This window comes from Actinophytocola sp., from assembly GCF_036555685.1.
In the GTDB taxonomy this organism is placed as follows: Bacteria; Actinomycetota; Actinomycetes; order Mycobacteriales; family Pseudonocardiaceae; genus Actinophytocola.
In genome coordinates this window covers 1-49,275 of the sequence record NZ_DATBKY010000239.1, presented here as the reverse complement: position 1 = coordinate 49,275, position 49,275 = coordinate 1, and the positions used below count along the sequence as shown (strand labels likewise).

General features: G+C 72.1%; 53 protein-coding genes. 20 read left to right on the top strand and 33 right to left on the bottom strand.

Translation table 11 applies throughout. From position 1 onward, the window contains the following. The 3 genes from VH969_RS24120 to VH969_RS24110 form a co-directional block, all read left to right on the top strand. The coding region (locus tag VH969_RS24120; RefSeq protein ID WP_331978029.1) for an ABC transporter ATP-binding protein at positions 1-625 on the top strand (625 nt) is incomplete at its 5' end. Positions 626-697: 72 nt separating this feature from the next. Next, positions 698-1,486 carry an SDR family oxidoreductase gene (locus tag VH969_RS24115; RefSeq protein ID WP_331978027.1) on the top strand — a complete coding sequence of 263 codons (789 nt, stop codon included), beginning with the start codon at positions 698-700 and terminating at the stop codon, positions 1,484-1,486. A gap of 69 nt (positions 1,487-1,555) precedes the next feature. After that, positions 1,556-2,626, top strand: coding sequence for an NAD(P)H-dependent amine dehydrogenase family protein (locus VH969_RS24110; RefSeq protein WP_331978025.1), 1,071 nt, complete (start codon positions 1,556-1,558; stop codon positions 2,624-2,626). Here VH969_RS24110 and lgt read toward each other — a convergent pair. Further along, the gene (gene lgt / locus VH969_RS24105; protein WP_414638607.1) at positions 2,623-3,930 is read right to left on the bottom strand and encodes a prolipoprotein diacylglyceryl transferase; all 1,308 of its coding nucleotides are present in this window, start codon (positions 3,928-3,930) and stop codon (positions 2,623-2,625) included. The genes VH969_RS24110 and lgt overlap by 4 nt on opposite strands. Positions 3,931-3,945: 15 nt before the next feature. Here lgt and VH969_RS24100 point away from each other — a divergent pair, with 15 nt between their 5' ends. Further along, complete coding sequence (locus VH969_RS24100; RefSeq protein ID WP_331978021.1) at positions 3,946-4,611, top strand: hypothetical protein; 666 nt, start codon at positions 3,946-3,948, stop codon at positions 4,609-4,611. Between the two features lie 7 nt (positions 4,612-4,618). Here the strand turns inward: VH969_RS24100 and trpA are convergent, their stop codons facing one another. From trpA to VH969_RS24075, 5 genes are all read right to left on the bottom strand, one after another. After that, positions 4,619-5,410, bottom strand: a complete 792-nt coding sequence (gene trpA, locus VH969_RS24095; RefSeq protein ID WP_331978019.1) for a tryptophan synthase subunit alpha — start codon at positions 5,408-5,410, stop codon at positions 4,619-4,621. 15 nt (positions 5,411-5,425) lie between these two features. Further along, positions 5,426-6,634: a tryptophan synthase subunit beta gene (trpB, locus tag VH969_RS24090; RefSeq protein WP_331978031.1), complete on the bottom strand. Its 1,209-nt coding sequence runs from the start codon at positions 6,632-6,634 to the stop codon at positions 5,426-5,428. A 59-nt stretch (positions 6,635-6,693) separates the two neighbouring features. After that, on the bottom strand, positions 6,694-7,503 hold the full coding sequence (gene trpC, locus VH969_RS24085) for an indole-3-glycerol phosphate synthase TrpC (protein ID WP_331978017.1): 810 nt from the start codon (positions 7,501-7,503) through the stop codon (positions 6,694-6,696). Positions 7,504-7,647: 144 nt separating this feature from the next. Further along, on the bottom strand, positions 7,648-8,112 hold the full coding sequence (locus VH969_RS24080) for a Trp biosynthesis-associated membrane protein (protein ID WP_331978015.1): 465 nt from the start codon (positions 8,110-8,112) through the stop codon (positions 7,648-7,650). A 4-nt stretch (positions 8,113-8,116) separates the two neighbouring features. Beyond that, complete coding sequence (locus tag VH969_RS24075; protein WP_331978013.1) at positions 8,117-9,661, bottom strand: anthranilate synthase component I; 1,545 nt, start codon at positions 9,659-9,661, stop codon at positions 8,117-8,119. Positions 9,662-9,759: 98 nt separating this feature from the next. Between VH969_RS24075 and VH969_RS24070 the strand changes: the two genes are divergently transcribed. Then, the gene (locus VH969_RS24070) at positions 9,760-10,374 is read left to right on the top strand and encodes a TetR/AcrR family transcriptional regulator (RefSeq protein WP_331978011.1); all 615 of its coding nucleotides are present in this window, start codon (positions 9,760-9,762) and stop codon (positions 10,372-10,374) included. On the opposite strand, the gene hisI is transcribed toward VH969_RS24070, so the two are convergent. Both hisI and hisF read right to left on the bottom strand, forming a co-directional pair. Then, a complete protein-coding gene (gene hisI / locus VH969_RS24065; protein ID WP_331978009.1) occupies positions 10,367-10,708 on the bottom strand; it encodes a phosphoribosyl-AMP cyclohydrolase in 342 nt (113 codons plus the stop codon). The genes VH969_RS24070 and hisI overlap by 8 nt on opposite strands. 58 nt (positions 10,709-10,766) lie before the next feature. Next, positions 10,767-11,525 carry an imidazole glycerol phosphate synthase subunit HisF gene (gene hisF / locus VH969_RS24060; RefSeq protein ID WP_331978007.1) on the bottom strand — a complete coding sequence of 253 codons (759 nt, stop codon included), beginning with the start codon at positions 11,523-11,525 and terminating at the stop codon, positions 10,767-10,769. 39 nt (positions 11,526-11,564) lie between these two features. Here hisF and VH969_RS24055 point away from each other — a divergent pair, with 39 nt between their 5' ends. The 3 genes from VH969_RS24055 to VH969_RS24045 are packed head-to-tail and all read left to right on the top strand — an operon-like array spanning position 11,565 to position 13,647. Further along, a complete protein-coding gene (locus VH969_RS24055; protein ID WP_331978005.1) occupies positions 11,565-12,137 on the top strand; it encodes a TetR/AcrR family transcriptional regulator in 573 nt (190 codons plus the stop codon). A gap of 56 nt (positions 12,138-12,193) precedes the next feature. After that, entirely contained in the window at positions 12,194-12,916 is a 723-nt protein-coding gene (locus VH969_RS24050) for an ABC transporter ATP-binding protein (protein ID WP_331978003.1), read from the top strand. Further along, positions 12,913-13,647, top strand: a complete 735-nt coding sequence (locus VH969_RS24045; RefSeq protein WP_331978001.1) for an ABC transporter permease — start codon at positions 12,913-12,915, stop codon at positions 13,645-13,647. Before VH969_RS24050 ends, VH969_RS24045 begins: the two co-directional genes overlap by 4 nt. Before the next feature lie 21 nt (positions 13,648-13,668). Here VH969_RS24045 and priA read toward each other — a convergent pair whose 3' ends face one another. From priA to VH969_RS24025, 4 genes are all read right to left on the bottom strand, one after another. Then, entirely contained in the window at positions 13,669-14,409 is a 741-nt protein-coding gene (gene priA, locus VH969_RS24040) for a bifunctional 1-(5-phosphoribosyl)-5-((5-phosphoribosylamino)methylideneamino)imidazole-4-carboxamide isomerase/phosphoribosylanthranilate isomerase PriA (protein WP_331977999.1), read from the bottom strand. Positions 14,410-14,474: 65 nt separating this feature from the next. Then, the gene (gene hisH / locus VH969_RS24035) at positions 14,475-15,107 is read right to left on the bottom strand and encodes an imidazole glycerol phosphate synthase subunit HisH (RefSeq protein ID WP_331977997.1); all 633 of its coding nucleotides are present in this window, start codon (positions 15,105-15,107) and stop codon (positions 14,475-14,477) included. Positions 15,108-15,116: 9 nt separating this feature from the next. Next, positions 15,117-16,016: a transketolase family protein gene (locus VH969_RS24030; protein ID WP_331977995.1), complete on the bottom strand. Its 900-nt coding sequence runs from the start codon at positions 16,014-16,016 to the stop codon at positions 15,117-15,119. 1 nt (position 16,017) lies between these two features. Continuing rightward, positions 16,018-16,695 (bottom strand): thiamine pyrophosphate-binding protein, encoded by a 678-nt coding sequence (locus VH969_RS24025; RefSeq protein WP_331977993.1) that lies wholly within the window; start codon positions 16,693-16,695, stop codon positions 16,018-16,020. Between the two features lie 86 nt (positions 16,696-16,781). Here VH969_RS24025 and soxR point away from each other — a divergent pair, with 86 nt between their 5' ends. Continuing rightward, positions 16,782-17,246 carry a redox-sensitive transcriptional activator SoxR gene (soxR, locus tag VH969_RS24020; protein ID WP_331977991.1) on the top strand — a complete coding sequence of 155 codons (465 nt, stop codon included), beginning with the start codon at positions 16,782-16,784 and terminating at the stop codon, positions 17,244-17,246. Here soxR and VH969_RS24015 read toward each other — a convergent pair. After that, positions 17,239-17,646, bottom strand: coding sequence for a DnaJ family domain-containing protein (locus VH969_RS24015; RefSeq protein WP_331977989.1), 408 nt, complete (start codon positions 17,644-17,646; stop codon positions 17,239-17,241). The genes soxR and VH969_RS24015 overlap by 8 nt on opposite strands. A 58-nt stretch (positions 17,647-17,704) precedes the next feature. On the opposite strand from VH969_RS24015, the gene VH969_RS24010 reads away from it, so the two are divergent. Next, positions 17,705-18,160 (top strand): GNAT family N-acetyltransferase, encoded by a 456-nt coding sequence (locus tag VH969_RS24010; RefSeq protein WP_331977987.1) that lies wholly within the window; start codon positions 17,705-17,707, stop codon positions 18,158-18,160. Here VH969_RS24010 and VH969_RS24005 read toward each other — a convergent pair. The 4 genes from VH969_RS24005 to hisD are packed head-to-tail and all read right to left on the bottom strand — an operon-like array spanning position 18,157 to position 21,342. After that, the gene (locus tag VH969_RS24005) at positions 18,157-18,315 is read right to left on the bottom strand and encodes a CG2302 family histidine operon protein (protein ID WP_331977985.1); all 159 of its coding nucleotides are present in this window, start codon (positions 18,313-18,315) and stop codon (positions 18,157-18,159) included. The two genes, VH969_RS24010 and VH969_RS24005, sit on opposite strands and share 4 nt — an antisense overlap. A gap of 11 nt (positions 18,316-18,326) precedes the next feature. After that, a complete protein-coding gene (hisB, locus tag VH969_RS24000; RefSeq protein WP_331977983.1) occupies positions 18,327-18,926 on the bottom strand; it encodes an imidazoleglycerol-phosphate dehydratase HisB in 600 nt (199 codons plus the stop codon). Then, the gene (locus tag VH969_RS23995) at positions 18,923-20,023 is read right to left on the bottom strand and encodes a histidinol-phosphate transaminase (RefSeq protein ID WP_331977981.1); all 1,101 of its coding nucleotides are present in this window, start codon (positions 20,021-20,023) and stop codon (positions 18,923-18,925) included. Before VH969_RS23995 ends, hisB begins: the two co-directional genes overlap by 4 nt. Beyond that, a complete protein-coding gene (gene hisD / locus VH969_RS23990; RefSeq protein ID WP_331977979.1) occupies positions 20,020-21,342 on the bottom strand; it encodes a histidinol dehydrogenase in 1,323 nt (440 codons plus the stop codon). The genes VH969_RS23995 and hisD overlap by 4 nt, the downstream gene beginning before the upstream one ends. A 188-nt stretch (positions 21,343-21,530) precedes the next feature. On the opposite strand from hisD, the gene VH969_RS23985 reads away from it, so the two are divergent. After that, positions 21,531-22,805, top strand: coding sequence for a M14 family metallopeptidase (locus VH969_RS23985; protein WP_414638610.1), 1,275 nt, complete (start codon positions 21,531-21,533; stop codon positions 22,803-22,805). Between the two features lie 86 nt (positions 22,806-22,891). On the opposite strand, the gene VH969_RS23980 is transcribed toward VH969_RS23985, so the two are convergent. Together VH969_RS23980 and VH969_RS23975 are read right to left on the bottom strand one after the other, a co-directional pair. Next, a complete protein-coding gene (locus VH969_RS23980) occupies positions 22,892-24,070 on the bottom strand; it encodes an aminotransferase class V-fold PLP-dependent enzyme (RefSeq protein WP_331977975.1) in 1,179 nt (392 codons plus the stop codon). Then, complete coding sequence (locus tag VH969_RS23975; protein ID WP_331977973.1) at positions 24,055-25,593, bottom strand: ABC transporter substrate-binding protein; 1,539 nt, start codon at positions 25,591-25,593, stop codon at positions 24,055-24,057. Before VH969_RS23975 ends, VH969_RS23980 begins: the two co-directional genes overlap by 16 nt. A 69-nt stretch (positions 25,594-25,662) precedes the next feature. Between VH969_RS23975 and VH969_RS23970 the strand changes: the two genes are divergently transcribed. Next, positions 25,663-26,457, top strand: coding sequence for a carbon-nitrogen hydrolase family protein (locus VH969_RS23970; protein ID WP_331977971.1), 795 nt, complete (start codon positions 25,663-25,665; stop codon positions 26,455-26,457). 19 nt (positions 26,458-26,476) lie between these two features. On the opposite strand, the gene VH969_RS23965 is transcribed toward VH969_RS23970, so the two are convergent. Beyond that, entirely contained in the window at positions 26,477-27,793 is a 1,317-nt protein-coding gene (locus VH969_RS23965; RefSeq protein ID WP_331977969.1) for a cytochrome P450, read from the bottom strand. 49 nt (positions 27,794-27,842) lie between these two features. Here VH969_RS23965 and VH969_RS23960 point away from each other — a divergent pair, with 49 nt between their 5' ends. After that, positions 27,843-28,415 (top strand): TetR/AcrR family transcriptional regulator, encoded by a 573-nt coding sequence (locus VH969_RS23960; protein ID WP_331977967.1) that lies wholly within the window; start codon positions 27,843-27,845, stop codon positions 28,413-28,415. Here the strand turns inward: VH969_RS23960 and VH969_RS23955 are convergent, their stop codons facing one another. Then, entirely contained in the window at positions 28,416-28,592 is a 177-nt protein-coding gene (locus tag VH969_RS23955; RefSeq protein WP_331977965.1) for a hypothetical protein, read from the bottom strand. 68 nt (positions 28,593-28,660) lie between these two features. Beyond that, positions 28,661-29,569, bottom strand: coding sequence for a homocysteine S-methyltransferase family protein (locus VH969_RS23950; protein ID WP_331977963.1), 909 nt, complete (start codon positions 29,567-29,569; stop codon positions 28,661-28,663). 83 nt (positions 29,570-29,652) lie between these two features. Here VH969_RS23950 and VH969_RS23945 point away from each other — a divergent pair, with 83 nt between their 5' ends. Beyond that, entirely contained in the window at positions 29,653-30,261 is a 609-nt protein-coding gene (locus tag VH969_RS23945) for a TetR/AcrR family transcriptional regulator (protein ID WP_331977961.1), read from the top strand. Here the strand turns inward: VH969_RS23945 and nadC are convergent. From nadC to nadA, 3 genes are all read right to left on the bottom strand, one after another. Further along, a complete protein-coding gene (nadC, locus tag VH969_RS23940) occupies positions 30,258-31,112 on the bottom strand; it encodes a carboxylating nicotinate-nucleotide diphosphorylase (RefSeq protein ID WP_331977959.1) in 855 nt (284 codons plus the stop codon). The two genes, VH969_RS23945 and nadC, sit on opposite strands and share 4 nt — an antisense overlap. A gap of 71 nt (positions 31,113-31,183) precedes the next feature. After that, positions 31,184-32,803, bottom strand: a complete 1,620-nt coding sequence (locus tag VH969_RS23935) for an L-aspartate oxidase (RefSeq protein ID WP_331977957.1) — start codon at positions 32,801-32,803, stop codon at positions 31,184-31,186. After that, entirely contained in the window at positions 32,800-33,816 is a 1,017-nt protein-coding gene (gene nadA / locus VH969_RS23930; RefSeq protein WP_331977955.1) for a quinolinate synthase NadA, read from the bottom strand. Before nadA ends, VH969_RS23935 begins: the two co-directional genes overlap by 4 nt. Before the next feature lie 85 nt (positions 33,817-33,901). Between nadA and VH969_RS23925 the strand changes: the two genes are divergently transcribed. Together VH969_RS23925 and VH969_RS23920 are read left to right on the top strand one after the other, a co-directional pair. Continuing rightward, entirely contained in the window at positions 33,902-34,618 is a 717-nt protein-coding gene (locus tag VH969_RS23925; RefSeq protein WP_331977953.1) for an NUDIX hydrolase, read from the top strand. Positions 34,619-34,627: 9 nt separating this feature from the next. Then, on the top strand, positions 34,628-35,320 hold the full coding sequence (locus tag VH969_RS23920) for an LON peptidase substrate-binding domain-containing protein (protein ID WP_331977951.1): 693 nt from the start codon (positions 34,628-34,630) through the stop codon (positions 35,318-35,320). Here the strand turns inward: VH969_RS23920 and VH969_RS23915 are convergent. The 4 genes from VH969_RS23915 to bioD form a co-directional block, all read right to left on the bottom strand. After that, positions 35,317-35,967, bottom strand: a complete 651-nt coding sequence (locus VH969_RS23915) for a DUF2567 domain-containing protein (RefSeq protein WP_331977949.1) — start codon at positions 35,965-35,967, stop codon at positions 35,317-35,319. The genes VH969_RS23920 and VH969_RS23915 overlap by 4 nt on opposite strands. Positions 35,968-36,005: 38 nt before the next feature. After that, positions 36,006-36,209 carry a biotin synthase auxiliary protein BsaP gene (gene bsaP / locus VH969_RS34670; protein ID WP_331977947.1) on the bottom strand — a complete coding sequence of 68 codons (204 nt, stop codon included), beginning with the start codon at positions 36,207-36,209 and terminating at the stop codon, positions 36,006-36,008. Continuing rightward, entirely contained in the window at positions 36,210-37,235 is a 1,026-nt protein-coding gene (gene bioB, locus VH969_RS23905; protein WP_331977945.1) for a biotin synthase BioB, read from the bottom strand. It lies immediately after the preceding gene. Positions 37,236-37,347: 112 nt separating this feature from the next. Next, positions 37,348-38,058: a dethiobiotin synthase gene (gene bioD / locus VH969_RS23900; protein ID WP_414638609.1), complete on the bottom strand. Its 711-nt coding sequence runs from the start codon at positions 38,056-38,058 to the stop codon at positions 37,348-37,350. Positions 38,059-38,204: 146 nt separating this feature from the next. Here bioD and VH969_RS23895 point away from each other — a divergent pair, with 146 nt between their 5' ends. Continuing rightward, a complete protein-coding gene (locus VH969_RS23895; RefSeq protein WP_331977941.1) occupies positions 38,205-38,474 on the top strand; it encodes a glutaredoxin family protein in 270 nt (89 codons plus the stop codon). Positions 38,475-38,480: 6 nt separating this feature from the next. Here VH969_RS23895 and bioA read toward each other — a convergent pair whose 3' ends face one another. The 3 genes from bioA to dnaE all read right to left on the bottom strand — a co-directional run bounded on the left by bioA (position 38,481) and on the right by dnaE (position 46,426). Continuing rightward, a complete protein-coding gene (gene bioA, locus VH969_RS23890) occupies positions 38,481-39,722 on the bottom strand; it encodes an adenosylmethionine--8-amino-7-oxononanoate transaminase (protein WP_414638608.1) in 1,242 nt (413 codons plus the stop codon). Positions 39,723-39,797: 75 nt separating this feature from the next. Continuing rightward, positions 39,798-41,384 carry a phosphodiester glycosidase family protein gene (locus VH969_RS23885; protein WP_331977937.1) on the bottom strand — a complete coding sequence of 529 codons (1,587 nt, stop codon included), beginning with the start codon at positions 41,382-41,384 and terminating at the stop codon, positions 39,798-39,800. A gap of 308 nt (positions 41,385-41,692) precedes the next feature. Beyond that, positions 41,693-46,426 (bottom strand): DNA polymerase III subunit alpha, encoded by a 4,734-nt coding sequence (dnaE, locus tag VH969_RS23880; protein WP_331977935.1) that lies wholly within the window; start codon positions 46,424-46,426, stop codon positions 41,693-41,695. Between the two features lie 131 nt (positions 46,427-46,557). Here dnaE and VH969_RS23875 point away from each other — a divergent pair, with 131 nt between their 5' ends. Then, positions 46,558-47,187: a nucleoside/nucleotide kinase family protein gene (locus VH969_RS23875; RefSeq protein ID WP_331977933.1), complete on the top strand. Its 630-nt coding sequence runs from the start codon at positions 46,558-46,560 to the stop codon at positions 47,185-47,187. A 2-nt stretch (positions 47,188-47,189) separates the two neighbouring features. Here VH969_RS23875 and VH969_RS23870 read toward each other — a convergent pair whose 3' ends face one another. Further along, positions 47,190-48,053, bottom strand: coding sequence for an alpha/beta fold hydrolase (locus VH969_RS23870; protein WP_331977931.1), 864 nt, complete (start codon positions 48,051-48,053; stop codon positions 47,190-47,192). 84 nt (positions 48,054-48,137) lie between these two features. On the opposite strand from VH969_RS23870, the gene VH969_RS23865 reads away from it, so the two are divergent. Beyond that, positions 48,138-48,740 carry a TetR/AcrR family transcriptional regulator gene (locus VH969_RS23865; RefSeq protein ID WP_331977929.1) on the top strand — a complete coding sequence of 201 codons (603 nt, stop codon included), beginning with the start codon at positions 48,138-48,140 and terminating at the stop codon, positions 48,738-48,740. A 280-nt stretch (positions 48,741-49,020) separates the two neighbouring features. Further along, positions 49,021-49,275, top strand: a 255-nt coding sequence (locus tag VH969_RS23860; RefSeq protein WP_331977927.1) for an OsmC family peroxiredoxin, incomplete at its 3' end; no start/stop codon positions are given.

Sequence of the window (49,275 nt, the reverse complement as noted above, 5' to 3'; positions counted from 1 at the left end):
CGACCCCGACGGCGAGATCCTGCTCGACGGCGAGCCGGCCGCGGCGCTCGCCAACCGCCGGCGGGCCCGGGCGATCGCGTATTCGCCGCAGACCCCGCAGCTGCCCGACCGGCTCACGGTGACCGACTACGTGTTGCTGGGCCGGACCCCGCACCTGGCGCCGCTGGCCCGCGAGCGCCGGGCGGACCTGGAGATCGTGGACCAGGTGCTGGAGCGGCTCGACCTGTCCTCGCTCGCCGGGCGCGCGCTGCACACGCTGTCCGGCGGCGAGCGCCAGCGAACCGTGCTCGCGCGGGTGCTCGCCCAGCAGGCCGGCCTGCTGCTGCTCGACGAGCCGACCACCGGCCTGGACATCGGGCACGCGCAGGTGCTGCTGGACCTCGTCGACCGCCTGCGCGCGGAAGAGGGCGCGACGGTGGTCAGCACGCTGCACGACCTGACGCTTTCCGCCCAGTACGCCGACCGCCTGCTGCTCCTCGACGGCGGCCGGGTGGTCGCCTCGGGTACACCGGAACAGGTTCTCACCCGCCCGATCATCGAACGCCACTACGCGGCGGCGGTGGAGGTTCTGACGACGGACAACGGCAACCTGGTCGTCACGCCGACGCGCAAGCCCCGGCGATAGCCGTCCGCCCGCGCCGGCGCGGACGGGATCGGCGGCCACCATCGCAAGGTAGAACGTGTTACATTTCTGCGCGTGATCCTGGATCGGTTTCTGCTCACCGACCACGTCGCCGTGGTGACCGGGGCCGGCCGCGGGATCGGGGCGGCGACCGCCGTGGCGCTCGCCGAAGCCGGCGCCGACGTGGTGATATCCGCGCGCACCAAGGCCGACCTCGACGAGGTCGCCGAGGTGGTCACCCAGGCCGGCCGGCGGGCGCTGCCGGTCGCCGCCGACCTGTCCGATGTGGACGCCGTGGCCGCGCTCGCCGAGGCCGCGCACCGGGAGTTCGGGCGGCTCGACGTCGTCGTCAACAACCTCGGCGGCACCTACCCGCGCCCGTTGCTCGACACCGAGACCGCCTTCCTCGAGGAGGCCTTCCGTTTCAACGTCTCCACCGCGCACGCCCTCACCAAGGCCGCCGTGCCGATCATGCTCGAAGGTGGCGGCGGCGCGGTCGTGAACGTGTCGTCGATCATGGGCCGGGTCAGCGGGCGCGGCTTCCTCGCCTACGGCACCGCGAAGGCCGCGCTCGCTCACCTGACGGAGCTGTCCGCGTACGACCTCGCGCCTCGCATCCGCGTCAACGCGGTCGCCGTCGGATCGGTGGCCACGTCCGCATTGGACATCGTGCTCACCAACGACGAGCTGCGCACCAAGATGGAGCAGGCCACTCCCCTGCGCCGCATCGGCACGGCCGAGGAGGTCGCGGCCACGACCCTGTTCCTCGCCTCGCCGGCCGGCGGCTACCTCACCGGCAAGGTGCTCGAGGTGGACGGCGGCCTGCAGGCACCGAACCTCGACCTGGGGCTGGCGGACCTGTGAACGGGAGCGGCGCGGCGTCCGCCGCCCACACGGAGGAAGACGGCGGGTAGCGGAGGAGCGAAGGGAACCATGACGCTGCGAGTCGTGCAGTGGAGCACCGGCAACGTGGGCCGGCACGCGATCGCCGGCATCGCGCGACGGCCCGACCTCGAGCTGGCGGGCGTCTGGGTGTCCACTCCGGACAAAGCCGGCCGGGACGCGGGTGAGCTCGCGGGCATCGGGCCGCTCGGCGTCACGGCCACGACCGACGCCGACGCGCTGCTCGCGCTCAAGCCGGACTGCGTCGTCTACACGGCGATGGCCGACGACCGCATCGTCGAGGCACTCGGCGACCTGGAGCGGATCCTCCGCGCGGGCGTCGACGTCGTGTCCAGCTCGCCGGTGTTCCTGCAGTACCCGGCGGGCGTGGTGCCCGACGAGATGGTCGAGCCGATCCGCCGCGCGGCCGCGGCCGGCGGCGCGTCGCTGTGGGTGAACGGCATCGATCCCGGCTTCGCCAACGACTGGCTGCCGCTGGTGCTCACCTCGGTGTGCGAGCGCATCGACGAGGTCCGCTGCCTCGAGATCCTCGACTACTCGACCTACGACAACGCCAAGGTGCTGTTCGACATCATGGGCTTCGGCAAGCCGCTCGACGACACCCCGATGCTGCTCATGCCGGGCATCCTGTCGCTGGCGTGGGGCAGCGTGGTGCGCCAGCTCGCGGCGGGGCTCGGCGTCGAGCTCGACGGTGTCGAGGAGACCGCCACGCGGCTGCCGGCACCGGAGGCGTTCGACATCTCGTCCGGGCGCATCGAGGCCGGCACCGCCGCCGCGCTGCGCTTCGAGGTACGCGGGATGCGCGGTGGCCGGGCGGTGTGCGTGCTGGAGCACGTGACGCGGCTGCGGCCCGACCTCGGCCTGGACTGGCCGCGACCGGCCGGGCAGGGCGGCTACCGCGTCGAGGTCACCGGGGAGCCGAACTACACGCTCGACCTGCGGCTGGTCGCCACGGACGGCGACCACAACACGGCCGGGCTCAAGGCCACCGCGATGCGGCTGGTGAACGCGATCCCGGCGGTCGTCGCGGCCAAGCCCGGCCTGCTGACCGCGCTGGACCTGCCGCTCGTGACCGGCCGCGGGCTGGTGTCCCGAGGCTAGGACTCCGAGCGGCTCGGCTCCTTGTCCGCATCCGCCTTCGCCGGTGACGCGTCCGCCTTCGCGTCCTCGGCCTTGGCCGGCGCCTCGGCGGCCTTCGCCTCCCCGGCCGGCTCGGACTCCGGCGACTCCGGCGACGACACGGACTCGTCCGGCTCCGACGAGGCGGACGAGTCCTCCGACGCCTTCGCGGGCGGCTCGGACCCGGCCGGCTTCGCGGCCTCGTCGTCCTCGGCCTCGGCGGGCTCGGCGGCCGACTCGTCCGCGTCCCCAGCCTCGTCCGCAGTCTCGTCCTCGGCCTCGTCCTCGGCCTCGTCCTCGGCCGGCTTCTCGGCGGACGGTTCCGTCTCGCCCTCGGCCGGTTCGGTGTCCGGCGGGACGTTGCCCTGGATCGCCGCCAGGTCCTCCCGCGGACCGCGCCGCTTGGCGAGTATCAGGTAGACCACCGCGCCGAGGAACACGAGCACCGAGACCCAGACGTTGACGCGCTGGCCGAACACTTGCGTGGCGGGATCGGTGCGCATCAGCTCGATCCACGTGCGGCCGGCCGTGTACCCGGCGACGTAGATCGCGAACGCGCGACCGTGGCCGAGCCGGAACCGCCGGTCCGCCCACACGACGAGCAGCGCGACCCCGATGTCCCACAGCAGCTCGTAGAGGAACGTCGGGTGCACGACCTGCACCGGGATGTGGTTGACCGCGACCCCGTTGAGGTTGTCCTCGGCGCCCGACTCGTTGATGCGCCGGTAGATCTCCAGGCCCCAGGGCAGGTCGGTCGGCCCGCCGAAGAGCTCCTGGTTGAAGTAGTTGCCGACGCGCCCGATGGCCTGCCCGACCGCGATGCCCGGCGCGATCGCGTCGGCGAACACCGGCAGCGGCACCTTCTTGACCCGGCAGCCGATCCACGCGCCGACCGCGCCGAGCGCGATGGCGCCCCAGATGCCGAGACCGCCGTCCCAGATCTTGAGCGCGTCGATCGGGTTGCGACCTTCGCCGAAGTAGCGGGCGTGGTCGGTGATGACGTGGTAGAGCCGCCCGCCGACCAGGCCGAACGGCACCGCGAACACGGCGATGTCGATGACCGTGCCGGGCGTGCCGCCGCGCGCGACCCAGCGCCGCTCGCCCCACCAGATGGCCACGATGATGCCGGCGATGATGCACAGCGCGTAGGCACGGATGGGGATGGGACCGAGCTCCCAAACACCACGGTCGGGGCTCGGAATGTTCGCCAGGAAGACACTGGACGCGACAGTCACGGGCGTCACCGTAACGGGCGATGGACCGAGCGGGTACAGAGGGTCGGCCATGGCAGGATCACGATCATGGTGTCCCGCGATGAAGTCGTGGCCTGGGCGGCCGGCCGCTTCGGCGACCGGCACGCGGAGACTCGAACCGTCGACGGCGGCTTCGCGTTCTGGGTCGACACGCAGCCGGACACCTACCACGACGGCTACCCCGAGACGATGGCCTACGGCAACGGGCCGGTGGTGATCGTCAAGGCGACCGGCGAGGTCTGGCACCTCGCGTCGAACCCCGCCACCATGCCTGTCCTCAACGCGCGGTCCGAGGCCGAGCTCGAGGAACTGCTGCGCGAGGCGAGCTACAACCCGGACATCCCGGACGAGATCCTCGGCGAGAGCCGCGCCGAGCCGCCCGACCCGGCCGCGCGGAAGATCGAGCACCCGCACCTGGTCCGGTGGCTGGCGTCGTTCGGCTGGGCGGAGCCCGCGTGCCGGATCACCGACCGGACCTTCGCGTTCGTAGTCGAGCCCACCCCGGCCATCGCGAACGGCAACGGCCCCATCTGTGTCGTCAAGCGCACCGCGGGCGTCTGGTACCTGGGCACCTCACCGGCCGTCCAGGCGGCCGTCCACCAGACCCGCACCGAGGCCGAGTTCTACGCCGCGCTTCGCCTCGTCATACCGGAGGCGGACCCGCGAGTGCCGCACGACCGCGTCCCGCCGCGGTTCGCCGACCCGTTCCGCTGACTGACGGCTACCGGGCCACGAGCGGCCGGCGAACGCCCTCCGCGAGCTCCGCGGCCAGCTCCCGCACCCCGGCGTCGTCCGCCGCCCGGGACACGAAGGCCGAACCGACCACGACGGCGTCCGCGAACCCCGCGACCTCCGCCGCCTGGTCGCCCGACCGCACGCCGAGCCCGACCGCGATCGGCAGGTCGCCGGCGTGCTCGCGAGCCCGGGCGACGAGCCCGGCGGCCGCGCCGCCGACCTTGTCCCGCGCGCCCGTCACGCCCATGACGGCCGTCGCGTACAGGAAGCCCGTCGTGGCCGACGCCGTCAGGGCCAGCCGCTCCGGGGTCGAGGACGGCGCCACGAGGAAGATCCGGTCCAGGTCATGTGCCTCCGACGCCGCGAGCCAGTCGGCCGCCTCGTCCGGGACCAGGTCGGGCGTGATCATGCCCAGCCCGCCGGCGGCCGCCAGGTCGCGCGCGAACCGGTCGACGCCGTACGCGTGGACCGGGTTCCAGTACGTCATGACCACTGCCTGCCCGCCGGCCGACGCGACGGACTCCACCACGCGGAACAGGTCGCGCAGCCGGAAGCCGCCCTTCAGCGCCTGGTCGGCGGCCGCCTGGATGGTCGGGCCGTCCATCACCGGGTCCGAGTACGGCACGCCGACCTCGACGATGTCGCAGCCGGCCGCGACCATCGCGGTCAGCCGCGTGGCCGAGTCGTCAACGGTGGGGTAGCCGGCCGGCAGGTAGCCGACGAGCGCCGCCCGCCCCTCCGCGCGCGTGCGGGCGAACACCGGGTCGAGCCGTGCCATCACTTCTCCACACAGTCACTTTTCAACGAAGCCGAAGTAGTCCGCCGCCGTGCCCATGTCCTTGTCGCCGCGCCCGGACAGGTTCACCAGGATCAGCCCGTCCGGCCCCAGCTCCGTGCCCAGCTGCAGCGCACCGGCCAGCGCGTGCGCCGACTCGATCGCGGGGATGATGCCCTCGGTGCGGGACAGCAGCTGGAAGGCGTTCATCGCCTCGGCATCGGTCACCGAGCGGTACTCCGCGCGGCCGGTGTCCTTGAGCCACGAGTGCTCCGGGCCAACGCCCGGGTAGTCCAGGCCGGCGGAGATCGAGTACGCCTCGATCGTCTGCCCGTCCTCGTCCTGCAGCAGGTAGGACAGCGCGCCGTGGAGCATGCCGGGCGTGCCCTCGCCCAGCGTGGCGCCGTGCTCGCCCGACTCGATGCCCTTGCCGCCCGGCTCGAAGCCGACCAGGCGCACGTCCGGGTCGTCGATGAAGCCGTGGAAGATGCCGATCGCGTTCGAGCCGCCGCCGACGCACGCGGCGACCACGTCCGGCAGCCGGCCCGCCTTCTCCAGGATCTGCTCGCGTGCCTCGTTGCCGATGACCTTGTGGAAGTTGCGCACCATGACCGGGAAGGGGTGCCCGCCGGCCGCCGTGCCCAGCAGGTAGTGGGTGGTCTCGACGTTGGTGACCCAGTCCCGCAGCGCCTCGTTGATCGCGTCCTTGAGCGTGCGCGAGCCGGTTTTCACCGGGATGACCTCGGCGCCGAGCAGCCGCATCCGGGCCACGTTGAGCGCCTGACGCTGGGTGTCGACCTCGCCCATGTAGACCACGCACTCGAGGCCCATGAGCGCGCACGCGGTCGCCGTGGCCACGCCGTGCTGGCCGGCACCGGTCTCCGCGATGACCCGCTTCTTGCCCATCCGCTTCGTGAGCAACGCCTGGCCGAGCACGTTGTTGATCTTGTGTGACCCGGTGTGGTTGAGGTCCTCGCGCTTGAGGAAGACGCGCGCGCCACCGGCGTGCTCGGCGAACCGCGGCGCCTCGGTGAGCAGCGACGGGCGGCCGGCATAGTCCTTGAGCAGGCGGTTCAGCTCGTCGACGAAGTCGGGGTCCACCCGTGCCTTGTCGTACTCGGCGGACAGCTCGTCCATCGCGCCGATCAGCGCCTCGGGCAGGAACCGCCCGCCGTACGGACCGAAGTGGCCGCGCCCATCCGGATCGTGCACAGTCGGATCGTGCACAGTCGGATCGTGCTCGCCGGGCTCGTGCTCGGTGCCGTCGTCGGGGGGGTCCTGCTCGGTCACCGGCTCGGCCTCGGGCACGCCGGGTGCGAGCCGGCGGTGACCAGCTGCACCAGCGCGGCCTTGGGGTCGGGGCTCGCGACCAGGCTCTCGCCGACGAGCACGGCGTCCGCGCCCGCGCCGGCGTGGGTCATGAGGTCACCGGGACCGCGCACGCCCGACTCGGCGATCTTGATGACGTCCAGCGGCAGGCCGGGGGCGATGCGGCCGAACACCTCGCGGTCGACCTCGAGGGTGTGCAGGTCGCGGGCGTTGATGCCGACCACAGTCGCGCCCGCCTCGAGCGCGCGGTCGGCCTCCTCGGCGGTGTGCACCTCGACGAGCGCGGTCATGCCGAGCGACTCGACCCGGTCCAGCAGCGCGACCAGCGCGTTCTGCTCCAGGGCGGCGACGATGAGCAGCACGAGGTCCGCGCCGTGCGCCCGGGCCTCGTGCACCTGGTACGGGCTGACCACGAAGTCCTTGCGCAGCAACGGAACGTCGACCACGGCGCGCACCGCGTCCAGGTCGGCGAGCGAGCCGCCGAAGCGGCGCCCTTCGGTGAGCACGCTGATGACCCGCGCGCCCGCGTCTGCGTAGTCCTTCGCCAGCGCGGCCGGGTCCGTGATCTGCGCCAGCTCGCCCTTCGACGGGCTGCGCCGCTTGACCTCCGCGATCACGCCGATGCCCGAGCCACGCAGGGCGGCCATGACGTCCTTCGGCGGCGGCGCCTTCGCGGCGAGCTCCTTCACCGCGTCGAACGGAAGCGCCGCCTCGCGCTCCGCGAGATCCTCGCGCACGCCTTCGATGATCGTCTCGAGAACACTCACAGGCCACACTCGCCGGCGCTGCACGGTCTCGGCGTTCTCGCCGTTTCCGATGTGTCGCAGGTGCATTCAGTCACCAGCCTTGCCCCTTCCCGCCAAAGGGATGCTAACCCCGCACCGTGCGGCGACTCGTTACCGGGTCCACGCTCAGCGGTCATCCTCGACGTTGCTCACGGTTGGATCTTCACCGTGGGACAGACCGTCCCACATGTCCTTGTCCCCATCCCCCGAAGCGCGTCGCGCGTTAGCCGACCGATACCGGGCGCCGAGCGTGGGCAGGCGCGCGGCGAGACGGATCACCACGATTCCCGCCACGACCAGCAAAACCGCGCCCAGCAGGGCGATCCAGCGTCCCCCACCGGTGCCACCCTCGGCGAGCACGGCCCAGCCCGCGAGCAGGCCGGCCAGCACCACGACCGCGCCGACCACCCGCCTGCCCCAGCCACCGACCGCGACCGTGCCCGCGAACCCGGCCAGCGCCACCAGCGCCACGCCCACGCCGAACCGCGGGGTGACGTCCGTGCCCCAGGTCAGGCGGGTCGAGCCCCACAGCGCGGCCGCCGCACCCGCCAGGAGCAGTGCGACTATCCACAGTGGAGCTCGCCGGGTCATCTGGTCACTCTTGCCCGGCCGCCGGGCGCATGGTCTGCGCGGTCGCGATCGCGGCGAGCACGGCGTTCGCCTTGTTCACGCACTCGGCGTCCTCGGCGTGCGGGTCGGAGTCGGCCACGATTCCCGCGCCGGCCTGCACGTAGGCGGTGCCGTCCCGCATGAGCGCGGTGCGGATGGCGATCGCGGTGTCGGCGTCACCGGCGAAGTCGAGGTAGCCCACGACCCCGCCGTAGAGCCCGCGCCGCGTCGGCTCGAGCTCCTCGATGAGCTCCATCGCCCGCGGCTTGGGCGCGCCGGAGAGCGTGCCGGCCGGGAAGCACGCGGCCACGGCGTCGAACGCGGTCTTCCCCTCGGCGAGGCGGCCCGTCACCGTGGACACGATGTGCATGACGTGGCTGTAGCGCTCGACCCGGAAGAAGTCGACGACGTGCACGGAGCCCGGGCGGCAGACGCGGCCGAGGTCGTTGCGCCCGAGGTCGACCAGCATGACGTGCTCGGCGCGCTCCTTCTCGTCGCTCAGCATTTCCTTCTCGAGGATCGCGTCCTCGTCGGGATCGACGCCACGCCGCCGGGTGCCCGCGATCGGATGCGTCGTGGCGACGCCGTCGCGGACGGTGACGAGGGACTCCGGGCTGGAGCCGACGATGTCGAAGCCGTCCAGGCGCAGCAGGTACATGTACGGGCTGGGGTTGGTGGTGCGCAGGACCCGGTAGACGTCGAGCGGGTCGGCCTCGGTCTCGATCTCGAAGCGCTGGGAGAGGACGACCTGGAAGCCCTCGCCCGCGCGGATGGCCTCCTTGGCGGTGCGCACGGCCGACGTGTAGTCCTCCTGCGTGCGCCGCCGCAGGTACTCGGGCTTGGTCTTGTCGAACACCGCGACGGTGGCCTCGGCACGGGTGTGCAGGTCGGCGGTCATCCGGTCCAGCCGGGCGACCGCGCCGTCGTACGCCTCGTCGACACGCGCGGCGGTGTCGTCCCAGTTCACGGCGTTGGCGATGAGCGTGATGGTGCCCTCGTGGTGGTCGACCGCGGCGAGGTCGGTGGCGAAGAGCATGGCGAGCTCGGGCAGCCGCAGGTCGTCCTCGGTGCGCTCGGGCAGGCGCTCGAGGCGGCGGACGGCGTCGTAGCCGATGAATCCGACCATGCCGCCGGTGAGCGGGGGCAGGCCGGGCAGCGGGTCGGTGTGCAGGATCTGGACGGTCTCGCGGAGGACGTCGAGCGGGTCGCCGTCGCTGGGCAGCCCCACCGGCCGGGTGCCCGCCCAGTGGGCGCCGCCGTCGCGCTCGGTGAGTACGGCGGAGCTGTCGACGCCGACGAACGACCAGCGCGACCAGGAGCGGCCGTTCTCCGCGGACTCGAGCAGGAAGGTGTTGGGCCGCCCCCGCGCGAGCTTGCGGTAGACGCCCACGGGCGTCTCGGCGTCGGCGAGCACCCGCCGCACGACCGGGATGACGCGCCGCTCGGTCGCCAGCTGGTGGAACTCCTCGCGCGTGGGACTGACCACGCCCAACCCGGACACGGCGGGCGCCGTGTCGATCACACTGACCATGTGGTCCATTGTCCCGCGCGCGTCATCGCCGCTCGGCAGGGCCCCGCTGGAATTCAAAGCATGTTGAAAAAGGTTCGGCCTTGACGCATGATGATGGGATGAGCAAGGCCGCGACGCAAGGGACCGCCCGCAGGCGGGGCCGCCGGCCGGGCGGTACGGACACGCGAGCCGCCCTGGTCGAGGCGGCCCGTGCGGTGTTCACCGAGCAGGGCTACGACGGCGCCACCGTCCGCGCGATCGCCGCTCGGGCCGATGTCGACGCGGCCATGGTCAACCACTGGTTCGGCGGCAAGGAGGGCCTGTTCGCCGAGGCCGTGCTCAAGCTGCCGTTCAGCCCGAAGACCCTGGTCGACCGGCTGCTCGACGGACCGGAGGAGGACGTCGGCGAGCGTATCGTGCGCACCTTCCTCACCACGTGGGACACCACGGGCGGCGGCGTGTTCACCGCGCTGATCCGCAGCATCACCAGCCACGAGCAGGCCGCACACGTGCTGCAGGACTTCCTGGTCAAGCACATCGTCGGGCGGGTGGTGAGCACGGTCGGCCCGGACCGGCAGGAGCTCCGGGCGACGCTGGTCGCCTCGCAGCTGGTCGGCATGGGCCTCATCCGCTACGTGGCCGAGTTCGAGCCGCTCGCGTCGACCGACATCGAGGCGATGGTCGCGGCGGTGGCACCGAACATCCAGCGCTACCTCACCGGCGACATCACGTGAGCAGCACGTCGTCGTCGAAGCACGTCGCCGCGCCGGTGTGACAGGCCGGCCCCTCCTGGTCCACGACGAGCAACACCGTGTCGCCGTCGCAGTCCAGGCGGACCTCGTGCACGTGCTGCGTGTGCCCCGAGCTCTCCCCCTTCTCCCACAGGCGGTTGCGGCTGCGGGAGAAGTACGTGGCGCGCCGGGTGGTCAGCGTGCGGTGCAGGGCCTCGTCGTTCATCCAGGCCACCATGAGGACCTCGCCGGTCCCCTTGCGCTGGGCGACCGCGCAGACGAGCCCGTCGGCGTCGCGCTTGAGCCGGGCGGCGACCGCCTCGTCCAAAGTGGTCACTGTCCCGCCTTCCCGTAACTCGACCCTGGCGTCACGCCGGCGCGGGACGCGGAGCGGTTCATCGGACCTCGACTCCGGCGCGGCGCAGGGCGTCCTTGACCTCACCGATGCGCAGCTGTCCGAAGTGAAACACGCTGGCGGCGAGCACGGCGTCCGCGCCGGCCCGCACCGCGGGCGGGAAGTGGTCCACCGCGCCGGCGCCACCGCTGGCGATCAGCGGCACGTCCACCGCGGCGCGGACGAGCTTGATCAGCTCGAGGTCGAAGCCGGCCTTGGTGCCGTCGGCGTCCATGGAGTTCAGCAGGATCTCGCCGACGCCCAGTTCCTGGCCCCGGGCGGCCCACTCGACCGCGTCGATGCCGGTGCCCTTCCGGCCGCCGTGCGTGGTGACCTCGAAGCCGGACGGCGTGTCCGCGCGCCGGGCGTCCACGGACAGGACGACGCACTGCGCGCCGAACCGCCGCGAGCACTCGCGCAGCAGCTCCGGGCGCAGGATGGCCGCGGTGTTGATGCTGACCTTGTCCGCGCCGGCCCGCAGCAAACGGTCCACATCGGACGCGGCACGCACGCCGCCGCCCACGGTCAGCGGGATGAACACCTGCTCCGCCGTGCGGCGCACGACGTCGAAGGTGGTCTCCCGGTCCGAAGAGGACGCCGTGACGTCCAGGAACGTGAGCTCGTCGGCGCCCTCGGCGTCGTAGGCGGCCGCGAGCTCGACCGGATCGCCCGCGTCGACGAGGTTGGTGAAGTTGACCCCCTTCACCACCCGGCCGGCGTCGACGTCCAGACAGGGGATCACCCGGACCGCGACGGACATGCCGTCGAGGATACTGGCGGTGGGACGAGAGGAGCCGAGGTGGCGCGTACCGGTCGGCGGCCGGGCCAGACCCAGACCAGGGACGACATCCTCGTCGCCGCCCGCAGGCAGTTCGCGGACCGCGGGTACGGCGGCGCGACCATCCGCGGCATCGCGGCCGAGGCCGGCGTCAACCCGGCGCTGGTCCACCACTTCTTCGGCTCGAAGGACCAGGTCTTCGTCGCGGCGCTGAACCTGCCGTTCAACCCGTCGCTGCTGGTGAACACCCTGCTCGAGGGGCCGCGCTCGGAGATCGGCGAGCGGATCGTGCGGCTGTTCCTCGGGTTGTGGGAAAGCCCGGACACCCAGCTGCCGTTCTTCGCCCTCGTCCGCTCGGTGACCACGAGCCCCGAGGTGGCCGACCAGCTGCGCCAGTTCCTCGAGACGGCCGTCCTCGCCAGGGTGGCGACGGCGCTCGACCTCCCGCCGCTGCGGCTCACCGCCGCGGCCTCGCAGATGATGGGCCTGGCGGTGGTCCGCTACGTCCTGCGTGCCGAGCCGATGGCGTCGGCCTCGACGGACGAGGTCGTGGCCCTGGTGGCGCCGGTCATCCAGCACTACTTCACCGCCTGACCGTGTCCTGAACTTCCGTCTTGACGCGGTTTCTCAACAGATGCAGAATTAAACACATGACTAATTACGCGGTTGAGGCCGAGCGGCTGAAGGTCCGCCGCGGTGGCCGCGAAGTACTGCACGACGTGAGCTTCGCCGTAGAGCACGGCTCCATCACCGGCCTGCTCGGCCCGAGCGGGTGCGGCAAGACGACCCTCATGCGCTGTGTCGTCGGGGTGCAGATCGTCGCCGGGGGGACGGTCACCGTGCTCGGCACGCCGGCCGGCAGCGCATCGCTGCGCAACAAGATCGGCTACGCGACGCAGAACCCGTCCGTCTACGCGGACATCACGGTCACCGAGAGCCTCCGCTACTTCGCCGCGATCCTGCGCGCGCCCGAGGGCGACGTCGAGCGGGTGATCGAGGAGGTGGGTCTCGACAGGAATGCCGACCAGTTGATCGGGGACCTGTCCGGCGGCGAGCTCAACCGCGCGAGCCTCGCCGTCGCCCTGCTCGGCCGGCCCGAGCTGCTGGTTCTCGACGAGCCGACCGTCGGGCTCGACCCGCTGCTGCGCGAGGAGCTGTGGACGCTGTTCCACAAGCTCGCCGGCAAGGGCGTGACGCTGCTCGTCTCGAGCCACGTCATGGACGAGGCCGCCCGCTGCTCGCGGCTGTTGTTGATGCGTGACGGCTACATCCTGGCCGACGACACACCGGCCGCGTTGCGCCAGAAGACCGAGACCGCCGACCTCGAGCAGGCCTTCCTGCGCCTGGTCCGGGAACAGGAGGCGATCGCATGAACGCGACCCTCACCGCGGCGACCGCCAAGCGAATCCTGACCCAGCTCCGCCACGACCACCGCACGGTCGCGCTGATGGTGCTGGTGCCGTCGGTGCTGTTGATCCTGCTGCGCTACGTGTTCAACAACGAGCAGCAGTTCAGCGCGGCCGCGCCGGCACTGCTCGCCGTCTTCCCCTTCGCGATCATGTTCATCGTCACGTCGATCACCACGCTGCGCGAGCGCACGACGGCGACGCTCGAACGCCTGATGACCATGCCGATCGCCAAGCTCGACCTGCTGTTCGGCTACGCGATCGCGTTCGGCGTCGTGGCCGTGGTGCAGGTGCTGGTCGCGGCCGGCATCTCGCTCACCTGGCTCGGCCTGGAGATCGACGGCTCGGTGTGGCTGCTCCTGCTGATCGCGGTGCTGGACGCCCTGCTCGGCACGGCGCTCGGCCTGCTCGCGAGCGCGTTCGCGCGCACCGAGTTCCAGGCGGTGCAGTTCATGCCGGCGATCGTGATGCCGCAGATCCTGCTGTGCGGGCTGTTCGCGCCGCGCGAGGCGATGGCGCCGGTGCTGGAGTGGCTGTCGAACATCATGCCGCTGTCGTACGCGGTCGACGCGCTCACGCAGGTCACCCATTCGGCCGATGTGGACCTGACGCTGGTGCGGAACCTGATCATCGTGGCCGGCTGCGGGTTGCTCGCCCTGTTCCTGGGCGCCGCGACGCTCCGCCGCCGCACGGCGTGAGTATGGGTAGCCGAGGGGCGGTCAGCCGCGACGGGTGAGCGCCAGCGCCGCGGGCAGCGTGAACGCCCGGGTGTAGAGCGCCTTGCCGATGATCGTCCCCTCGACGCCGACGTCGGCGAGGCCGGCGAGCGCCGCCACGTCGTCGAGGCTCGACACGCCGCCGGACGCGACCACGGGGGCCTTCGAGCGCGCGCAGACGTCCCGCAGCAGCTGGAGGTTGGGTCCCTTGAGGGTGCCGTCCTTGCTCACGTCGGTCACGACGTAGCGAGCGCACCCGTCGCGCTCGAGCCGGTCGAGGACGTCCCAGAGCCGGCCGCCGTCCTCGGTCCACCCGCGCGCGGCGAGCCGGTGCTCCCCGTCGGGGTCGATGCGCACATCCAGCCCGACCGCGATCCGATCCCCGCACTCACCGATGACCTTGGCGCACCACTCGGGATTCTCGAGCGCGGCCGTGCCCAGGTTGACCCGCGCACACCCCGTGGCGAGCGCCGCCGCGAGCGAGTCGTCGTCCCTGATCCCCCCGGAGAGCTCCACCTTGACGTCCAGCCGCCCGACGATGCCCGCCAGCTGCTCCCGGTTGTCCCCCGTCCCGAACGCGGCGTCGAGATCGACGAGATGGATCCACTCGGCCCCGTCGTCCTGCCAGGCACGCGCCGCGTCCCAGGGGTCGCCGTACCCGGTCTCGGTCCCGGAACGTCCCTGGAGCAGGCGCACGGCCTTGCCCTCACGAACGTCGACAGCAGGAAGGAGGGTGAACGTCACCCGGGGAGCGTATCGAGGGCAATTATCCCGACCGCCGAGGCCGGGTCGGCCCGCCCGGTCGGGCTTCAGCTCAGGGTCTTGAGCCAGTTCGTCAGGAGGTGGGCGCCCGCGTCGCCCGACTTCTCCGGATGGAACTGGGTCGCCCACAGGGGGCCGTTCTCCGCCGCCGCGACGAAGTCGCTGCCGTGGGTCGACCACGTGACCAGCGGCTCGGGCATCGGGTAGTCGGGCTTGAGCTCCCACTCGAGGGCCGCGTACGAGTGCACGAAGTAGAACCTCGTGTCCGCGGAAAGGCCGGCGAACAAAGCCGAGCCCGCGGGCGCGCGGACCGTGTTCCAGCCCATGTGCGGCACCACGTCCGCCGCCAGCCGGGACACCGTGCCCGGCCACTGGCCGCAACCCCGCGTCTCGACGCCATGCTCGATGCCGCGTTCGAACAGGACCTGCATGCCCACGCACACACCCAGCACCGGCCGCCCGCCGGCCAGGCGCCTGTCGATGATCTGGTCCCCGCGCACGTCCCGCAGCCCCGCCATGCACGCCGCGTACGCGCCCACGCCCGGCACCACCAGGCCGGCACAGTCGAGCGCGGCCTGGCGGTCCGAGGTCACCTCGACGTCCGCGCCCACCCGTCGCAGCGCGCGCTCCGCCGACCTCAGGTTGCCGGACCCGTAGTCCAGCACGACTACTCGTGCCACTCCCCCAGGCTACGAGATCGTCCGCCGCACCACGTCGGCGATGCCCGCCGCGTCCAGGCCGTGGACGGCGTCGTGCTCGCCGGCCGTGCCGTACGCGTGTACCTCCAGGTCACGGCGCACGCCGACCGACCGCAGGCGGTGTGGGACGTCCAGCGCGGCGGCCACCTCGTGGGCGGACGTGCCGGCCAGGTAGGGCTCCACGAGCACCACGTTCGGCGACGCGGCGGCGACGGCGTCGCGCAGCGCCGCGTGGTCGAACGGGCGGACGGTACCGGCGTACAGCACCGTCACGTCCAGTGTGGACGTCGCCTCGAGGACCGCGTCCAGCGTCGGGCCCACGGCGACCACGACGCCGAGGCGGCCCTGACGCACCGGCACGAACCCGCCGACCGGGTACGCCGAGGAGTTCTCCCGCGCCGACAAGCGCACGTACACGCGGCCGGTACCGGCGAGAGCGTCGCGCAGCAGCGGCTCGGCCTCGTCCGGATGGCCCGGCACGTGGATGGTCCAGCCCGGCAGCGTGTCGAGCAGCGCGACATCGCCGGGCCCCTGGTGAGTACGGCCCACCGCCGGGTCGTCGTACGAGCCGCCGATGCTGACCAGCACGGCGCCGACGTCCTGGTGCCCCAGGTCCAGCTTGATCTGCTCGAACGGCCGCTCGACGAGGAACGGCGTGTAGCTGTGCACGACGGGGCGCATGCCGGCCAGCGCGAGACCGCCGGCCACGCCGATCATCGCCTGCTCGCGGATGCCAACGTTGATCACGCGGTCGGGGTGGCGCGCTCTGGCCTCGGCGAAGGCTGCCGCCGAGATGTCCGCCGTGACCACGGCCAGCCGCGGGTCGAGGTCGAGCGCGCTGGTCACGGTGTCGGTGAACACGGTGCGCATGATCTTCACGGTGCTGGTCATCTCAGTGCTCCTTGTCGATCTCGGCCACCACCACGGACGGGCGGCCTGGGTGGGACGTGGTGAACGCGCGGTACAGCGCGTCGTGGTCACGACCGTCGACCGTCTCGGCGGCCCAGCCCTCGGTCTCGAACCGGCGGGCGATCCCGCCCGGCCAGCCGTGGCTCGACGAGCCGTTGTCGACGGCGACCGCGGTCAGCCGGTCCAGGCCGAGCCGGCCGGCGAGCGCGATGGCCTCGTGGTTGCTGCCCTCGTCGAGCTCGCCGTCGCCGACGAGCACGACCGTGCGTGCGGTCCGGCCCTGCGCGCGCAGGCCGAGCGCGGTGCCGACGCCGAGCCCGAGGCCGTGCCCGAGCGAGCCGGAGCCGATCTCGACGCCGGGTAACAGCAGGCGGTCCGGGTGCTGCCCGAGCGGCGAGCCGAACGTCGTCCAGCCGTCGAGCGTCTCGGGCGGGAAGAAGCCCTTCGCGGCCAGGACGGCGTAGTACGCCATCGGCCCGTGTCCCTTCGACAGCAGGAACCGGTCCCGGTCCGGATCGTCGACGTTGGCGGGGCTGATGTTCAGCACCCGGTCGTAGAGGACCCACAAGACGTCCAATGTGGACGCCGCGGCCCATTCGTGCTTCTCGTCGCCGGTCATCCGTGCGAACAGGCCGGCGAGGTCCTGAGTCGTGCGAGTCATGACCCGAGGGTGCAACTTCGAGTCCGGTGGAGGTCAAGGACGCCGATCTCGACCTAGGTCGAGGGTTGCGCGGTAGGGTCGGTGACGTGCCGAAACTGCCCGACGTGCTGACGATCGGTGAGGTGGCCAGACGCAGCGGCGTCCCGCACACCGCACTGCGGTTCTACGAGGAGCGGGGGCTGATCTTCGCCGAGAGAACCGCCGGCAACCAGCGGAAATACGCCAGGGCGGTGCTCCGGCGGCTGGCGTTCATCCGCACGGCACAGCGGGTGGGACTGTCCTTGGAGGAGATCCATGAGGCGCTCGCCACACTTCCGGAGGGCCGCACGCCGACGAAGGCGGACTGGGCACGGCTGTCCAACGTGTGGCGCGGCGAGCTGGACGCCCGCATCGACGCGATGCAGCGCTTACGCGACCGGCTGACGGCGTGCATCGGTTGCGGTTGCCTCTCCCTGAAGTCCTGCCACCTCATGAACCACGACGACGTCCTGGCCGAGCTCGGCCCCGGCGCCGCGCGCCTGAAGGCCGCGTCGGAAGGCGGCATCAACTAGCCGCGCGGCGCGCCCGCCAGTCCGCGACGGTCTCCTCGACGTCCAGCAGCCGCACGAGCAGCGGCGGTCCCCCGCTCGGGATGAGGATCTCCCGCTTGATCCGCTTGTTCAGGTCGGCCACGATCTCGCGGACCTTCCCCTCAGAGCGCACCCCGTCGAGCCGCGCGGGCAGGTCCTCGATCTCCTTGCGCAGCGCCAGCGACGGCGGCAGCAGCGGCTTCGTGTCCGCGTGCTCCGCGCGCAGCTTGTCCGCCACCCACTCCATGACGTCGTCCGACCGGCGTGGCAGCGGCTTGCCCGCGAGGGGCAGGTTGTCGAACTCGCCGCGGTTCTGGGCGGCGCGGATCTGCTGCTCCACCCAGCTCCCGACCGGCATGTCGGCGGGCTTGCGCTCGGTCATACCGCCATGGTCCCACGTCACCTTCCCCACCCCGGGGCTCGTCGGCGAGGATCACATCGTGATCGGGCCACCGGAGGAAGCGGACGTGCCGGCACTGGTCGACCTGCTCGAGCAGCTCGACCGGTTCTACGGCGTCACCGAGTTCGAGCCGGCCGGCTTGCGCGCCAAGCGGGTCCGGGACGTGCTGTTCGGCACGCCGCCCGCCGCGCACGCGCTCGTCGCCCGCGACGGCGGCGCGCTCGTCGGCATCGCGACGTACTCGTTCCACTGGCCGGCCAAGGGCCTGCGCACGTCGGTCTTCATGAAGGACCTCTTCGTCGCCGAGAGCCACCGGGGCGCGGGCGTCGGCGAGCAGCTGGTCCGGGCGCTGCGCGCGGCCGCCGCCGAGCGCGGGTGCGGGCGCGTCGAGTGGACGGTCGACTCGTGGAACGACGGCGCGCGACGCTTCTACGAGCGGCTGGGCGCGCGGCGCGACGGGCGCCGGTTCTACCGGTGGGACGAGCCGGTGGACTAGGAGGTGAGCCAGACGACCGCGCCGGCGACCGCGACCGCGGCGGCCACGGCCAGGATGATCGCCAGCACGCGGGCCGTCTTCCACGTGGAGTAGACGCCGCCGAGCAGGAAGCCGGCCACCGCGAACAGGCCGATGACCACGAGCTCCTTGGACATGGCGCCGAAGCCTAGAGCACGCCCTTCGTGCTGGGGACGCCGGAGCTCCGCGGATCGGCCTCCGCCGCCGCGCGCAGGGCCCGTGCCGCGGCCTTGTACTGCGCCTCGGTGATGTGGTGCGGGTCGCGGCCGTGCAGCACCCGCAGGTGCAGGGCGATCCGGGCGTGGAACGCCAGCGACTCGAACACGTGCCGGTTCAGCACGGTCGGGTAGTTGCCGCCCACGACGAAGCCGGCGAGAGCCTCCGGCTCTCCCAGGTGGACGCAGTACGGCCGGCCGGACACGTCGATCGCCGCGTGCGCGAGGGTCTCGTCCATCGGGATCCACGCGTCGCCGAAGCGGCGGATGCCCTGCTTGTCCCCCAGCGCCTTGCCGATCGCCTCGCCGAGCACGATCGCCACGTCCTCGACCGTGTGGTGCGCGTCGACCTCGACGTCGCCGGTCGCGCGGACGGACAGGTCGAACGCGCCGTGCACGCCGAACGAGGTGAGCATGTGGTCGTAGAACGGCACGCCGGTGGACACGTCCACCTTCCCGGCGCCGTCCAGGTCGATCTCGACGACGACCTTCGACTCCTTCGTGGTCCGTTCGATCCGGCCGGTGCGGTTCACCTGACGATCTCCTTACTGGCGGCCAGGAACGCGTCGTTCTCGGCCGGTGTGCCGATGGTAACCCGCAGGTGGGCGGGGATGCCGACGTCCCGGATGAGCACGCCCTGCGCCAGATAGGACTCCCAGGTGGCGCGCGCGTCGCCGAAACGTCCGAAGAGGACGAAGTTGGCGTCGCTCGGCACGACCGAGAAACCCTGGTCCCGCAACGACTCCATGACCCGGTCGCGCTCCGCGGCGAGCGCGTGCACCGACCGCAGCGTGTCGCCGGCGTGCCGCAGCGCCGCCCGCGCCGCCGCCTGCGTGAGCACGGACAGGTGGTACGGCAGCCGCACCAGCTGCAGCGCGTCCACCACCGCGGGCGCGGCGGCGAGGTAGCCCAGCCGCCCGCCCGCGAACGCGAACGCCTTGCTCATCGTGCGGGACACGATCAGCTTCGCGGGGAACTCGTCGAGCAGCCGCACCGCGCTCGGTCGCGACGAGAACTCCGCGTACGCCTCGTCGACGACGATCAGCCCGGGCGCGGCCGTGATCAGCTCGCGCAGCTCGGCGAGCGGTATCGAGCCGCCGGTCGGGTTGTTCGGGCTGGTCACGAACGTGACGTTCGGCGCCCGTTCGGCGAGCAGCGCGGCCGCGGCCGCCGTGTCGAGCGTGAAGTCGGGCCGGCGCGGGGTCGGCACCCACTCGGTGCGCGTGCCGGCCGCGATGATCGGGTGCATCGAGTAGGACGGCTCGAAGCCCAGCGCCGTGCGGCCGGGCCCGCCGAACGCCTGGAGGATCTGCTGCAGTACCTCGTTGGACCCGTTGGCCGCCCACAGGTTCGCCACCGACAGCGCCACCCCGGTCGACGCGGTCAGGTAGCTCGCGAGGTCGGTGCGCAGCGCCACGGCGTCGCGGTCCGGGTAGCGGTGCAGCGACGCCGCCGCCTCGGTCACGGCCGCGGCCACGTCGGCGACGAGCGCGGGTGGCGGCGGGTACGGGTTCTCGTTGGTGTTGAGCCGAACCGCGACGTCCAGCTGCGGCGCGCCGTAGGGGCTGCGGCCGCGCAGGTCCTCGCGCAGCGGCAGGTCGGTCAGTTCGATGCCGTCCCCGAGCGTCACCCGGCGCTCCCGAACCGGGCGGTGACCGCCTGGCCGTGCGCGGGCAGGTCCTCGGCGTTCGCCAGCGCGACGACCTCGGGCGCGACGTCGGCCAGGGCCTCGCGCGAGTAGTCGACCACGTGGATGCCGCGCAGGAACGTCTGTACGGACAGGCCAGACGAGTGCCGCGCACAGCCGCCCGTGGGCAGTACGTGGTTGGAGCCCGCGCAGTAGTCGCCGAGCGAGACGGGGCTGTGCGGGCCGACGAAGATCGCCCCCGCGGCCCGTACCCGGGCGGCTACCGCAGCCGCGTCGGCGGTCTGGATCTCGAGGTGCTCGGCGGCATAGGCGTCGACGACCGCCAGGCCGTCGTCCACGGTGGACACCAGGACGCAGCCGGACTGCGCGCCGCGCAACGCGGTCGTGATCCGCTCGGTGTGCTTGGTGCGCCCGACCTGGCGGGCGAGCTCGGCGTCGACCGCGTCAGCGAGCTCGGCCGAGTCGGTGACGAGCACGCTCGCGGCGAGCGTGTCGTGCTCGGCCTGGCTTATCAGGTCGGCCGCGACGTGCCCGGGGTCGGCCGTGCCGTCGGCGAGGATCGCGATCTCGGTCGGGCCGGCCTCGGAGTCGATGCCGATCAGCCCGCGCAGCAGCCGCTTCGCCGCGGTGAGGTAGACGTTGCCGGGCCCGGTGACCATGTCGACCGGCTCGAGCGCGGTGCCGTCGGTGTCGGTGCCGCCGTACGCGAGCAGCGCCACGGCCTGCGCCCCGCCGACCGCCCACACCTCCGACACGCCGAGCAGCGCCGCCGCGGCAAGGATCGTCGGGTGCGGCCGGCCGCCGAACGCGGCCTGCGGCGGCGAGCAGACGACGAGCGACTCCACCCCGGCGGTCTGCGCGGGGACGACATTCATCACGACGCTCGACGGGTAGACCGCGAGCCCGCCCGGCGCGTACAGCCCGACGCGGCGCACCGGAACCCAGCGCTCGGTGACCGTTCCGCCCGGCACGACCTCCGTAGTCACGTCCGCGCGGCGCTGGTCGGCGTGGACCGCGCGCGCCCGCCTGATCGACTCGTCGAGGGCCGCTCGCACGCCGGCGTCGAGGCCGTCGAGCGCCTCCTTCAGGTCCTGCTCCGGCACGCGGACCGAGGTCGGCCGCACCTGGTCGAACCGCTCGGTGTACGCCAGCGCCGCCTCGACCCCGCGCGAGCGCACGTCGTCCACGATCGGGCGAACTTGATGCAGCACCGCGTCCACGTCCGTGTCGGCGCGCGGGAGCATGCCACGCAGCTCGGCCGGGGACGGGACACGACCACGCAGGTCGGTGCGGCTCAGCATCGGTTTCCTTCGGTTCGAACGGCTGGTACGCCCAGGGTATGCGGTCGGACGGCGGGGCCGAACGGCCCACTACGTTCGTCTGGGGATCGGCCGCCCACCGGGTTTGCCCGACCAATGACGGGTTGTCGCCGATCGATCACGGGACGCAGGCTCAGGCGATCACTCTCGCATCCATGTTCGGAGGGGACATGCTCACCAAACGTCGCGCGGTCGGCCTGGCAGCCGCCACCGCGGCCGTCGCCCTGCTGGTGACAACGGCCTGGCAGGCCGGCGCGCAGGAGCCCACCGCCGCCCCGGCGCCCGAACGTGGCGTCTACCAGCTGACCGGTGCGTCCGACGCTCCCGCCCGCACGCAGGTCGTGAGCTCCGGCGTCGACGTGCTCGACGAGGGCCTCGACGGCACCGCGATGCAGGTCGTGGCCAGCCCGCGGCAGGCGGACCTGTTGCGCGCCAAGGGCTACCGGCTCGAGCTGACCGGCGACTTCGCCAAGCTGCTGAAGCAGCGCAGCGGCCCGGGCGCGAAGGACGTGCACGCGAACGACTTCCCCGCCGGTGACGAGGGCTACCACACCTACGACGAGATGAAGGCCGAGGTCCAGCAGGCCACGACCGACCACGCGGCGATCACGCAGCTGTCGAGCGTCGGCCAGTCCTTCGAGGGCCGCGACATCCCCGTGCTGAAGATCAGCGACAACGCGGCCACCGACGAGGACGAGCCCGAGGTGCTGTTCACCTGCAACATGCACGCGCGGGAGCACCTGACCACGGAGATGTGCCTGCACATCATCCAGCGGTTCACCGACGGCTACGGCACCGACCAGAACGTCACGAACATGGTCGACAACCGCGAGATCTTCGTCGTGCCGAGCCTGAACCCGGACGGCTCCGAGTTCGACATCTCCGGCGGCGAGTACCAGGGCTGGCGCAAGAACCGCCAGCCGAACGACGACGGCACGGTCGGCACGGACATCAACCGCAACTTCTCCTACAAGTGGGGTTGCTGCGGCGGCTCGAGCGGCTCGACCTCGGCCGAGGACTACCGCGGCCCGTCGGCCGGGTCGGCACCGGAGGTGGCGGCGATCCAGAACTGGGTGCAGGGCCGGCAGTTCAAGGCGCACATCGACTTCCACACGTTCTCCGAGCTCGTGCTCTGGCCGTTCGGCCACACCTACGACGAGGTGACCGAGGGCATGACGCAGGAGGAGTACGACCACTTCAAGGACATCGGCACGCAGATGGCGTCGACGAACAACTACACACCCGAGCAGTCGAGCGGCCTGTACATCACCGACGGCGACATCAACGACTTCATGTGGGGCACCCACAAGGTCCTGAGCTACTGCTTCGAGATGTACCCGTCCGACGGCGGCATCGACGGCTTCTACCCGCCCGACGAGCAGATCGTCCCGCAGACGACACGCAACGACGCGGCGGTGGACATCCTGCTGAACAACGTGGCCTGACTCGGCAGGACGCAACGGCGCCTCCACGTGCGGGTGGGGGCGCCGTTCACTGTCCGGAGACTCGATCTCGCGCGGGAACGGTCCGGTCAAGAGCGGAGAACGGCGACTGCCTCGTCGAGTTGGGGCTCCGTGACGAAGTAGTGCGGGGAGGCACGCACGACCTCCGGCAGCGCGCGGCGGCTCATGTCGTACTGGGTGGACGTCACGTCCGTCGTCGAGACCGTGATGCCTCGGGCGACCAGGTGGGCCTCGACCTCGGCAGGCGACCGGCCGGCCACCGTGAAGCTCACGATGCCGCAGCGGTCCGGGCCCAGGTCGTGGACCGTCACGTCCGGGACCGTCGCGAGGGCCGAACGCAGGTACGCGGCGCGCGCGCGAACCTCGGCAGAGATCGCGTCGATGCCCAGGTCCAGCGCGTACCGGACGGCGGCCAGCAGGCCCAGCCGGTCCGCCACGCTCGACTCCCACAGCTCGAACACCCGGGCGTCCGCGCGCAGCTCGAAGCCCGTCGGCGACGTCCACGTGGCCGACCGCAGGTCGACCTGCCGGGGTCGCAGCCGCGGCCGCACCGCCCGGCGCACGACCAGGAAGCCGCTCCCCCGCGGGCCGCGCAGCCACTTGCGCCCGGTCCCCGAGACGATGTCGACGTCGAGCGCCGCCACGTCGATCGGGACCTGGCCCGCCGACTGGCACGCGTCGAGCAGCACCAGCGCGCCCACCTCGTGCGCCGCCGACACGATCGGCGCGACCGGGTTCACCAGACCGCCGTTCGTCGGCACGTGCACCAGCGACACCAGCCGCACCCGTTCGTCCAGCATGGACCGCAGCGCGTCCACGTCGACCGAGCCGGACGGCGTGGACGGGATCCGCGACACCGACGCGCCGACCTCGGCCGCGCGCCGCAGGATCGGGATCGCCTGGCCCGCGTACTCGACCTCGGTCACCAGGACCCGGTCGCCCGCCGAGAGGGGCACCGCGTCGAACGCCGCCAGCCACGCGCGCGTCGCGCTGTCGGTGAACGCCACCTCGTCCGCCTCGCAGCCGAGCAGCGACGCCATGAGCCCGTAGCCGGCCTCGAGGTCCTCGAGCCGCTCGGCGTACGCGCGGTAGCCGCCGACCTCGGCCTCGCGGTGCAGGTGGCCGATGACCTCGTCGAGCACCTGCACCGGCGGCAGCGACGAGCCCGCGCTGTCGAGGAACACGCCGCGGTGGCAGGCGGGGGTGTCCGCACGCACGGCGTCCACGTCGATCATCGCGGCGTCCACTTCTCGAGGTTCCACCAGGCGCCCCAGCTCATGCTCGGCCCGGACGCGTCGACCACGGGCTCGTAGCCGTCCCAGCTCTGGCGCATCACGTACGTGTGGTTCGGCGAGACCAGCACGACCATGCCCGGCCCGGCCACGTACGCCCGCTGCAACCGCCGGTAGGCCGTCGCACGCTCGGCCGGGTCGGTCGCCGTGCGGCCGAGGTCCAGCTCCGCGTCGACGGTCTCGTCGACGTACCCGCCGAGAGCGCCCTTGCCCGACCGCAGCACCGGGTACAGCGCGAGGTCCGGGTCGAACGGGTCACCGAAGCCGGTGACCATCGCGCCGGTCAGCGCGCCCGCGCTCACCGGGGCCAGGTCGACCTGGACACCTACCGACCGCGCGTTGGTCGCGAAGGCCTCCGCGAGCCCGGACGACACGGTGTCGCCGGCGAGGTAGTGCAACGTGAACTGGGCGGCGGTCGAGCCCTTCGCGCGGATGCCGTCCGCCCCGGTGACCCAGCCGCTCGCGTCGAGCTGGTCGAGTGCCTGCGTGATGTCGTAGCCGAACTTCGCCTCCGGCTCGACGAACTCGGCGAGCACGCCCGGCATCGGCGTGTAGGCCACGGATCCCTGCCCGGCGAGCACGTCGGTGACCATCTGCTCGCGGTTCATCGCGTGGTTGAGCGCGAGCCGGACCGCCCGGTCGCCGGTCACCGGGTTGTCGGCCGGCAGCACGACCGCCCGCAGGTCGGCCGCGCTGTGTGAGACCACGCGCATGCCGTCGGCGTTGTCGAACTCCTTCGCCAGCGCCGGCGGCAGGGCCGCGCCGTCGAGCTTGCCGTCGCGCAGGCGCTCCGCGCGGCTGTCGTCGTTCGGGATGAACTCGATCGTGACCTTCTTGATCGCGGGCGGCCCGTCCCAGTAGTCCTTGTTGGCGACGAGCTCCATCCGCGAGCCGTGCCGCCAGTCGGTGACCCGGTAGGGCCCGGTGCCGATCGGCAGGACCGGGGCCGGCCCGGTCAGCGACTCGCTCGGCAGGATGCCCAGCACGAGCAGGTCGGGGAACGGCGCGTACGGCGCGTTGAGCGTGAAGTCGACGGTCGCCTCGTCGACCACCTCGACGGACTTGAGCATCGAGAACCGTTGCCGCACGGGCGAATGCCGGGCCGGGCTCAGCATCGCGCGGTAGGTGGCGACCACATCCGCGGCCTCGAACGGGCTGCCGTCGGTGAACGTGACCCCGGGCCGGAGCTTGACCGTCCACGTGCGACCGTCCGGGGACGGCTCGGGCAGGTCCGCGGCGAGTGCCGGGCGCAGCGAGGAGTCCGCGTCGTGCTCCACCAGGCCCTCGAAGATCTTCGCGGCACCGTCCTCGGCGTACCCGTCGAGCGGGTTCAGTTCGGCCGGCTCGTCGGCGACGGCGAGCACCAGCGACGTGCCCGCCGGGTCGCCGGAGGCCGGCGGACCGGGGTCGGCGGTGCACGCGGTCACGACCAGCGCGGCGGCGAGCACCGGCACGAGGCGGCGGCACTTGATGGGCACGAGGCTCGACCCTAGCCGGGCGACATATCCTCGCGTGGGTGGACTAGGGATTACCGAGCCGGGGAGGTATTGGTGCGCATCGCGCTGTGCCAGATCACGTCGACGGCGGTGCCGTCGGACAACCTCGCGCTCGTGCGCGACGCGGTGGCCCGCGCCGCCGCCGAGGGCGCGGCGGTAGCGGTGTTCCCCGAGGCGACGATGGCATCGTTCGGCACGTCGCTCGCGCCGCTCGCCGAGCCGGTGGACGGCCCGTGGGCCACGGCGGTCGCGTCGATCGCGGTCGAGCACGACATGCTCGTCGTGGCCGGCATGTTCACGCCGTCGCCGGACGGGCGGGTGTTCAACACGCTGCTCGCGACCGGCCGGGGGCAGCACCTGGGCTACGACAAGATCCACCTGTTCGACGCGTTCGGCTTCGCGGAGTCCAGGACCGTGGCGGCCGGGTCGGACCTGGCGCTGGTGTCGGTGGACGACGTGACGATGGGGCTCGCGACCTGCTACGACGTGCGGTTCCCGGAGCTGTTCACCCGGCTGGCCGACCGCGGGGCGACGGTCATGCTGATGGGCGCCTCGTGGGGGGCGGGCCCCGGCAAGCGCGAGCAGTGGGAGCTGCTCGTCCGCGCGCGGGCGCTGGACTCGACGTCGTGGCTGGTGGCGTGCGGCCAGGCGGACCCGGCGGTGGCGGGTGTGGAGGTACACCCGAAGGCGCCGACGGGGATCGGCTACAGCACCGTGGCGTCGCCGGCGGGTGTGGTGGTCGGGCAGTTGGGCGCGGGCCCGGACGTGCTCGTCGTGGACGTCGACGTGGCGCAGGTGGAGAAGACGAGGGAGTCGATCCCCGTACTCGCCAACCGCCGCCTCTAGTGTCCCGCGCCGCAGGACACTAGCGAGGCGTGGCGATCACGACGCCGCCGCGGGCCGGGGTCAGCGTGATGTTGCGGGGCTTCGGGAACTCGGGCTTCGGGCGGTCCGGGCGCAGGGTGTAGCGGGTCAGCACCGCCCGCAGGACGGCAGCCGCCTCCTGCAGGGAGAAGCCCGCGCCGATGCACCGCCGCACGCCGCCGCCGAACGGGATCCACGTGCCGGCTTCCGGTTGCTTGCCGATGAACCGGTCCGGGCGGAAGTCCTCCGGGTCGTCGTGCAGGGTGGCGTCGTGGTGGACCAGCGAGATGCTCGGGCCGACGACCGCGCCGGCGGGGAGGCGGTAGCCCGCCACCGCGGTCGGCTCGGTCAGCATGCGGGCCACGTTCTGGATCACCGGCCGCTTGCGCATGGCCTCCTTCGCCACCGCCTGCAGGTAGTCCTCGTCGCCGTCGTCGGCGGCCTGCCGGGCGCGGCGCTGGACGTCCGGGCGCCGGGCGAGCTCGTGGAACGACCACGCGAGCGCCGTCGCCGTCGTCTCGTGGCCGGCGAGCAGCAGGGTGATCATCTGGTCTCGGAGCTCCAGGTCCGACAGCTCGCCGGATTGTTCGGCCCTGCCCGCGGTCAGGAGCCGGGACAGCACGTCGTCGCGGTCGGCGAGGTCGCCCGCGGCCTTGCGGTCCGCGATCTCCGCGTACAGCAGCTCGTTCACCCGGCGCAGGTTCTCGAAGTTCCGCTTCCACCGGCCGATGCGCCGCAGATTCGGGTACGTCCAGCCGAGAACGGTGAGCGGGCCGATGTCGGAGATCCGGCGCAGCCGCGGGCGCAGCTCGGCCAGCCGGGGGCCCTCGCCCATGCCGAACACGACGCGCAGGATGATCTCGAGCGTCACCGCGTTCATCCGCGGGTGCGTCGGGAACGGCCGGCCCACCGGCCAGCCGGCGGCATCCTCCGCCGCGAGCGAGGCCATCATGCCGGCGTACCCGCGAAGCGCGGCCCCGTTGAACGCGGGCATCAGCAGCTTGCGCGCCCGCAGGTGCTCGTCCTCGTCGGTGATCAGCAGCGAGTGCTGGCCCATCACCGGCCGCAGGATCGCGTTGCCCTCGCCCGCGTGGAAGATCGTGGGCGAGCCGGCGAACACCTCGCGGATGTGCTCGGGCCGGGTCAGCGTGACGACCAGCCGGTCACCGGCGATGCGCGTCGTGAACGTCTCGCCGTACCGGCTGCGCAGGTGCAGGTGCATCTGGCGGCGGGCGACGAGGAACAGGATCGTCTGCATCAGCGGCGGCAGCCTCGGGCCAGGCGGGAGCGTCGGCGCGTTGGCCTCGAGGGTCGCCATGCCCCGTTTATACGCGCGTATAGATGCCCGCACAAGGTAACGTCGTCCCGTGGGCCATCGCGAACAGCTGCTCGTCGCGGCGCGGCAGTTGTTGGAGGACAAGGGTTACGCGCACATCACCGCGCGCGACCTGGTCGCCGCGTCGGGCACGAACCTGGCCTCGATCGGCTACCACTTCGGCTCGAAGGCGGGCCTGCTCAACGCCGCCCTCGGCATGGTGTTCGAGGAGTGGACCACGCAGCTGACGACCGCGGCGCTGGCCGAGCCCGACGCGTCGCCGATCGAGCGCGCGCACCTGGCGTGGGCCGCGCTGCTGGACTCGCTGACCGGCCGGCGCGCGCTGCTCGTGTCCTTCATGGAGGCGCTCGCCCAGGCCGACCGCGACCCGCAGCTGCGCGAGCAGCTGGCCGGGATGTACCGCAATACGCGCCGGCACGTGGCCGAGCTGGTGGCCGCCGCGCTCGACGCGTCCGTGGCGGACCCGCGGTGCACGGCGGTCGCCAGCTGGGTGATGGCCGTGTGCGACGGCCTGTCGATGCAGTGGCTGCTCGACCCGGCGTCGACGCCGGCGGGCGAGCACCTGTTGCGCGGCCTCGCCGACCTGCGCGCGATCTCCGAGTGATCAGCCGACCGGCACGGTGAACTCGATCGTCAGGACCGCGATGGCGCCCAGCACCACCCACACGAAGCCGAGCACCCGATGGCGTTCCCGGACGTCGTCGAGTCCGGCTGCGCTCCAGTGCGTGAGCAGACCCGTGGCGGCGAGGATGACGAGCACGATGAAAGCGGTCCCGTTCATGGCCGGTGCCTCCGTTCCACTTGGTAAGGAGGACCGGCCGGCGGGTTTGATACGTCGGGTCGCCCGGCTCAGGCCGGCACGGGCTGCTCTACCTGCCACATGCTCGCCACGTGCCGGGCGTCGGTGCCGCAGCAGCCGCCGACGATCGCGAGGTTGGGGAACGCCGGGCGCAGCTGGTCCAGGTCGGCGGCGAGCTGGCGCGGGTCCCCCTCGTCGAGCTCTTCGGCCTCGTCCAGCTCCGCGTGGCTGCTGGTCGACGCGTTGCAGCGCAGGCCCGCGACGCGCTCCTGCCAGCCGCCCGGCTCGGTCAGCGCCGCGCCGACGTGGGTCGGGTGCGCGCAGTTGACCAGGTAGTAGTCCGGGCCGCCCGCGTCGTCGACCACGCCGATCGCGTGCGCCAGCGTGTCGCCGGCGGGCAGCCTGCCGTCGGTCTCGACGGTGAACGAGACCGCCACGGGCACGCCGGCCTCGCGGGCGGCGCGGACGAACCCGATCGCCTCGCCGGTGTCGGTCAGCGTCAGCGCGGTCACCACGTCGACCCCGGCCCGCGCGAACGCGTCGACCTGCGGCCGGTGGTACGCGGTCGCCTCGTCCGCGGTCATCAGGTGCTCGGGCCGGTAGCCGTCGCCGCGCGGGCCGACGGTGCCGCCGAGGCGCACCTCGGTATCCGCGTGCCGCTCGCCGATCCCGGCCAGCAGCTCGACCGACGACTCGTTGAGCCGGGCGAGCGCGGCCGGCGAGTAGCCGAGCTTCTCGCCCCAGTCGCTGCTGGCCCGCCAGGTCGGCGTCTCCAGCAGGACGGGTACGCCGGCGCGGGCCGCGATCGCCGCGTAGCCGGCGAAGTAGCGCTCGAGCAGCACGCGCCCCTCGTCGGTCTCCACCAGCGGGAACGCCGCGAAGTACGGCAGGTCCACGCCGCTGTGGAAGATCAGGTCGGTCTCCAGGCCACCGTCGGTGACCGCGGGTCTGACAGGCATCTCTCTCACTCCCATTTGCCCGGTTCGTTCCAGACTGTTTGGTCTAGTTTGTAGCAGACCAGTTAGTCTGGTACAAGTGTGTTGTGCCGAAAGACGGAGCGCCGACGCGGGACCGGATCCTGGACGCCGCCGAGCGGCTGGTGATCGAGAACGGCTTCGCGGCGACGTCGGTGGACCAGGTCATCGCCGAGTCGGGGACGTCGAAGGGCTCGTTCTTCCACCACTTCGAGTCCAAACTGGACCTCGCGCGCTCGCTCGTCGCGCGCTACGCCGCGGCCGACGTCGCGAACCTCGACGCCGCCCTCGCGACCGTCCGCGAGCGGACCGGTGACCCCGCGAAGCAGGCGATCGAGTTCGTCCGGATCTTCGAGGACGGCGCCGACGAGCTCATGAGCGCGCAGTCGAGCTGCCTGTACGTGTCGATCCTGACCGAGCGCCAGCTCGCGGCGGCGGGCACGTCGGAGCAGATCGTCGGGGCCATCGAGGCGTGGCGGGTGGCGCTCTCGGAGATCCTGCGCGCGGCGCTGGCGGACCGCCCGGCCGCGGCCGACGTCGACCCGGACGCGCTCGCCGACCACGTCTTCGTGACGTTCGAGGGTGCGTTCCTGCTGTGCCGGTCGACAGGGGACACCGGGCACATGCGCGCGCAGCTGCGGGTGCTGCGCCGGATGTTCGAGTCGCTGCTCGCCTAGCTTTGGGACCGGCGCAGGTCCATGCCGAGGTCCAGCGCCGGCGCGGAGTGGGTCAGCGCACCGACCGACAGGTAGTCCACGCCGGTCTCCGCGTACGCGCGGGCGTCGGCCAGCTTGAGCCCGCCCGAGACCTCCAGCCTCGTCGGCGTGCCCGCGGCGCGGTGGACCGCGAGCGTGCACATCGCCGGGGTGAAGTTGTCCAGCAGGACCAGCTCCGCGCCGAAGGCGAGCGCCTCGTCGAGCTGGTCGAGCGTGTCGACCTCCACCTCGCACGGCAGGTCGGGCGCGTGCGCGCGGGCGGCGCGCAGGGCGGCGGTGACCGAGCCGGCGGCGAGCACGTGGTTGTCCTTGATCAGCACGGCGTCGCCCAGGCCGAGGCGGTGGTTCTCCCCGCCACCGCAGCGCACGGCGTACTTCTCCAGCAGCCGCAGGCCCGGCAGCGTCTTGCGGGAGTCGCGCACCACCGCGCCCGTGCCGGCGATCGCGTCGACCCACGCGGACGTCGCGGTCGCCACGCCGGACAGGTGGCACAGCAGGTTCAGCGCGGTGCGCTCGGCGGTCAGCAGGCCGCGGACCGGACCGCGCACCACCAGCGCGGGCTCCCCCGGGGCGAGCCGCTCGCCGTCCTTGCGCTCGGCCAGCACCTCGTACGAGTCGAGAACCGAGCCGAAAACCTCGAGGGCCACCGGGACACCCGCCAGCGTGCCGGGCACGCGCGGGGTCAGCTCGGCCACCGCGACGGCGTCCGCCGGCACGGTGGCCGCGGTGGTCGCGTCCGGGCCGTAGCGCAGGTCCTCTTCCAGCGCCAGCGCCACCACGCGCTTCATGTCGCCGTAGTTCAGGTCAGTCATCGAAGCTCCCAACCGCGCCTAAGGGGAACGGGACGCGGCCCAGCCACAGATACGTCCCGAACTGAACGGCGCTATGTCAACGCAACCGCAAGGGTAAATTCCGGAGAGGCGGAACTGTCCAACACGGGTTGGCCGGACGGGGTGAGGCGGACGGCCTGCGAGCGCGCCGAGTCCGGCGACACGGCCGGGAAGTCGTCGCGCACGTGGCAGCCGCGGGACTCCTCGCGGGACGCGGCCGCGGCGATGAGCGCGCGGGCGGTCAGCGTGAGCGCGGCGTCCTCGACCCGCTCGCGAGTGTCGAGTGGACGGTCCACAGCGGACACGTCGAGCACGGAGCCGACCACGGCCAGGCCCTCGGCGTCGCGGCCGATCCCGGCGTAGCGGCTCATCACGCGCTGCAGCGTGTCCCGGTCCGCGACCGGCGCCGCCGGCACGGGCGGGCACGCCGCGAGCCGCGGCTCGGCCAGCACGCCGAGCGCGAGGTCGGCCGCGACGGCCTCGGCCGCGCGGGTGCCGACCACGAGACCTTCGAGCAGGCTGTTCGACGCCAGGCGGTTCGCGCCGTGCAGGCCGGTCCGCGCGACCTCGCCGGCCGCGTACAGCCCGGGCACCGCGGTCCGGCCGTCCACGGTGGCCACCACGCCGCCGCACGAGAAGTGCGCGGCCGGCGAGACCGGGATCGGTGTGGCCGCCGGGTCGACCCCCACGGCCAGGCAGGCGGCGAGCACGGTCGGGAACCGGCGGCGGAACTCGGCGGCGGACAGGTGCGTGGCGTCGAGGTACACGTGGTCCTCGCCCAGCTCCGCGAGCCGGCGGGTGATCGCGGCGGACACGACGTCGCGCGGCGCCAGGTCGGCCAGCGGGTGCAAGCCCGCCATGACCCGCGCGCCCGTCGAGTCGACCAGGAACGCACCCTCACCGCGGACGGCCTCGGTGACGAGCGGGCAGCGACCGCGCGCGCCCTCGCCGGTGTAGAGCACGGTCGGGTGGAACTGGACGAACTCCAGGTCCGCCACGGGCGCGCCCGAGCGCAGCCCGATCGCCACGCCGTCCGCGGTCGCGACCGCGGGGTTCGTCGTCGCCTGGTAGAGCTGCCCGGCCCCGCCGGTCGCGAGCAGGACGGCCGGCGCGGTCAGCACCCCGGGCACGCCGCCGGCGTCGAGCACGAGCAGGCCGGCGACCTCGCCGGCCGGCGTGCGCAGCGTGTCCACCGCGGTGTGGTGCTCGAGCATCGGCACCCGGCCGTCCCGCGACGCCGCGAGCAGCGCCCGCTCGACCTCGGCGCCGGTCGCGTCGCCGCCCGCGTGCACCACCCGGAACGCGGTGTGCCCGCCCTCCCGGGTGCGGGCGAGCCGGTCACCCTCGCTGTCGAACACGGCGCCCCGGGCCCGCAGGCGCGCCACCGCGGCCGGCCCGCCGGCGATGATCCGCGCGGTCGCATCCTCGTCGCACAGCCCGGCCCCGGCCACCCGGGTGTCCTCGACGTGCCGGCCGACGGAGTCAGCCGGCACGTCACCCAGGACGACCGCGACGCCGCCCTGCGCCCAGCGCGTGTTGCCCCCGTCGGCCGCGTCCTTGGTCACCACGAGCACGCGCAGGCCGAGCTCGGCGGCCCGCAGCGCGGCGGTCAGCCCGGCGACCCCGGTGCCGACGACCACGAGATCCGCGCGAGCGTCCCAGCACGGGTTCATTCGCCACCACCGGGCTTGCCGATCTCGATCATCCGGCGCACCGCGCCCCGCGCACGCTCGGCGACCAGCGGGTCCACGTGCACCTCGTCGGCACCCTCGCGCAGCGACCGCAGCAGCGCGGCCGGCGTGATCATCTTCATGAAGCGGCACGACGCCCGGTCGTTCACCGCCCGGAAGTCGACCTCCGGCGCGGCCCGGCGCAGCTGGTGCAGCATGCCGACCTCGGTCGCGACGAGCACCGTGCGGGCCTTGGTGGCGCGTGCCTCGGTGACCATGTCGCCGGTGGAGAGGATCTTGACCTGCGCGGACGGCACGACGCCCTCCCCCGCCAGGTACAGCGCCGACGTCGCGCAGCCGCACTCCGGGTGCACGAACAGGTCCGCCTCCGGGTCGGCGGCCGCCCGCGCGGCCAGCTCCGGGCCGTTGATGCCGGCGTGTACGTGGCACTCGCCGGCCCACACGTGCAGGTTCTCCCGGCCCGTCTCGCGCTTGACGTGCGCGCCGAGGAACTGGTCGGGCAGGAACAGCACCTCGCGGTCGGCCGGGATGGAGCCGACGACGTCGACGGCGTTGGACGACGTGCAGCAGATGTCGGTCTCGGCCTTCACCTCGGCCGTGGTGTTCACGTAGGACACGACGATCGCGCCCGGGTGCTCGGCCTTCCACGCGCGCAGCTGAGCGGCGTCGATGGAGTCGGCGAGCGAGCAGCCGGCGCGCGCGTCGGGGATCAGCACCGTCTTGTGCGGGCTGAGGATCTTCGCGGTCTCGGCCATGAAGTGCACGCCGCAGAACACGATCGTCGACGCCTCGCTGGCCGCCGCGATCCGGCTGAGCGCGAGCGAGTCGCCCGTGTGGTCGGCGATGTCCTGGATCTCGGGCAGCTGGTAGTTGTGCGCGAGCAGCACGGCGTCGCGTTCCCTGGCCAGGCGGCGGACCTCGTCACGCCACGCGGCGTCGGGCTCGACACCGCCGTAAGGCGTCAGCTCATCGGCGAGCTCGACGGTTGCTGCCATGGTCGTCCTCCCTCGGGTTGGCCCCTGCCGATCTCTCCCGTCGGCCGATTTCCCATCCAGAGGTTTTCGCCTTAGGATCGAAAACATGGCCGATGCTACCACCGCGCCCCCGCCCGCAGCCCACGAAGTTCTGGCCGCGGTGCTCCAAGTGCGAGCAGGCTCACTCCAGGTCCTGCTCTGGGAGCGCGCGCTGGAGCCGCACGCGCACCGCTGGTCGCTGCCCGGCGGGCGGCTCGGCGCGGCCGAGGACGTGGAGACGTCGATCAAGCGCCAGCTCGCGGAGAAGGTCGACGTACGGCAGCTTTCGCACGTCGAGCAGCTCGCGGTGTTCAGCGCGCCGCACCGGGTGCCGGGCGAGCGGGTGGTGGCGACGGCGTTCCTCGGGCTGGTGCCCTCCGACGTCGACCCCGACGTCCCAGCCGACACCCGGTGGCATCCGCTCGACGCGCTACCGGACACCGCGTTCGACCACGAGTCGATCGTCGTGCGAGCGCGCGACCGGCTGCGGGCCAAGCTGTCGTACACGAACATGGGTTTCGCGCTCGCCCCGCCGGCGTTCACCGTGTCGGCGCTGCGCGAGCTGTACTCCGCCGCGCTGGGTTACCGGGTGTCCGCGACGAACCTCCAACGGGTGCTCTCGCGGCGCGGCCTGCTCGAGCCGACCGGCGAGACGGCACCACCCGGACGGGCCGGCGGGCGGCCCGCGGCCCTGTTCCGGTTCACGGAGCGCAGCATGGCGGTCACCGATCCGTTCGCAGTGCTCCGGCCGCCGAACCAAGCGAGGTCGGGCACGGCGTCGTAGGTTAGGGCCGTGCCCGAAACGTTGCCGCTCTTCCCGCTGCAGACAGTTCTGCTGCCGGGCACACCCCTGCCGCTGCACGTCTTCGAGCCGCGTTACCGGCAGATGACCGTCGACCTGATGAAGGGCACGCTGCCGGACAAGCGGTTCGGGGTGATCGCGCTCGCGCCCAGCTCGGACGTCGAGGTGACCTCGTGCGCCCAGCTGCAGCCGATCGGATGCGCGGCGCTGCTGCGCCAGGCCGAGTCGCTGCCGGACGGCAGGTTCGACATCGTCTCGATCGGCGAGCGGCGGTTCCGGCTGCTCGCGGTCGACTCGTCGAGCGCCCCGTACCTGCTCGGCGCCATCGAGTGGGTGCCCGACGCCCCGGCCGTGATCCCCGGCCAGCGCGACGCGGAGGAGACGATCGGCTCGCTCGCGAACGCGGCCCGCGCGGCGTACCGGCGGTACTGCCGGGCCGCCTGGCAGCAGGGTGACTGGACCGAGCCCGACGAGGACACCGAGGTGGCCGAGCTCGCGCACCAGCTGGCCGGGGACTGCCTCCTGCCGCTGGAGGACCGGCAGCGGCTACTGGAGGAGACGCGCCCGCTGCACCGCCTGCGGCTGGTGGGCCGGATGCTCAACCGGGAGGCCGGGATCCTCGCGACGCTGCGCGCAGTACCCCAGCCGCCGACCGAGATGCGCCGGCACGTCAACAAGAACTAGCTGAGCCGCCGGCCCAGGTCGTCCATGGCGTTCCAGGCCGCCATCACGCCGTACACCAGCGCGGTGACCATCGGCCACGCCAGCAGGCCCCAGGCGGACTCCAGCCGCGGCGCCTTGAGCACCACGTCCAGGGTCTTGACGTGGTCGCCGATCGGGAAGCGGCCCTCCGCCCAGGCCGTGCCGACCCGCATGGCGAGCCAGGCGCCCACGGCCGAGCCGAGCGTCGCGGCGACCATGACGACCGGGCCGCGGCGCTCGCGCAGTAACCACACGGCGAGCCCGGTGACGAGGCCCGCGGACAGGCCCAGCAGGACGAACAACCCGAGGACGTCGAAACGGTGGAAGCTCTCCGCGGTGAGCGGGACGGGCGTGCCGTCCTGGCTGATCACCATGCGCTGCGGAGGCGCGAGGCGCGACCAGAGCCAGCCGACCGCGAGCCCGAGCAGGGACACGCTCGCCACCACGCTCAGCGCGGGCAGCAGGTCGGCCTTGATGACGACCTTCGACCGCTCGGGCCGCCACTGCGTGGGCACGTACGGCGGGTAGACGGTGGGCGGCACGGCGCCCGGTGCGGTCTGCCCGTTTCCGGCGGCGTGCCCCTCCCGGGGTGGGGCGGCGTCCTGCGCCCCTACCGGTTGTTCCGCCACGCCTGCCTCCGTCCCGTACGAGCCGTACGGGACGAAGACTAGTCGGTCGGTGTCACAGCGTCGTACGACGTGTGGTCGCCGTGGCGGCTACACCGCGCGGACCACCCGGACGGAGTCACCTGGACCACCATCCGGCGGGCGCACTCGGGGCAGTAGCGGGGCGGCTCGATCGCGCCACGTGCGCCTTCGCAGCGCGCGTGGTCGCCCTCCCCTGCCTGCTTGCCGCAGTGGACGCAGAACATCTAGAGAGTCTCGCCCAGCGCCTTGATCGGCATGTTCAGCTCGGTCAGCATGTCGAGGTCCTGCTGGGCGGGCCGGCCGAGGTTGGTCAGGTAGTTGCCGACGATGATCGCGTTGATGCCGCCCAGCATGCCCTGCTCCGCACCGAGGTCGCCGAGCGTCAGCTCGCGCCCGCCGGCGAAGCGCAGGATCGTGCGGGGCAGCGCCAGCCGGAACGCGGCGACCGTGCGCAGCGCGTCCCTGCCGTCGACAACGTCGTAGTCCTCGTACGGCGTGCCGGGCTGCGGGATGAGGAAGTTCATCGGCACCTCGTGCGGGTCCAGCTCGGCCAGCTGGACGGCGAACTCCGCGCGCTGCTCGACGGTCTCCCCCATGCCGATGATGCCGCCGCAGCAGACCTCCATGCCGGCCGCGTGGACCATCCGCAGCGTGTCCCAGCGCTCCTCCCACGAGTGCGTGGTGACGACGTCCGGGAAGTGCGAGCGGGCGGTCTCCAGGTTGTGGTTGTAGCGGTGCACGCCCATCTCGACGAGCTCGTCGACCTGCGCCTGGGTCAGCATGCCGAGCGAGCAGGCGATCTGGATGTCGTTGCCGTCGGCCCGGATCGCCTTGATGCCCTCGCGAACCTGGGACATCAGCCGCTTGTCCGGGCCGCGCACGGCGGCCACGATGCAGAACTCGCTGGCTCCGGTCGCGGCCGTCTCGCGCGCCGCGGTGACCAGGCCGGGGATGTCCAGCCAGGCCGAGCGCACCGGCGAGGTGAACTGGCCCGACTGGGAGCAGAAGTGGCAGTCCTCGGGACAGCCGCCGGTCTTGACGCTGACGATGCCCTCGACCTCGACCTCCGGGCCGCACCAGCGCATCCGCACCTCGTGGGCGAGCGCGAGCAGCTCGGGGATCCGGTCGTCGGGCAGCCGGAGCACCTCGAGGACCTGCGCCTCGTCCAGGCCGATGCCGCGCTCGGCCACCTGCTGACGCGCCACGTCGAGCACGTCGGCCTTGGTCCTCTCGTCGGCAGCAGCGGTCACGGATTGCCTCCTCGATGGATCTTCGGGCCGTTGCCGGGCCAGTCTGCCGCACGAACTCGCGAGTCGAGCGCGACGTGCGTCACGCGGCGAGCGCGCCTCGACCGTCCTCGGGTCAGGCGGCGAACTCGGCCGCGAAGCCGTTCGCGTCGAACTCGCCGCCGAACTCCGGCGCCAGCGAGCGGCGGGCCACCTCGAGGAACTCCTGGCGCGTCAGCGTGGCCGCGTTCTCCGGCACGGCGCCGACGAGCGGCGCGTCCGCCACGAGCGGCAGGTCGTCGAGGTTGCAGCGGGCGGTGAGGTCGGGTTCGGCCGGCCAGGCGCCGACGACGATGCCCGCGCACGCGATCCCGCGGCGGCGCAGTTCCTCGGCGGTGAGCGCGGTCGCGTTGAGCGTGCCGAGGCGGGCGTCGGCCACGATCAGCACGGGGGCGCCGATCGACCAGGCGACGTCGGCGAGCGTGCCGCCGTCGTCGTCGAAGCGCACGAGCAGCCCGCCCGCGCCCTCGATCAGGACCTGGTCGTGCCCGCGGGAGAGCTCGACGGCGGCCGCGGCGGCCTGGGACGGCGTCACCGGCGGCCGACCGGCCCGGCGCGCGGCGGTGTTCGGGGCGAGCGGGTCGGGGAAGCGCCCGAGCTCCCAGGTCGTGACCTCGGGTCCGGCGAGGCGTCCGATCTCCTCGAGATCACCCGGCTCGTCGGGGCCGACCCCGGTCTGCGCGGGCTTGAGCACGGCGACGCTGCGGTTGCGGTCGCGCGCGAGTGCGGCGACGGCCGCGGTCACCACCGTCTTGCCGACTCCGGTTCCGGTGCCCGTGAGCACCATGACACTCACGGAGCGTCAGGCTAGTCCCACCCGATTGCCGCAACCGCACCCGCCCCGCGCTGGGTAGATTCGAGCACGTGATCGTCAAGGCGCACGGGGACGGTCGCGCAGCGGTTGCGGCTCTGACCAGGGAGCAGCCGGAGTGCGTGACGTTCTTCGGAGCGGCCTGGTGCGTCGACTGCCGCCGCGCGAAGGCGTGGCTGGTGCGGCACAACGTCCCGTTCACCTCGATCGACACGAACGCCGACGAGGAGGCCCGGGCGACGGCCGAGCTCATCGCGGGCGGGCGCGCCAACATCCCGGTACTCGTCGCCCCACACGGCACGGTCCTGGTGGAACCCACGAACATGGAACTGGCGGCGACGCTGAACTCCTACCGCCGCCGGCGCGGCGCCGCACCGGTCCGATGTAGATAGTCCGGCCTAGCCGGCACGGGCGGCGGCGAGGATCGCGCCGGTGATCCGTTCGACGTCCGCGGTTTCGGTGATGTACGGGGGCATCGTGTAGATCAGGTCGCGGAACGGCCGCAGCCACACTCCCCCGTCGACCGCCGCCTTCGTGGCCGCCGCGATGTCCACCTCGTGGTCGAGCTGGACCACGCCGATCGCGCCGAGGACCCGGGTGCCGACCACGCCCGGGATCGCCTTCGCCGCGGCCAGCCCCCCGGTCAGCTCGCTCTCGATGCGCTTGACCGTGCCACGCCAGTCCTGGCCGCGCAGCAGCTCGATCGACGCGTTCGCCACGGCCGACGAGAGCGGGTTGCCCATGAACGTCGGGCCGTGGGCGAGGACCGGGACGGCGCCGCGGGAGATGCCGTCGGCCACCTCGGCGGTGCACAACGCGGCGGCGGCCGTCAGGTAGCCGCCGGTCAGCGCCTTGCCCACGCACATGACGTCCGGGCTCACACCGGCGTGGCCGGCGGCGAACAGCTCGCCGGTGCGGCCGAACCCGGTGGCGATCTCGTCGAAGATCAGCAGGACGTCGTGCGCCAGCGTGAGCTCGCGCAGCACGCGCAGGTACCGGGGGTCGTGGAAGCGCATGCCGCCGGCGCCCTGCACCACCGGCTCGACGATGACCGCGGCCAGCTCGCCGGCGTGCTGTTCGATCAGGTCGGCGAGGTGCTGGACGTATTCGCCGTCGATTTCGTCGTCGGTGTCGCGCTCGACGTGGCCGGTCTGTGCCGGCGGGGCGTCGGCGAAGACCTGGTCGGGCAGGACGCCCCGCCACAGGCTGTGCATGCCGCCGTCGGGGTCGCAGACGCTCATCGGGTGGAAGGTGTCGCCGTGGTAGCCGCCGCGCCAGGTGAGCAGTCGGCGCTTCTCCGGTCGGCCGGCGCAGCGCCAGTACTGCAGGCACATCTTGACTGCCACCTCGACTGACACGGAGCCGGAGTCGCACAGGAACACGTGCCGCAGCGGCCCCGGCGTGATCTCCACCAGCGTCGCGGCGAGCGCCACCGCGGGCTCGTGGGTGAGCCCGCCGAACATGACGTGGCTCATTCGCGCGGCCTGGCCGCGCAGCGCCTCGTCCAGCACGGGGTGGCGGTAGCCGTGGATGGCCGCCCACCAGGACGACATGCCGTCCACGAGCTCCCGCCCGTCGGCGAGCGTCAGCCGGACGCCCGCTGCCTGCGTGACCACGAGCGGGTCGGCCGTACCCGGCATGGGCCCGTACGGGTGCCACACGTGCGCCCGGTCGAGGGCGATCAGCTCGTCGACGTCCACGCCTCGCAGGCTAGGTCACGGGAGCACCAGAATGGCGTCGCCCACGGGCCGCTCGCCGGTGGCGTCGGACGGGTGGTTGATGACCTGCCCGTCGACGACCATCGTCGTGGAGCCGCCGCCGTCGAGGTTGATCGCGTTCACCATGCCCAGCGCGTCGGCCACGGCGGCGCTCTCCGGGATCGACAGCCCGAGGCTGTCCACGGCGCGGCCGTCGATCGTGGCGAGCAGGATGCGCCCGTGGCCGTCCACGCCGGCCAGCGTTCGCGGGTTCCGCTTGGCGGCCCAGCCGTAGTAGAAGCTCGGGTCGCCGGGCCGGACCATCCCGTCGGCCTGCGGAGTCGCATGTGGACGACCGTTGCGGACGAGCTCGGGCCCGCCGTTGACGACCATCTCCGGAGTCCGTGCGGTGTGCCCGCGCTCGTCGACGAGGTGGCTGTCGATCGTGAGCCTCGTGCCGGGCGCCGCCATCGCCCGCAGGGCGTCGGCCTGCTTGCCGGTCGCCTGGACGGACCGCTCGCCGGCCGCCAGCGCGCCACCCCGGGGTTCGCGGACGCCGGTCACCGTTCCGTGCCGGTCGAGCACGGCTTCCACGCCGGGCCCGGTGGGCGTGGACGCGCCGTACTGCGGGGTGAAGGCGACGACCTCGTCGGCGTCGGTGCAGGTCGTGTCGTGCAGCGGGTTGTTGGTCGGCAGGTCGTCGGCGGTGCCGCCGCAGTTGCGGATCATCCCCGGCACGCGATCGATGCCGTCGAGGGTCAGCTTCTCGTGCCCGCTGCGCACGGTGCCGACCCACCGGTACCGGTCGACGTCGGCGTGCCGCCCGTTGTCCGTGAACGCGAACACGGGCCGCCCGTTGGTGGCCTCGCTGAGCAGCTGTCCGTTGTAGACACCGAGTCCGGCCGGGTCGCCGGGCGCGCCGGAAGCGGGGTCGAGCACGAAGAACCCGGCGTTGACGGCCGCGGTCGCGCCCTGCGCCTGGGCGAGCGAGCTGGTGGTCTCCCGCCGCTCGATGTCGGGCCCGAAGTCCCCGACAAGCTTCCCGTGGAACCTCTTGGGATCGATCGTGAGCACCTGCACCCGCCACGGCCCGCGGTCGGTGCCGGCCCCGTCCCACCCGGTGTAGACGGTGGAGGCGGTGTAGCCCGCGGCCTTCACCTGCGCCAGCACGGCGTCGGCGGTGGCCTTGTCGTGCTCGAAGGCGATGCGGACCCGGTAGCCGAGGGTCCCGCCGGCGTAGTCGGCGACGCGCGGGGTGGTGACCTCCTCGACGCGCGGGCTGAACCCGCTGTCGCTCAAGGCATCGGCGAGCGTCTGCGCGTGCGCCTGGTCGGCGATGGCGGTGGGCGGTGCGTCGGGGTCGGGGTCGTCGGCCCCGCGGGGAACGGCGATCTCGACGGTCCAGCCGAGCGCCGGATCCGCCTCCCCGCGAATGATGGTGGTCAGGGTGACGCCTGGCTGCAGGACCTGAACGTCCCGGCTCTCCGGAAGGTCAGCCGGCCCGAGCGGCAAGCCATGCCCCTGGTCGGCGACGGCACTGGGCCCGAAGAGGGTCGATCCAAGCAGAGCGATCGCGGCAAACCCGGCGATCTTCCTGGTCCACATATGACATCCATTCAGCAGGGGGATGCAACGAGGCACAACCTAACGCAGGCGGCTGACAGAACGGGAGAGCGAGCGGAAAGGAACCGCGTGGATGGAGCCGGCGGAACGGAGCCAGGGCGATCATCGTGATGCCCGGGCCGCTCCCGGACGAACCGACGAAGGCAAACCCAGCACGAACACGAGGAAAGCAAGAACCCGGCGCCACCGGCAGCGCAAGCGGCCCGACCACGACACAACCGTCACCCGCCGACCCAAAGATCAAACCCAAGAGCCGGGCACACCCAGCCGCATCCGGGTAGGGCGAGGAGTCAGGCGTCGACCGCCACCCCCGGAATGGCCTTGATCTCCCCGAGGAACGCCGGCGACACCTTGATCGGATAGTCGTCCAAGGCCAGCGTGACGCCGTTCTCCTTGTGGGCGAACTTCAGGTGCACCGGCGTGTCACCGCGATGCGCGGCCAGCGTGTTCTTCAGCTCCCCCACGACCTCGTCGTTCAGCTTGACCGGGTTGCACAGCAGCACGAACGGCGCCGCCTCGCCCGGTGCGGACAGGTCGGCGTCCGTGATGTCCAGCGGGATGAGGCCCGAGCCGAACACGGACATCTTGTCCTCGCGCCAGTTGACGCGGCCCTTGACGGCCACTGCGGCGTCCTCGATCAGGTCCTGCGACAGCACCGAGTAGGACTTGGCGAAGAACAGCACCTCGATCGACGCGTCCAGGTCCTCGATCGTGCAGATCGCCCACGGCTCGCCCTGCTTGTTCACCCGCCGCTCCAGCGCCGAGATCATGCCGGACAGCACGATCTCGCCCTCCTTCGGCGCGTCGGCCAGGATCTCGGCGATGGGCTTCGGGGCGTGCTTGCGCAGCAGCCGCTCGGCGCCGTCCAGCGGGTGCGCCGACACGTACAGGCCCAGCATCTCCCGCTCGTAGCCCAGCAGCTGCTTGCGCGGCCACTCCTCGGCGCTGAACCGCAGGTGCGCCAGCGGGGAGGAGTCGCTCGACGCCGGCGAGGTGTCGTCGCCGCCGAACAGGTCGAACTGGCCCATCGCCTCCTGGCGCTTGAGGCCCACGACCGCCTCGACCGCCTCCTCGTGCACCTGCACCAGCGACAGCCGGGTGTGCCCGAGCGAGTCGTACGCGCCGGACTTGATCAGCGACTCGACCACGCGCTTGTTGCAGCACACCAGCTCCGACTTGTCGAGGAAGTCGGTGAACGAGGTGTACGAACCCTTGGCCTCGCGGGTGTGGATGATCGAGTCGACCACGTTGGCGCCGACGTTGCGCACCGCGCCGAGGCCGAAGCGGATGTCGGTGCCGACCGCCGCGAAGCGCAGGCCCGACTCGTTGACGTCCGGCGGCAGCACCTTGATCCCGGCCCGGCGGCACTCGGACAGGTACACCGCGGACTTGTCCTTGTTGTCCGCCACCGACGTGAGCAACGCGGCCATGTACTCGGCCGGGTAGTTGGCCTTGAGGTACGCCGTCCAGTACGACACCAGCCCGTACGCGGCCGCGTGCGACTTGTTGAACGCGTACCCGGCGAACGGGAGGATCGTGTCCCACAGCGCCTTGATCGCCGCGTCCGAGAAGCCGCCCGGCCGCAGGTCGCTGGCCTTCATGCCGGCCTCGAACCGGGTGAACTCCTCGGCGAGGACCTCGGCCTTCTTCTTGCCCATCGCCTTGCGGAGCACGTCGGCCTGTCCCATGGAGTAGCCGGCGACCTTCTGGGCGATGAACATGATCTGCTCTTGGTAGACGATCAGGCCGTACGTCTCCGCGAGGATGTCCTTCAGCGGCTCCTCGAGCTCCGGGTGGATCGGCTTGATCTTCTGCCGGTTGTTCTTGCGGTCGGCGTAGTCGTTGTGGGCGTTCATGCCCATCGGCCCCGGCCGGTACAGCGCGCCGACCGCGACGATGTCCTCGAACCCGGTGGGCTGCATGCGCCGCAGCAGGTCGCGCATCGGGCCGCCGTCCAGCTGGAACACGCCCAGCGTGTCGCCGCGGGACAGCAGCCTGTAGGTGTTCGCGTCGTCCAGCCCGAGCGTGTCGAGGTCGATGTCCTCGCCGCGGTTGGCCTTGATGTTGTCGATCGCGTCGCCGATGACCGTGAGGTTGCGCAGGCCGAGGAAGTCCATCTTCAGCAGGCCGATGGCCTCGCACGACGGGTAGTCCCAGCCGGTGATGATCGAGCCGTCGTCGCGCTGCCACAGCGGGATCGACTCCATCAGCGGGGTCTTCGACAGGATGACCGCGCAGGCGTGCACGCCGGCGTTGCGGATCAGGCCCTCGAGGCCGCGCGCGGTGTCGAAGATCTTCGAGACCTCGGTGTCGGTCTCGATCAGCGTGCGGACCTCGGCCGCCTCGGCGTAGCGGTCGTGCTTCGAGTCGACGATGCCGGACAGCGGGATGTCCTTCGCCATGATCGGCGGCGGCAGCGCCTTGGAGATCCGGTCGGCGATCGCGAAGCCGGGCTGGCCGTGCAGGACGCGGGCGGCGTCCTTGAGCGCGGCCTTGGTCTTGATGGTGCCGAACGTGATGACCTGGGCGACCTTGTCCGAGCCGTACTTGTCGGTGGCGTAGGTGATCATCTCGCCGCGGCGGCGGTCGTCGAAGTCGATGTCGATGTCGGGCATGGCCGTGCGCTCGGGGTTGAGGAACCGCTCGAACAGCAGGCCGTGCGGGATCGGGTCGAGGTTCGTGATGCCCAGCGCGTACGCGACCAGCGAGCCGGCGGCCGAGCCACGGCCCGGGCCGACCCGGATGCCGACCCGGCGGGCGTAGCTCACGAGGTCGGCGACCACGAGGAAGTAGGCCGGGAAGCCCTTCTGCGTGATCACGCCGAGCTCGAACTCGGCCCGCTCGGTGTACCCGTCCGGGATGCCGTCCGGGAAGCGCCAGTTCAGGCCGCGCATGACCTCCTTGTGCAGCCAGCTGGCCTGGGTCTCGCCGGCCGGCACGTCGAACACCGGCATCCGGTCGACGTGCTCCCAGACCGCCTCGTACGACTCGACCCGCTCGGCGATCAGCAGCGTCGAGTCCGCGGCGCCGGGGACCTCCTTGTCCCAGAACGCACGCATCTCGTCGGCCGACTTGAGGTAGTAGCCGTCGCCGTCGAACTTGAAGCGGTTGGGATCGGACAGCGTCTTGCCGGACTGCACGCACAGCAGCGCCGCGTGCGCGTCCGCCTGGTCCTTGGTGACGTAGTGCGAGTCGTTGGTGGCGAGCGGCCTGAGCTCGAGCTTGCTGGCGATGTCCAGCAGGCCGTCGCGGACCGAGCGCTCGATCGGCAGCCCGTGGTCCATCAGCTCGACGAAGAAGTTCTCCTTGCCGAAGATGTCCCGGTAGTCCGACGCGGCCTGCAGCGCCTCCGCGGTCTGGCCCAGCCGCAGCCGGGTCTGCACCTCGCCGGACGGGCAGCCCGTGGTGGCGATGATGCCCTCGGCGTGCTCGGCGATCAGCTCGCGGTCACAGTTGTGCACCGCGAAGTCGGTGACGTACGAGTGGTCGTCCTCGACCTCGATGTTGTAGGTCGTGCCGGTGTAGGGCTTGCGCATCACCTCCAGGACGGGCTTATAGACGAACTCGTCGTCGGACAATGTCCGCCGATACGTGGGCGCGGTGACGGGAGAGAAGTTGGCACGGTACGTGGGCGCGTGATTCTTGTCGTCGTCCGGTTGGCAGTAGGTGCTGGCGAAGTCGGCTTTCAGACGGGCGGCGAGAGTGCGCATCTGCCAGTGGAGCTGAACCGACGTCTGCTCGAGGCTGATGACGTCTGGCCTGGTCTGTGACGCGTCCCCGGCCAGCACTCCCTCGAACGCACCCTGCATGAACGCTTCCGGAGCGTCGAAGACGAACTCGGGCAGATGCTTGTGCCCGGCCCCCTTGCCGCAGAGGGAACTAAGCAATTGCGCCAGAATTGTGGAACTGACCGAAACCGAGATGCCGCGATAGTCGGCACGATCGGACCTACCACGGACAACGGCCTTCCGGCCAGTGCACCGCTCGATCAGCTTTACGCAGAAGTCAGCGAGATCACGCTCGTCTTCGTGCAGGTACCACGAGACGGTGTGGCCGCGGTCGATACCGCCCTCCGCGACATACAGCCCGAGGAAGAAGCCGAAGTCGTGGTCCAACTCGATCTCGTGCTGCAGCGTCGCATAGTGCTTGGTTGGGCCCATGCCGCGACGAGTGGCCGTCCGGAGGAACCGGTCGGGTTCACCGTCGACCGGGGTCCAGTCGACGTACTCGGCCGTTCGGATCGACGTCACCGGGTCCGCATCCGAGCGGACTCGCGGCAGACATACCCAGCTGTTCCAGTTGTCGACCCGCTCCAGCGTGCCGGTTCCCGGTCGTCCCGCCACGACGTGCCGTGCCTCGACCCACGACCTGCTGCCGTCTCGATGCCGGACGAGAACCGGGTGTTCCCCGGTCATCCAGGTGACCCGGTTGTAGCGATTGTTGAGCTTGACGCCGTAGATGTCGCCGTCGTGGTGGTTGCACATCACCTCGATGACCCTGCGAAAGCGGCCACGATGAGTGAGCACCTCATCGCCGACTCGGACGTCTTCGATCCGCTTCATGCCTCCCCGGGTCATGATCTCCTGACCAGGCAACAGGCAGCGCGGTTTCCTGTAATAGCCTTCCATGCTCGCCCGCGAGGAGAGCGTGAACAGGTTGCGCAGCCCCGTCGCGTTGCCCGCGAGCATCGTCATGTGCGTGTACGCGCCGCCGCCCGAGACGTCGCCGCCCTCGCCGAGCTCGTCCGTGCTGCGCTGACGCGCCTCGCCCCAGAAGATCGGCTTCTTGTGGTATCGGCTGCCCGGCGCGATGTAGGCCTCGATGCCGATGATCGGCTTGATCCCGACCTTCCTGGCGGTCTGGTAGAACTCGTCGGCCCCGTACATGTTGCCGTGGTCGGTCATGCCGACCGCGGGCATGCCGAGGCGCTCGGCCTCCTTGATCAAGGGCGCGACCTTGGCGGCGCCGTCGAGCATCGAGTACTCGGTGTGCACATGTAGATGAACGAAGGAATCAGCCGCCACGAGGCATCACCCTACGACGAGAACATGATCATCAGCGGGCACCCCGAGAGGTGTGTTGGCGGGTGTTGCGGGCATGCTCGATTCCTACCGCGGCGCACCGACAATTCCGGCCGCGGTGGATGATCGGAAGCATGAGATTCCGGCCCCTGACACTCGATCTGCTGGTCGAGGAGCTGGCCGACACGATCGCCGCGCGGCCCGCCGGCGGGTGGGCCCGCGTGGCCGTCGACGGCGCGCCGCCGAGCCGCCCGGAGGCGTTCGCCGACCGGCTCGCCGAGGCGCTGCGGCTGCGCGGCCGGCCGGCCCTGCGGGTGTCGGCGCGCGACTTCCTGCGGCCGGCCTCGCTGCGGTTCGAACGCGGCCGCGAGGACCCCGACGCCCGCTACGACGACTGGCTCGACGCGGGTGGGCTGACCCGCGAGGTGCTCGCGCCGCTGGCACCGGGCGGGTCCGGCCGAGTGCTTCCGTCGCTGTGGGACGCGGCGGCGGACCGGGCGACGCGCGCGGACTACGTCGAGCTCGCGGACGGCGGCGTGCTCGTGCTCGACGGCGAGCTGCTGCTCGGCCGCGGGTTCCCGTTCGAGCACACGGTCCACCTGTGGCTGTCCGCGCCCGCGCTGGCCCGGCGGTTCGCCGAGGAGTGGGCGCTGCCCGCGTTCGCGCGCTACGACGCGCGGGTGCGGCCGCTGCACATCGCGGACACGGGCGTACGCGTGGACGACCCCGACCATCCGGCACTGCTCGACGACTCCCCCGTCTGACCTCACTCCGCCATCGTATCGAACGTATGGTCGACCGCGCGAAGGAGGTCGCACAGCTCGTCGAGAATCTCCGGCCACAGTTGCGGCGGGATGTAGTGCCCCACATCGGGCAGGATCCGCAGCCGGGCGCCGGGAATCGCGGCGGCCGTCGCGCGGCCGGCCCGCAACGACTGCGCGGGATCCCGGTCTCCGTGGACCACGAGCGTCGGCGCGACCACCCGGGCGAGCTCCGCCCGCCGGTCGCCGCTCGCCTTGCAGGCGGCCTGCTGGCGCATGCCGGCGGCCCGGTCGTGAGCGATGTCGTAGGCGCGCCCCGTGACGTCGCGCAGCCACGCCTCGTCGACCGGGTAACGGGGCGTGGTCAGCAGCCGGAACATCCGCACGGTCTGCTCGACGGCCGCCGCCCGGTCGGCCGGGCGCCTGGCCGCCAGGGCGAGGATCCCGACCAGCGTCCGCAGGCGCGGCCTGCTGAACCGCAGGCCCCAGCCGGGCGCGGCGGAGATGGACGTGAGGCTGCGTACCCGGTCGGGGTGGTGCACGGCCATGACCTGGCCGATCATCCCGCCGAGTGAGGGGCCAAGCACGTGCGCCGACGGCCAGCCGAGCGCGTCCATGACGGCCACCGCGTCGCCGGCCATGTCCCGCAGCGTGTAGTGCGGGCGATCCGCGCAGTGCGTCGACCGGCCGGAGTCGCGGTTGTCGAACCGCGCCGCCTGGAAGCCCCGCGCGGCGAGCGCTGCCAGGAACTCGTCCGGCCAGTGGATCATCTGCGTGAAGTTCCCGCCCACCAGCAACATCGGATGTCCGGGCGCGTCGTGTACGAGTTCGTAGGCGAGCTCGACATCGCCGTTGCGCGCGGTTCGCATGGCGTCCCTCCCTCGTTTCAATACGCTGTACGGTAACCGCCGTAGGACGCGGAAGCAATACGCCGTATTGGTTCGGAGGCAGGAGTGCCGAAGCAGGTCGACCACCGGGAGCGGCGCGGCCGGATCGCCGAGGCGCTGTGGACGGTCGCGGAACGGGACGGCCTCGCGGCCGCGACGGTGCGGCAGGTGGCCGCGGAGGCCGGCGTGTCGGTCGGCATGGTGCAGCACTACTTCGCCACGAAGGACGAGATGCTGCTGTTCGCGCTGCAGTGGGTCGGCGAGGAGTTCCGCGGCCGGATCACCGCGCGGGTCGGCGCACTGCCCGAGCCGCGCGACCCGTACGAGGTGATCCGGATCGTGCTGGTCGAGCGCATGCCGCTGGATCCGCGCAGGCGGATCTACGTGCTGGCACTGGTCGCGTGGCTCGGGCGGGCGGTCGAGAATCCGGAGCTCGCCCGATACATGCTCGAGGGCACCCGGGAGCTGCGGGACCGGCTGGCCGACCTGCTGCGGACGGCACAGGCGGCGGGACGGGTCGCGGCCCGGATCGACCCGCTGCGCACCGCGGACGGCCTGCTCGCCTTCGCCGACGGGCTCTCCTCGCACCTGCTGCAGAACCTGCACACGCCACAGGAGGCGGAGGACGTACTGCGCGAGTACCTGGCCCGGCTGTTCGAGCCCGCCTGAGAGTCACTCGCGATCGCGTCACACGCGGTGCGCGGCGCCCCCGCGAGTCCGACAGACCGATCAACCATCCACCAGCCCGGCTTCCGCACGACCATCCACGGCCACCACCCGAACCGCCAACGCTCCATGAGCAGAGCGCGCGCTGCTCGACCACTCCCCCACCCCCCAACACGCAACCCTGGAGAGTCACTCGCGATCGCGTCACACGCGGTGCGCGGCGCCCCCGCGAGTGCGGCAGACTGATCAGCCGTCCGTCAGTCCGGCTTCCGCAGGAGGATCCATGGCCACCACCCGTACCGCCAACGCTCACTGGGAGGGCGCGCTGCTCGACGGCTCCGGCACCGTGTCGCTCGACTCGTCCGGCATCGGCTCCTACCCGGTGTCGTGGCCGGCGCGTGCCGAGGCCGCCAACGGCAAGACCAGCCCCGAGGAGCTCATCGCGGCCGCGCACTCGACGTGCTACTCGATGGCGCTCTCGCACGGCCTCGCCGGCGCGGGCACCCCGCCCACGACCGTCGACACCAAGGCCGACGTC

Excerpts from the sequence above, each read along its gene's own strand:
- VH969_RS24100 (WP_331978021.1), top strand. The coding sequence starts at position 3,946 with ATGGTGTCCCGCGATGAAGTCGTGGCCTGGGCGGCCGGCCGCTTCGGC.
- VH969_RS24110 (WP_331978025.1), top strand. The coding sequence starts at position 1,556 with ATGACGCTGCGAGTCGTGCAGTGGAGCACCGGCAACGTGGGCCGGCAC.
- trpA (WP_331978019.1), bottom strand. The coding sequence starts at position 5,410 with ATGGCACGGCTCGACCCGGTGTTCGCCCGCACGCGCGCGGAGGGGCGG.
- VH969_RS24050 (WP_331978003.1), top strand. The coding sequence starts at position 12,194 with ATGACTAATTACGCGGTTGAGGCCGAGCGGCTGAAGGTCCGCCGCGGT.
- VH969_RS23875 (WP_331977933.1), top strand. The coding sequence starts at position 46,558 with ATGAGATTCCGGCCCCTGACACTCGATCTGCTGGTCGAGGAGCTGGCC.
- hisD (WP_331977979.1), bottom strand. The coding sequence starts at position 21,342 with ATGCTGAGCCGCACCGACCTGCGTGGTCGTGTCCCGTCCCCGGCCGAG.
- VH969_RS24025 (WP_331977993.1), bottom strand. The coding sequence starts at position 16,695 with ATGACTCGCACGACTCAGGACCTCGCCGGCCTGTTCGCACGGATGACC.
- VH969_RS24080 (WP_331978015.1), bottom strand. The coding sequence starts at position 8,112 with ATGACCCGGCGAGCTCCACTGTGGATAGTCGCACTGCTCCTGGCGGGT.
- VH969_RS24070 (WP_331978011.1), top strand. The coding sequence starts at position 9,760 with ATGAGCAAGGCCGCGACGCAAGGGACCGCCCGCAGGCGGGGCCGCCGG.
- nadC (WP_331977959.1), bottom strand. The coding sequence starts at position 31,112 with ATGACTGACCTGAACTACGGCGACATGAAGCGCGTGGTGGCGCTGGCG.
- VH969_RS23950 (WP_331977963.1), bottom strand. The coding sequence starts at position 29,569 with ATGCCTGTCAGACCCGCGGTCACCGACGGTGGCCTGGAGACCGACCTG.
- VH969_RS23935 (WP_331977957.1), bottom strand. The coding sequence starts at position 32,803 with ATGAACCCGTGCTGGGACGCTCGCGCGGATCTCGTGGTCGTCGGCACC.
- VH969_RS23955 (WP_331977965.1), bottom strand. The coding sequence starts at position 28,592 with ATGAACGGGACCGCTTTCATCGTGCTCGTCATCCTCGCCGCCACGGGT.
- hisF (WP_331978007.1), bottom strand. The coding sequence starts at position 11,525 with ATGTCCGTCGCGGTCCGGGTGATCCCCTGTCTGGACGTCGACGCCGGC.
- VH969_RS23885 (WP_331977937.1), bottom strand. The coding sequence starts at position 41,384 with ATGTGGACCAGGAAGATCGCCGGGTTTGCCGCGATCGCTCTGCTTGGA.
- VH969_RS24015 (WP_331977989.1), bottom strand. The coding sequence starts at position 17,646 with ATGACCGAGCGCAAGCCCGCCGACATGCCGGTCGGGAGCTGGGTGGAG.
- VH969_RS24005 (WP_331977985.1), bottom strand. The coding sequence starts at position 18,315 with ATGTCCAAGGAGCTCGTGGTCATCGGCCTGTTCGCGGTGGCCGGCTTC.
- VH969_RS23965 (WP_331977969.1), bottom strand. The coding sequence starts at position 27,793 with ATGGCGACCCTCGAGGCCAACGCGCCGACGCTCCCGCCTGGCCCGAGG.
- nadA (WP_331977955.1), bottom strand. The coding sequence starts at position 33,816 with ATGGCAGCAACCGTCGAGCTCGCCGATGAGCTGACGCCTTACGGCGGT.
- bioD (WP_414638609.1), bottom strand. The coding sequence starts at position 38,058 with ATGGTGCTCACGGGCACCGGAACCGGAGTCGGCAAGACGGTGGTGACC.
- VH969_RS24030 (WP_331977995.1), bottom strand. The coding sequence starts at position 16,016 with ATGACCAGCACCGTGAAGATCATGCGCACCGTGTTCACCGACACCGTG.
- VH969_RS23870 (WP_331977931.1), bottom strand. The coding sequence starts at position 48,053 with ATGCGAACCGCGCGCAACGGCGATGTCGAGCTCGCCTACGAACTCGTA.
- bioA (WP_414638608.1), bottom strand. The coding sequence starts at position 39,722 with ATGCCGGGTACGGCCGACCCGCTCGTGGTCACGCAGGCAGCGGGCGTC.
- VH969_RS23985 (WP_414638610.1), top strand. The coding sequence starts at position 21,531 with ATGCTCACCAAACGTCGCGCGGTCGGCCTGGCAGCCGCCACCGCGGCC.
- VH969_RS23925 (WP_331977953.1), top strand. The coding sequence starts at position 33,902 with ATGGCCGATGCTACCACCGCGCCCCCGCCCGCAGCCCACGAAGTTCTG.
- lgt (WP_414638607.1), bottom strand. The coding sequence starts at position 3,930 with ATGGCCGACCCTCTGTACCCGCTCGGTCCATCGCCCGTTACGGTGACG.
- VH969_RS24045 (WP_331978001.1), top strand. The coding sequence starts at position 12,913 with ATGAACGCGACCCTCACCGCGGCGACCGCCAAGCGAATCCTGACCCAG.
- VH969_RS24075 (WP_331978013.1), bottom strand. The coding sequence starts at position 9,661 with ATGGTCAGTGTGATCGACACGGCGCCCGCCGTGTCCGGGTTGGGCGTG.
- bsaP (WP_331977947.1), bottom strand. The coding sequence starts at position 36,209 with ATGTTCTGCGTCCACTGCGGCAAGCAGGCAGGGGAGGGCGACCACGCG.